This window comes from Martinezella miluonensis, assembly GCF_900094545.1.
Classification (GTDB): Bacteria; Pseudomonadota; Alphaproteobacteria; order Rhizobiales; family Rhizobiaceae; genus Rhizobium; species Rhizobium miluonense.
In genome coordinates, this window is sequence record NZ_FMAH01000026.1 from 55,691 (window position 1) to 96,890 (window position 41,200).

General features: G+C 60.4%; 39 protein-coding genes (1 of these 39 only partly in view). 26 read left to right on the top strand and 13 right to left on the bottom strand.

Annotation, left to right across the window (positions count from 1 at the left end; all coding sequences use genetic code 11):
* The 3 genes in view from GA0061102_RS20050 to GA0061102_RS20060 are tightly spaced (at most 18 nt apart) and all read left to right on the top strand, a layout consistent with a single transcriptional unit that may run on beyond the window.
* Positions 1-1,194 carry the 3' portion of a PrkA family serine protein kinase gene (locus tag GA0061102_RS20050; protein ID WP_092852487.1) on the top strand. The gene continues 753 nt to the left of window position 1, outside the view, so the window shows 1,194 of its 1,947 coding nt (coding positions 754-1,947); the start codon falls outside the window, past its left edge; the stop codon is at positions 1,192-1,194.
* An 18-nt stretch (positions 1,195-1,212) separates the two neighbouring features.
* Positions 1,213-2,484, top strand: a complete 1,272-nt coding sequence (locus GA0061102_RS20055; RefSeq protein WP_092852489.1) for a YeaH/YhbH family protein — start codon at positions 1,213-1,215, stop codon at positions 2,482-2,484.
* A complete protein-coding gene (locus GA0061102_RS20060) occupies positions 2,484-4,031 on the top strand; it encodes a SpoVR family protein (RefSeq protein WP_092852491.1) in 1,548 nt (515 codons plus the stop codon). The genes GA0061102_RS20055 and GA0061102_RS20060 overlap by 1 nt, the downstream gene beginning before the upstream one ends.
* Positions 4,032-4,045: 14 nt before the next feature.
* Here GA0061102_RS20060 and GA0061102_RS20065 read toward each other — a convergent pair whose 3' ends face one another.
* The 6 genes from GA0061102_RS20065 to GA0061102_RS20090 all read right to left on the bottom strand — a co-directional run bounded on the left by GA0061102_RS20065 (position 4,046) and on the right by GA0061102_RS20090 (position 10,486).
* Positions 4,046-5,497 carry a DHA2 family efflux MFS transporter permease subunit gene (locus tag GA0061102_RS20065; protein WP_092852493.1) on the bottom strand — a complete coding sequence of 484 codons (1,452 nt, stop codon included), beginning with the start codon at positions 5,495-5,497 and terminating at the stop codon, positions 4,046-4,048.
* A gap of 128 nt (positions 5,498-5,625) precedes the next feature.
* Positions 5,626-6,525 carry a DUF6030 family protein gene (locus GA0061102_RS20070; RefSeq protein ID WP_092852495.1) on the bottom strand — a complete coding sequence of 300 codons (900 nt, stop codon included), beginning with the start codon at positions 6,523-6,525 and terminating at the stop codon, positions 5,626-5,628.
* 241 nt (positions 6,526-6,766) lie between these two features.
* Complete coding sequence (locus tag GA0061102_RS20075; protein WP_092852497.1) at positions 6,767-7,477, bottom strand: copper homeostasis protein CutC; 711 nt, start codon at positions 7,475-7,477, stop codon at positions 6,767-6,769.
* Positions 7,467-8,390, bottom strand: a complete 924-nt coding sequence (locus GA0061102_RS20080) for an ROK family protein (RefSeq protein WP_092852499.1) — start codon at positions 8,388-8,390, stop codon at positions 7,467-7,469. The genes GA0061102_RS20075 and GA0061102_RS20080 overlap by 11 nt, the downstream gene beginning before the upstream one ends.
* Positions 8,391-8,477: 87 nt before the next feature.
* Positions 8,478-9,830, bottom strand: coding sequence for an ATP-binding protein (locus GA0061102_RS20085; protein WP_092852501.1), 1,353 nt, complete (start codon positions 9,828-9,830; stop codon positions 8,478-8,480).
* Entirely contained in the window at positions 9,827-10,486 is a 660-nt protein-coding gene (locus tag GA0061102_RS20090) for a response regulator transcription factor (protein WP_092852503.1), read from the bottom strand. The genes GA0061102_RS20085 and GA0061102_RS20090 overlap by 4 nt, the downstream gene beginning before the upstream one ends.
* Before the next feature lie 225 nt (positions 10,487-10,711).
* Here GA0061102_RS20090 and GA0061102_RS20095 point away from each other — a divergent pair, with 225 nt between their 5' ends.
* From GA0061102_RS20095 to GA0061102_RS20135, 9 genes are all read left to right on the top strand, one after another.
* Complete coding sequence (locus GA0061102_RS20095) at positions 10,712-11,167, top strand: RbsD/FucU family protein (RefSeq protein WP_092852505.1); 456 nt, start codon at positions 10,712-10,714, stop codon at positions 11,165-11,167.
* A 42-nt stretch (positions 11,168-11,209) separates the two neighbouring features.
* The gene (locus tag GA0061102_RS20100) at positions 11,210-12,163 is read left to right on the top strand and encodes a sugar-binding transcriptional regulator (RefSeq protein ID WP_092852507.1); all 954 of its coding nucleotides are present in this window, start codon (positions 11,210-11,212) and stop codon (positions 12,161-12,163) included.
* A 146-nt stretch (positions 12,164-12,309) separates the two neighbouring features.
* The gene (locus GA0061102_RS20105) at positions 12,310-13,626 is read left to right on the top strand and encodes an ABC transporter substrate-binding protein (RefSeq protein WP_092852509.1); all 1,317 of its coding nucleotides are present in this window, start codon (positions 12,310-12,312) and stop codon (positions 13,624-13,626) included.
* A gap of 148 nt (positions 13,627-13,774) precedes the next feature.
* Positions 13,775-14,647 (top strand): carbohydrate ABC transporter permease, encoded by an 873-nt coding sequence (locus GA0061102_RS20110; RefSeq protein ID WP_092852511.1) that lies wholly within the window; start codon positions 13,775-13,777, stop codon positions 14,645-14,647.
* 1 nt (position 14,648) lies between these two features.
* Positions 14,649-15,491 (top strand): carbohydrate ABC transporter permease, encoded by an 843-nt coding sequence (locus GA0061102_RS20115; RefSeq protein ID WP_092852513.1) that lies wholly within the window; start codon positions 14,649-14,651, stop codon positions 15,489-15,491.
* 11 nt (positions 15,492-15,502) lie between these two features.
* Positions 15,503-16,501: an ABC transporter ATP-binding protein gene (locus GA0061102_RS20120; protein WP_092852515.1), complete on the top strand. Its 999-nt coding sequence runs from the start codon at positions 15,503-15,505 to the stop codon at positions 16,499-16,501.
* A 151-nt stretch (positions 16,502-16,652) separates the two neighbouring features.
* Positions 16,653-18,134: a mannitol dehydrogenase family protein gene (locus GA0061102_RS20125; RefSeq protein WP_092852517.1), complete on the top strand. Its 1,482-nt coding sequence runs from the start codon at positions 16,653-16,655 to the stop codon at positions 18,132-18,134.
* 99 nt (positions 18,135-18,233) lie between these two features.
* The gene (locus GA0061102_RS20130; RefSeq protein WP_092852518.1) at positions 18,234-18,908 is read left to right on the top strand and encodes an HAD family hydrolase; all 675 of its coding nucleotides are present in this window, start codon (positions 18,234-18,236) and stop codon (positions 18,906-18,908) included.
* Positions 18,909-18,928: 20 nt separating this feature from the next.
* The gene (locus GA0061102_RS20135; RefSeq protein WP_092852520.1) at positions 18,929-20,512 is read left to right on the top strand and encodes an FGGY-family carbohydrate kinase; all 1,584 of its coding nucleotides are present in this window, start codon (positions 18,929-18,931) and stop codon (positions 20,510-20,512) included.
* 22 nt (positions 20,513-20,534) lie between these two features.
* On the opposite strand, the gene GA0061102_RS20140 is transcribed toward GA0061102_RS20135, so the two are convergent.
* The gene (locus GA0061102_RS20140; protein WP_092852522.1) at positions 20,535-21,386 is read right to left on the bottom strand and encodes a MurR/RpiR family transcriptional regulator; all 852 of its coding nucleotides are present in this window, start codon (positions 21,384-21,386) and stop codon (positions 20,535-20,537) included.
* A 253-nt stretch (positions 21,387-21,639) separates the two neighbouring features.
* On the opposite strand from GA0061102_RS20140, the gene GA0061102_RS20145 reads away from it, so the two are divergent.
* The gene (locus tag GA0061102_RS20145) at positions 21,640-22,362 is read left to right on the top strand and encodes a sulfate transporter family protein (RefSeq protein ID WP_092852524.1); all 723 of its coding nucleotides are present in this window, start codon (positions 21,640-21,642) and stop codon (positions 22,360-22,362) included.
* Here the strand turns inward: GA0061102_RS20145 and nth are convergent.
* On the bottom strand, positions 22,359-23,138 hold the full coding sequence (nth, locus tag GA0061102_RS20150) for an endonuclease III (RefSeq protein ID WP_208858671.1): 780 nt from the start codon (positions 23,136-23,138) through the stop codon (positions 22,359-22,361). The genes GA0061102_RS20145 and nth overlap by 4 nt on opposite strands.
* A gap of 22 nt (positions 23,139-23,160) precedes the next feature.
* Here nth and GA0061102_RS20155 point away from each other — a divergent pair, with 22 nt between their 5' ends.
* Positions 23,161-23,664 carry a DUF2244 domain-containing protein gene (locus GA0061102_RS20155; RefSeq protein ID WP_167668027.1) on the top strand — a complete coding sequence of 168 codons (504 nt, stop codon included), beginning with the start codon at positions 23,161-23,163 and terminating at the stop codon, positions 23,662-23,664.
* Between the two features lie 111 nt (positions 23,665-23,775).
* Complete coding sequence (locus GA0061102_RS20160) at positions 23,776-24,648, top strand: methylated-DNA--[protein]-cysteine S-methyltransferase (protein WP_092852528.1); 873 nt, start codon at positions 23,776-23,778, stop codon at positions 24,646-24,648.
* Between the two features lie 277 nt (positions 24,649-24,925).
* On the opposite strand, the gene GA0061102_RS20165 is transcribed toward GA0061102_RS20160, so the two are convergent.
* Positions 24,926-25,915: a sugar-binding transcriptional regulator gene (locus tag GA0061102_RS20165; protein WP_092852530.1), complete on the bottom strand. Its 990-nt coding sequence runs from the start codon at positions 25,913-25,915 to the stop codon at positions 24,926-24,928.
* A gap of 503 nt (positions 25,916-26,418) precedes the next feature.
* Here GA0061102_RS20165 and tal point away from each other — a divergent pair.
* Complete coding sequence (gene tal, locus GA0061102_RS20170) at positions 26,419-27,384, top strand: transaldolase (RefSeq protein WP_092852532.1); 966 nt, start codon at positions 26,419-26,421, stop codon at positions 27,382-27,384.
* 333 nt (positions 27,385-27,717) lie between these two features.
* On the opposite strand, the gene GA0061102_RS20175 is transcribed toward tal, so the two are convergent.
* The 4 genes from GA0061102_RS20175 to GA0061102_RS20190 form a co-directional block, all read right to left on the bottom strand.
* Positions 27,718-28,875 (bottom strand): CaiB/BaiF CoA transferase family protein, encoded by a 1,158-nt coding sequence (locus tag GA0061102_RS20175; RefSeq protein WP_092852534.1) that lies wholly within the window; start codon positions 28,873-28,875, stop codon positions 27,718-27,720.
* A 1-nt stretch (position 28,876) separates the two neighbouring features.
* Positions 28,877-29,422: a MaoC family dehydratase gene (locus GA0061102_RS20180; protein ID WP_092852536.1), complete on the bottom strand. Its 546-nt coding sequence runs from the start codon at positions 29,420-29,422 to the stop codon at positions 28,877-28,879.
* Between the two features lie 31 nt (positions 29,423-29,453).
* On the bottom strand, positions 29,454-30,290 hold the full coding sequence (locus GA0061102_RS20185; RefSeq protein ID WP_092852538.1) for an amidohydrolase family protein: 837 nt from the start codon (positions 30,288-30,290) through the stop codon (positions 29,454-29,456).
* A 65-nt stretch (positions 30,291-30,355) separates the two neighbouring features.
* Positions 30,356-31,147 carry an IclR family transcriptional regulator gene (locus GA0061102_RS20190; RefSeq protein WP_092852571.1) on the bottom strand — a complete coding sequence of 264 codons (792 nt, stop codon included), beginning with the start codon at positions 31,145-31,147 and terminating at the stop codon, positions 30,356-30,358.
* A gap of 214 nt (positions 31,148-31,361) precedes the next feature.
* On the opposite strand from GA0061102_RS20190, the gene GA0061102_RS20195 reads away from it, so the two are divergent.
* From GA0061102_RS20195 to GA0061102_RS20245, 10 genes are all read left to right on the top strand, one after another.
* Positions 31,362-32,645, top strand: a complete 1,284-nt coding sequence (locus tag GA0061102_RS20195) for a type 2 periplasmic-binding domain-containing protein (RefSeq protein ID WP_425348549.1) — start codon at positions 31,362-31,364, stop codon at positions 32,643-32,645.
* A 186-nt stretch (positions 32,646-32,831) separates the two neighbouring features.
* Positions 32,832-33,725 (top strand): carbohydrate ABC transporter permease, encoded by an 894-nt coding sequence (locus GA0061102_RS20200; protein WP_092852541.1) that lies wholly within the window; start codon positions 32,832-32,834, stop codon positions 33,723-33,725.
* 2 nt (positions 33,726-33,727) lie between these two features.
* Entirely contained in the window at positions 33,728-34,594 is an 867-nt protein-coding gene (locus GA0061102_RS20205; RefSeq protein ID WP_092852543.1) for a carbohydrate ABC transporter permease, read from the top strand.
* Positions 34,595-34,599: 5 nt separating this feature from the next.
* Positions 34,600-35,697, top strand: coding sequence for an ABC transporter ATP-binding protein (locus GA0061102_RS20210; protein WP_092852573.1), 1,098 nt, complete (start codon positions 34,600-34,602; stop codon positions 35,695-35,697).
* A gap of 11 nt (positions 35,698-35,708) precedes the next feature.
* Positions 35,709-36,821: a mandelate racemase/muconate lactonizing enzyme family protein gene (locus GA0061102_RS20215; RefSeq protein WP_092852545.1), complete on the top strand. Its 1,113-nt coding sequence runs from the start codon at positions 35,709-35,711 to the stop codon at positions 36,819-36,821.
* Positions 36,822-36,834: 13 nt separating this feature from the next.
* Positions 36,835-37,164 carry an L-rhamnose mutarotase gene (locus tag GA0061102_RS20220; RefSeq protein ID WP_092852547.1) on the top strand — a complete coding sequence of 110 codons (330 nt, stop codon included), beginning with the start codon at positions 36,835-36,837 and terminating at the stop codon, positions 37,162-37,164.
* Between the two features lie 195 nt (positions 37,165-37,359).
* Complete coding sequence (locus tag GA0061102_RS20230; protein ID WP_092852551.1) at positions 37,360-38,433, top strand: Gfo/Idh/MocA family protein; 1,074 nt, start codon at positions 37,360-37,362, stop codon at positions 38,431-38,433.
* A gap of 3 nt (positions 38,434-38,436) precedes the next feature.
* Positions 38,437-38,898, top strand: a complete 462-nt coding sequence (locus GA0061102_RS20235; protein ID WP_092852553.1) for a MaoC/PaaZ C-terminal domain-containing protein — start codon at positions 38,437-38,439, stop codon at positions 38,896-38,898.
* Positions 38,895-40,028, top strand: coding sequence for an extracellular solute-binding protein (locus tag GA0061102_RS20240; protein ID WP_092852555.1), 1,134 nt, complete (start codon positions 38,895-38,897; stop codon positions 40,026-40,028). Before GA0061102_RS20235 ends, GA0061102_RS20240 begins: the two co-directional genes overlap by 4 nt.
* Positions 40,029-40,135: 107 nt before the next feature.
* Positions 40,136-40,867 (top strand): SDR family oxidoreductase, encoded by a 732-nt coding sequence (locus tag GA0061102_RS20245; protein ID WP_092852557.1) that lies wholly within the window; start codon positions 40,136-40,138, stop codon positions 40,865-40,867.
* Positions 40,868-41,200: the final 333 nt, after the last annotated feature.

Consider the following 41,200-nt stretch of genomic DNA (forward strand, 5'->3'; position numbering starts at 1 on the left):
TCGGGTGCCTTGAACCGTGCCAACCAGGGCATTCTCGAATTCGTCGAGATGTTCAAGGCGCCGATCAAGATGCTGCATCCGCTGCTGACGGCGACCCAGGAAGGCAATTACATCGGCACCGAGAATATCGGCGCTATTCCCTTCTCGGGCATCATTCTGGCGCACTCCAACGAGTCGGAATGGCAGACCTTCAAGGCCAACAAGAACAATGAGGCCTTCATCGACCGCATCTGCGTCGTGAAAGTTCCCTATTGTTTGCGGGTCACCGAAGAGCAGAAGATCTACGAGAAGCTGATCGAGGAATCCGAACTCAGCGACGCGCCCTGCGCGCCGTCGACCTTGGAGACGCTCGCCCGCTTCACGGTTCTGACGCGACTTTCCAAGCATGAGAATTCGACGGCCTTTTCCAAGCTTCGCGTCTATGACGGCGAAAGCCTGAAGGAGACCGATCCGAGGGCACGCAGCGTACAGGAATATCGCGACTCGGCCGGCGTGGACGAAGGTATGGACGGAGCATCCACCCGCTTCGCCTTCAAAGTGCTGGCAGCGACCTTCAACTACGATACGACCGAGATCGGCGCCGATCCGGTGCACTTGATGTATATGCTGGAGCAGGCGATCCGCAGGGAGCAGCTGCCGCTCGAAACCGAGAAGCTCTACATCGAGTTCATCAAGAGCGAACTGGCGCCGCGCTATGCCGAATTCATCGGTCACGAGATCCAGAAGGCTTATCTGGAATCGTATTCCGATTACGGCCAGAACCTCTTCGATCGCTACGTCGACTATGCCGACGCCTGGATCGAGGATGTCGACTTCAAGGATCCCGACACGGGCCAGCTTCTGGACCGCGAGCTTCTCAATCAGGAGCTCACCAAGATCGAGAAGCCGGCCGGCATCGCCAACCCGAAGGACTTCCGCAACGAGATCGTCAAGTTCTGCCTAAGAGCACGGGCGAGCCATGGCGGCAAGAACCCATCCTGGACGAGCTACGAGAAGATCCGCGAAGTCATCGAAAAGCGGATGTTCTCCCAGGTCGAGGATCTTCTGCCGGTTATCTCCTTCGGATCCAAGAAGGACGGCGAGTCCGAAAAGAAACATGCCGAATTCGTCGATCGCATGATGGCGCGAGGCTATACCGAACGTCAGGTTCGACGGCTTGTGGAATGGTACATGCGTGTGAAACAGGCGGGATGAGCCACCAAGGAAGAAGGAATGCACATTGTTGACAGACGCCTGAACCCAGGCGGAAAAAGTTTAGAAAATCGTCAACGATTTTTGCGAAGAGCAAAAGCGCTGGTGCAGAGAGCGGTCTTCGAATCCTCTCAGAAACGCGACATTCAGGACATTCTGAAAGGTGGCGAAATCAGCATTCCACTGGATGGAACCGAGGAGCCTCGGTTCCATCGCGGCCCCGAGGGGCTGAAGGAGCATATTCTTCCCGGCAACAAGGACTTCCTCGAGGGTGACATCCTCCCGCGTCCCGAGAGTGGCGGCGGCAGGCCGCAGGCCGGCGGCGATGGCACGGGCGAGGACGCTTTCCGCTTCATCCTGACACGCGACGAATTCCTCGATCTCTTCCTCGACGATCTCGAACTGCCTGACCTTGCCAAGCGGCGGCTGATGTCGGCGGATCAGATCAATCCGGTACGTTCGGGCTACTCCGTGACGGGGTCGCCTGCCAACCTCGCCATCAACCGCACCATGCGGCTGGCGATGATGCGTCGCGTCGCGTTGCATCGACCCAAGCCGGAAACCGTCGCCAAGCTCATCGAAGAGGCGGAGGAGTGCAAGGACGAGAAGCGGCGGGCACAGCTCGAGGCGGAGATCAAGCTGCTGGAATCCAAGGTCCGGCGCATCCCCTATATCGATCCGATCGACATTCGTTATCGCCGTTTCGAGAACGAACCGAAGCCCGTGGCGCAAGCCGTGATGTTCTGCCTCATGGACGTCTCCGGCTCGATGTCGGAGCACATGAAGGACCTCGCGAAGCGCTTCTACATGCTGCTTTATGTCTTCCTGACCCGGCAATATCGCCGCGTCGAGATCGTTTTCATCCGGCATACGGATGTGGCCGAGGAGGTGGATGAGGAGACCTTCTTCCGTAGCCCGGCAACCGGCGGCACGCAGGTTTCGAGCGCGCTCGAAGCCATGCGGCAGATCGTGCACGATCGCTTCCCGCCGTCGGATTGGAACATCTATGCCGCACAGGCGTCGGACGGCGATAATGCCTATTCCGACAATGCCATGACGGCTGCCCTCATGACTGGCGCGATCCTGCCGGTTTGCCAGTATTTCGCCTATCTGGAAGTGGGCGAGTCGCGCAGCGTCGCGATCTCGTCCGGCTCGGCGATCTGGTCGCTCTACGAGCGGCTGCAGGCGGCGTGGCCGGTGCTGTCGATGCGTCGTGTGAACGATCGCAACCAGATCTATCCGGTCTTCCACGATCTCTTCCAGCGCAGGGCGGCCGAAACAAGGAGTGGATAATGGAAAAAGCATCGATGGAACGGCTTTTTGAAGGTGCGGACTGGGATTTTGCCACCATCCAGCGAATCCACGATGCCTGCCAGAAGATCGCCATCGGCGAGCTCGGCCTTAATGTCTATCCCAATCAGATCGAGATCATCACTGCCGAGCAGATGCTCGACGTCTACTCCTCGATCGGTATGCCGCTCTTTTACAAGCACTGGTCCTTCGGCAAGCATTTCGCTCATCACGAGGCCTTCTATCGCAAGGGGCTGCGCGGGCTTGCCTACGAGATCGTCATCAACAGCTCGCCCTGCATTTCCTACCTGATGGAAGAGAATACGGCGACGATGCAGGCGCTCGTGATTGCGCATGCCGCCTTCGGCCACAATCACTTCTTCAAGAACAACTATCTCTTCAAGCTCTGGACGGATGCCGAAGGCATTCTCGACTACCTCAATTTCGCCAAGAGCTATATTGCGCGCTGCGAGGAGCGGTATGGTCACGCCGCCGTCGAGCGGACGCTGGACGCGGCGCACGCGCTGATGTCGCATGGCGTCCATCGCTATGCTGGCAAGAAGACGCCGGACCTGCGCGACGAGGAAAAGCGCGAGCGCGAGCGGCGCGAATATGACGAGAAGATTTTCAACGATCTCTGGCGTACGATTCCGGTCGGGGCAGGCAAGAAGATGCCCGATCTCGATCTGGAGCGCCGGCGCTCCCTGGCGGGTCTGCCGCAGGAAAATATCCTCTACTTCCTGGAAAAAATGGCGCCGCGGCTGAAATCGTGGCAGCGCGAGATCATCCGCATCGTGCGGCATGTCGCCCAATACTTCTACCCGCAGAGCCAGACCAAGGTGATGAACGAGGGCACGGCGACCTACGTGCACTACCGCATCATGACGCGGCTGCACGAGCTTGGCGGCATCAGCGACGGCGATTTCCTCGAATTTCTGAAGTCGCATACCAACGTGGTTTTCCAACCAACCTTCAACGATCAGCGCTACTCAGGCCTCAACCCTTATGCGATCGGCTTTGCCATGATGCAGGATATCGAGCGCATCGTGACGAGACCGAAGGACGAGGACCGTCAGTGGTTCCCGGAGATCGCTGGCACCGGCGACGCCATGGCGGTGCTGCGCGATCTCTGGGCCAATTATCGCGACGAGAGTTTCGTATCGCAATTTCTGAGCCCACACCTGATGCGCAAGATGCGGATGTTCCAGCTCACCGACGATCCAGAAGAGGAAGAGGGGCTGAGGGTCGCTGCAATTCATGACGAGCGCGGCTATCGGCGCATTCGCCGAGAGCTTGCACGGCAATATGATGTCGGCTGGATCGATCCGCATATCGAGATTGTCGACGTCGATCTTGCCGGCGACAGGCGACTGTTGCTCAAGCATACGGTGCTGAACGGCGCGCTGCTCGAGGATATGGATGCCAAGCGCGTATTGCAGCACCTGGCCGATCTCTGGAGCTATGACGTGCTGATGCAGGAAGTCGATCGCTCCGGCACGGTGCTTCGTGACCATCTGGTCCACCCGCGCGCGTCAGCGCTTGCAGCGTAGATCTTGTGAGTCGGTTAGGACGATTGCCCTGAGCGGCGCTGATGGCCGCTCACCTGCATGCCGTCTTCCGGCTGCAGCTTGAGGAAGCCGGGGATGCCGAACAGCGGGATCACCGCCATCAGCAGAAACACGACATGGAATTTCTCCGGCGTCAGCGACGATCCATCGAGCGTGACCAGGCCGAGCAGCATGGCGGCGACCGAGACGCCAAAGCTGACGCTTAATTGCTGCAGGACGCCGCCGAGGCTGGTTGCGCGGCTGAGCTGAGCCGCCGGCGTCTCGGAATATGACAGGGTGTTGGAGGTCATGAACTGCGCCGCGCGCGCCAGACCGAAGATGAAGACATAGAGAATGACAAACCAGTGCGGCGTGTTGGGGGTTATCAAGGCGAAACCGGCGACGACAGCTGCGCCGAAAATAGCACTCCAGGTCAACATGCGATCGAAGCCATAGAGTTTCAGCAGTTTCACCGATACGGGACGCACGACCAGCGTGCTCAAGGCGCTGACGAAGGTCAGAGTACCCGAGACGATCGGGCTCAGGCCGAAGCCGACCTGCAGCATCAGCGGCAGCAGGAAGGGAACGCCGTTCAGCCCGACGCGACAGATGCCGCCGGCAAGGGTGCCGATGCGGAACGTGCGCAGCTTGAAAAGGGTAAGGTCTACAGCCGGTGATTTTGCCGTCTTTGCATAGCGGATGAAGCCTGCGAGCAGCATGCCGGCGGCGGCGAGCGTGAGGAAAATAGCCCAGACAGGAATTGTCGGGCGGCCGACATTCTCGATGCCGTATTGCAGCAGAACGCAGCCGACGCCGACCATGACGAAGCCGGGAAAATCGAACTTGATCGTCTCGTCGCGTTCGGTGTCTTCGACGTAACGCATTGCCATGGCCATACCGATCAGGCCGAAGGGCAGGTTCACCCAGAAGATCCAGCGCCAGGAAAGATAGGTGGTCAGGAACCCGCCAAGCACCGGCCCTATCACCGGCCCTATCACGGCGGGCAGGGTCATGTAGGTCATGGCCGTTACCAGCTGGCTGCGCGGGAAGCTACGGATGAGAATGAGGCGGCCGACCGGCGTCATCATGGCGCCGCCGAAGCCCTGCAGCGCGCGCGTGGCGATCAGCATGGGCAGGCTGGTCGCCAGGCCGCACAGGATCGAGCCGAGCGTGAAGACGAAAAGTGCGAGGGCGAAGATGCGGCGCGCGCCGAAGCGATCCGCGAACCAGCCGCTCACCGGGATGAACATTGCAAGCGTCAGGATGTAGGTCGTTACCGCCAGGTTCATACGGACCGGGGTGGTGGCGAGGCTTTTGGCGATATCCGGAACGGCGGTGATGAGAATGGTCGAATCGAGCTGTTCCATCAGGAAGGCCACGGCGACAACGGCGGGAATGATGTAGCGCAGGCGGGGATTGCGTTCGACCGCGAAAGTCTGGCCCTGCGGATTGAGATCAAGCGAGTCCATAAAATGTAATAGCTTTCCACCGCCTGAGGGGGAGCAGGCATTTCCGAATGATATGATCATTATCCATGGCGCAGTGCAACAAAAACCGGACCGATAGGGTTTGCCGGATGCCGGGCGCGTCCTGCGATCTAGTTGGTCTGCAAGGGAGAAGGCAGCGTCCAGCGTGCCTTGTCGAAAACGGTAGCCGTTCGGATCTGTTCCGGTGCGGTTCTTCTCAACTCCAGCTGAAGATTGAAATTATTGTTGCCCTGGAATTCCTTGAAGAAGCTGAGCTTGGCGCCGAAGGCTTGCAGCGTCACGTCCTGCAAGGTGCCGATTGCGTCCAGCGCGGTTTGAAAATCCAGCCAGTGCGTCTCGTTGAGCAAGAGCACGACGGTGTCGACGAACGTGCTGGCGATGGCCTTGCCGTCGGCATTGTCGGGCATGATCACCTTGATGCGGATAGCGTCGAGCTCACCGGTCGGCTTGCCGCGCGCAATGATGAAGAAGGAAGCCGCCTTCGCATCGCCATAGGCGCCCTTCTGGACGGCATAGCTGCATTCGGACGTGCTGCCGCCCAGCTCGCTTTGTCGCCATTCGCCGACGGAAAGGCCGAATTTCACCAGATCGGCGCAAAGGGTCTGGCCGGATATTCTCCAGCTTCGCACGAAGGCGCCGCGCAACGCGTCGACCGGAGTATCGAACAGGTGCGAGGTTCTGACTGGAGATGATTTGGCGGCGGCCGCCCCGGCCGGTGCCCGAGCGCTGCGCACAGTGGCGCCGGCCGGCGCCGCGTTCTTGTTTCCGACTATGGTTTTCGGGGCGGCTCCGGCAGGCGGCGAGACCGCGCTTCCGGCACTTTGAGCCGGTGAAGGCGTGGGCTGCTGCTCCTGCTTCGGAAACAGGTTGAGATGATAGCGACGGTCCAGCGCTCTCAGGTTACGCATGTCGTTGGCAAGCAGCGCGGTCGCGAGGATGATCGAGCCGATGACAACAGCCGCAATCCAGAACACAGCCCAGCTTTTCTTGCGAGGTGGCGCCACCGACATGATTGAGATCTACAGCTACTCCCGAGGAAATTCGCTTTGCTGCAACGATCGTATGTTGCGCAGCTCGCCCATGCCTACAGCATATGCGTTTATGAACGATTGATCATTCTAATGTTTCTTTGTCAATTCATGGCGTTGCTCGGAGCGACTCCGCGAAAAGCGAGCAGTGGCCTTCCGTCCGGAATTGCGCGAAAACAACGGGCTGGAGCAGCTCGGAGCTTCCGTAGAGAGCTGGGGTGCTCTACACGAAATAGGCCTTGAGCGCTTTGACGGTCGCTACATCGGTGCGACGAGCCGACGGTGCCGAAAATCCGAGGGCGAGCAGCCGTTCATCGGTTTCCGTTGCCGCCACGGCGCCGGAGGAGTGGACTTCGCTGATCGGCAATCGCGGCCATAGCTGGCCGATCGTCGCCAGCGTGACGCCCGCGCCCGGCATGATGGAAATACGGCCAGCGGCAATGGCAATCACCTGTTCCAGCGTTGCGACGCCCTCCGCGCTCGTCTTCGCGCCACCCGATGTCAGGATGCGTTCGAAACCAAGCGAGACGGCCATTTCGACGGCCTCATCGATATCCGGAACGAGATCGAAGGCGCGGTGCAGCGTCTTGCCAAGTGTGCCTGCGTGGGCTGTCAGCGCGGCCAGCGCATCGAAATCGAGCCGTCCGTCGGGCAGCGAAGCGCCGAATACGACGCCCGGCAGTCCGGCATCGCGCGCCATGTCGATATCGCGCTTCATGACGTCGAGCTCGTCGGCGGAGTAGACGAAGCTGCCGGCGCGGGGGCGGATCATGGCATAGGAGGGAACGGACATGCCTGCCGCCGCCTCTATCAATCCGGCGCTCGGCGTCAGGCCACCGACGGAGAGCGCACTGCAAAGCTCGATACGATCGCCGCCGCCGGCGATGGCGGCCTTGAGGCCGGAAATATCGTCGACGCAGATCTCAAGCAGCATGGTGTTCTCCCCCATATCGCAGTCCCAGCAGGGCGGCGCCGATCAGTCCCGGCTCAAGCTTGCATTGGCTGGGGACCACCAGCGGCCGGCCGAATTTGCGCAGGATGCGGGCTCGTACCGCCTCGTCCAGCCGTGCCAGGAGCGGTTCGACGTTGGAAAGGCCGCCTCCGACCGGAACGATGGTCGCGCCTGTTATATTGACCGTCAGCGCAAGCGGCGAGGCGACCAGATCGATCATGACGTCGATCGTGCGCTGAGCCTGCGTGTCGTCCTTCAGCCATCGGTCGATGATCTCTTCGCTGGACAATTCGACACCGTGCAGCGTCTTGTGCAGGCGCTCGATGCCACGGGCGCCGCCGACGGTGTCGACGCAGCCCTTCTGGCCGCAGCCGCAGGGATAGGCGGGGATGGCGGCCGGCGGATCGCCCGCGAAGGAAGCGATGATCGGCCCATGACCCCATTCGCCGGCAAAGCCGCCGGCGGCATTCACCAAACGTCCGTCCGCCACCAGACCGCCGCCGACGCCGGTGCCGAGAATGGCGCCGAATACGATGCGATGACCACGGCCGGCGCCGGACATGGCTTCCGCCATGGCAAAGCAATCGGCATCGTTGGCAACCAGTACGGGATAGCCGAGTTCAGCCTCCAGATCGTCGGCGAGGCGTCGGCCGTGAATGCAGGGTATGTTGGCGCAGGTCAGCGCCTGCGTATCGGGATCCACCACGCCGGCAATGGAAAAGGAGAGGCAATCCGGCTTCTCGCCCGCCTCGGTGATGACATCGCGCAGGGCTGCGACGAATTCGGCGAAGTCATGCTTGGGCGTGGGGCGCCGCGCCAGCGGCAGAATATCGGACATGGAGCGGGCGATTCCGCCCTTGATGGCGCTACCGCCGATGTCGAAGGAAACGATCATGAATACAGACCTGCAGGAAACATGCGGCACTTGCTCGCACCCTTTGCCGGTCTTTGCAAGGCCAATCCTTGCGGTGCTGCGCCGCCATCAACCGCGCGGCAGGGTAATCCTCGCCTCGAAACCGTCGGATCTTCCGGTGGCGGGCGATATGAGATCGATGCGCCCCCCGATCTGATTGACGATGCGCTCGACGATGGAAAGTCCGAGGCCGGAGCCTGCGGCCTTTGTCTTGCCGCGCCAGAAGCGTTTCTTCAGGCCGGTGAATTCTTCCTCCAAAAGCACATGGCCGCCGTTGACGACGCGGACGGTGCCATCGTCAACTCTGACCGTTACTTCATCGTCGACCGGTCCGTGGATCAATGCGTTTTCGATCAGATTGCGCATGACGATGGCAAAGGCATCGATATCGATATTGCGGATCAGTTTCCCCTTCGTCTCGTTCTCCAGCAGGACGCGTCCGGCGGTGCCGGTGTCGCGATCGTAATCACCGATCACGGTTTCGATGACCGCGATCAGATCGATCGGCTTTTCGCCGGTGCCGATGCCGGCTTGCGCGCGGGAGAGCTGCAGCAGCTTTTCGGCCAGACGGCCGAGATTGGAGAGCGACGTCTCGATGCGGCTGGCTCGTTCGGCAAGCGGGCCTGGCGGCAATTCCACCAGCAGGCGCTGGGTCTGTGCGAGAGCGCCGGCAATCGGCGTGCGCAGTTCATGGGCGCTGTTGGCGGAGAATTCACGTTCGGCTTCGAGGGCGAGCCGCAGACGGTCGAGCAGGAGATTGACGGAGCGGGCGATCGGTTGCAGCTCGCGCGGTAATGTCTCGGCATCCAGCGGCATCATATTGCCGCCGTCCTTGGTGGCGATCTGCGATCGCAGGCGGTCGATCGGCCGCAGCGACCGGCCGACGATAAGGCCGATGGCGACGATGCTGGCGGGAATGAGGGCCAGCAACGGCCAAAGCAGCGCGACACCGCTTTCGCGGGATGCTTCGCGACGATTCTTGAACGCGTCGGCAACATGCAGGAAGATGGTCCCGTCAGCCGACGATTCCGTATAGATCCGGTAGCGCGCCGCGTTGTGGAAGCCGATCACCAGCGGCACATCGTAGGCTGTGGGAGGGGCATCGTGCGAATGCAGGATGACTTTGCCGTTCGCATCGAGCACCTGATAGGTCAGATATTCGCGGTTCAGCCCTTTGTTGAGCTGTTCCAGGCTTTGCGGATCGCCCGAATGGTCGCGGTTGCCGAGATCATCGAGCACCAGGGGCATCAGCCGCTCCGCGGTTTCCTGCAGCGCGCCGTCGAAAGTCTCGGATAGTTCCTTATGCACGACATAGACGCCGATGCCGACGGCAATCAGCCAGAAAAGCACGACGGTACCCGTGAGCGCGGCGATCAGGCGCCAGGTGATGCTGGCGCGGCTGGGCTCATTGGGCTTCGTCATTTGTCACCCAGGCTATAGCCGACGCCGCGGGCCGTCCGGATGCGGTCCTTGCCGATCTTCTTGCGCAGGCGGCTGACATAGACTTCGACCGTGTTGCTCTCGATTTCGGAGCCGAAGGCGTAGAGCGCTTCTTCGATCTTGTCCTTCGATACGATTGCGCCCGGCCGGGCGACAAGCAGATCGAGCACGGCCCATTCGCGCCCCGTCAGAACGATGTCCTTGCCTTCCAGCCGGACGCGTCGCTGCGGCTGATCGATCTCGAGGTCGGCAAAGCGAATGGTCGGCTGCGGGCTGCCGATATAGCGGCGGGCGACAGCCAGGATGCGGGCGGTGAGCTCGCCGAGACTAAAGGGTTTTACGAGATAGTCGTCAGCGCCGCTGTTCAAGCCCTCGATGCGATCGGAAATCTGGTCGCGTGCGGTGAGAATGATGACGGGGGTCTCGTCAGGCTTGCGGCGCAGGCGCTTCAGAAAGTCGATGCCGCTGCCGTCCGGAAGCTGCAGGTCCAGCAAGACGAGACCGTAGTTCACGGCACTGGTAACTTCGCTGGCATCGGCCAGATTTTTTACCCAGTCGACGGCATGCGAGTCTGCCGCGATATGGTCCCGAACGGCGCTGCCGATCGTATCATCGTCTTCCACAAGGAGAATCCGCACCTGAGCCCTCTCAACCGTTGACTGCGCTTCAGTTAATGCCGACGAACCTATCGGGTCAATAACGGCCAAAATAGGCCTTGTGGAGATATGTCTTTCAAGCCGAGGCGTCTTTTCCGGAAACGTTCCCGGCACCTATGGACAGACTGGGATGCCGTGGTTACTTCTTTGCGCGGAGAACGAAGCGGCGCAGGATGGCCGCCACAAGCTATTGGAGGTTATTCGGTCATGCTGAAGGGAATTTCGCCGCTGTTGAATGCGGATGTGCTCTACGCGCTGAAATCGATGGGGCATGGTGACATGCTCGTCGTGGTAGATACGAATTTTCCCGCAGAAGCCATCGCGAGCCAGACGGTTTTGGGTGAGCTGCTGCGCATCGACAACGTGCCGGCTGCCGATGCGGTTGCCGCAATATTGTCGGTGATGCCCCTCGACACCTTCATCGACGATGCGGCGACGCGCATGGAAGTTGTGGGTGCGCCGGACGAGGTGCCGCAGGTCCAGCGCGAAGTGCAGGAAGTGGTCGACAAGGCCGAGGGCAAGCATTGGCCGCTGTCGCCGGTCGAGCGATTTGCCTTCTACGAGCGCGCCAAGGATGCCTATTGCGTCATCCAAACAGGCGAACGTCGCTTTTACGGCTGTTTCACCTTGACCAAGGGCGTCATCCCGCCGGAAGCTGAGTGATCCGGTTACCGGACAAGGGCGCTGTTTCGATAAAGGAATGCGATGGCGAAGAAGCTGGATTCCCAAGGGCGGCTTGACGATGCGGCGCGTGCCGGATGGCTCTATTATGTCGCCGGGCGGACGCAGGACGAGATCGCCGTCGCTATGGGGATTTCCCGCCAGTCGGCGCAGAGGCTTGTGTCGCTTGCCGTCGCCGAACGGCTAATCAAGGTTCGGCTGGATCATCCGATCGCTGCTTGCCTCGAATATTCGGCGGCGCTCAAGAAGAAATTCAATCTGCGACATGTCGATATCGTGCCGAGCGATCCGGACGGTACGTCCTCCACGGTCGGCATCGCTCAGGCGGGTGCTGCCGAAATCGAGCGCTGGCTGAAGCGCAGCGACCCGATCGTGGTGGCGATCGGCACGGGCCGCACGCTGAAGGCCGCGGTCGACCAATTGCCGGCGATCGAATGTCTGCAGCACCGCGTTGTGTCGCTAACGGGCAATATCGGCCCGGATGGTTCGGCCGCCTATTATAACGTCATCTTCAGCATGGCCGACGTCGTCAAGGCGCGGCACTTTCCGATGCCGCTGCCCGTGCTGGTATCTTCGGCGGAGGAACGCGAGCTGCTGCATGCGCAGGCGCTGGTGCGCTCGACGCTCGATATCAGCGCTCAGGCCGACGTGACCTTTGTCGGCATCGGCGAAATGGGTGTCGAGGCGCCGCTCTGTCTCGACGGCTTTCTTGAGAAGGACGAGATGCTGGCGCTGATGAAGCGCGGCGCTGCCGGGGAGATTTGTGGCTGGGTTTTCGATGGTGAAGGAAAGCTCATGCCAGACGACGTCAACGATCGCGTCGCAAGCGCGCCGCTGCCGTCGCGCGATACCTCCTCCGTCATCGGAATCGCCAAGGGAAGACGCAAGTTCGAGGCGATCAAGGCAGCCGTCACCGGTCGTCAAATCAACGGTTTGATTACCGATGAGGCAGTTGCTGAGTTTTTGCTCAAGGGCTGAGCAAAAAATTTAATCCATAAAAACAAAAGGATAGGCTGCTTGCTCGGCACTGCAGCAACGAATTCGCATTGACATTTTGTCGCAAGAGGTGAGTAATTGCCCACGAGCAAAGCGAATGCTCATTTTTAGTCTTCTGGGAGGAAGATATGAAATTGAAAACTTTACTGCTGAGCGCCTGCTCGGCGCTGATGTTTGCCGGCTTGGCGTCCGCCGAAACCCTCACGATTGCGACAGTCAACAACGGTGACATGGTCCGTATGCAGAAGCTTACGGATGATTTCAAAGCCAAGAACCCCGGCATCGACCTGCAGTGGGTCACGCTTGAAGAAAACGTATTGCGCCAGAAGGTTACGACCGACATCGCTACCAAGGCAGGCCAGTACGACGTACTTACCATCGGCACCTACGAAGTGCCGATCTGGAGCAAGCTTGGCTGGCTTGCCTCGCTCGACAAGCTTTCCGCCGACAAGGACTATGACGTGAATGACCTTCTCCCGGCCATTCGCAGCGGTCTGACCACCGACGGCAAGCTCTATGCAGCACCGTTCTACGGCGAAAGCTCGATGGTGATGTACCGCAAGGACCTGTTCGAAAAGGCCGGCCTGAAGATGCCGGACGCGCCGACCTGGGACTTCGTTGCCGATGCCGCCCGCAAGATCACCGACAAGGATCATGAAGTCTACGGCATCTGCCTTCGCGGCAAGGCAGGCTGGGGCGAGAACATGGCGTTCCTGACGGCGATGTCGAATTCCTTCGGCGCCCGCTGGTTCGACGAGAAGTGGAAGGCACAGTTCGACCAGCCGGAATGGAAGGCGACGCTCGACTTCTACGTCAAGCTGATGAAGGACGCTGGCCCTCCGGGTGCTTCTTCCAACGGCTTCAATGAAAACCTGGCTCTGTTCCAGTCCGGCAAGTGCGGAATGTGGATCGACGCAACGGTTGCCGCTTCCTTCGTCTCCGATCCGAAGGAATCCAAGGTCGCCGATAAAGTCGGCTTTGCTCTGGCTCCGGACAAGGGTCTGGGCAAGCGCGGTAACTGGCTCTGGGCATGGAACCTCGCCATCCCGGCTTCGTCGAAGAAGACCGAAGCTGCAGAGAAGTTCATCTCCTGGGCAACCAGCAAGGAATACACCAACCTGGTCGCCCAGAAGGAAGGCTGGCTGAACGCACCTCCCGGCACCCGTACGTCGCTCTACGCGAGCGCGGACTACCAGAAGGCAGCGGCTTTCGCGAAGATGACGCTCGACTCGATCAACTCTGCCGATCCGACCCATCCGACCGTGAAGCCGGTTCCCTATGTCGGCGTCCAGTTCGTCGCTATCCCTGAGTTCCAGGGTATCGGCACGGCTGTAGGCCAGCAGTTCTCGGCCGCCCTTGCCGGTCAGATCTCTGTCGACCAGGCTCTGAAGGCTGCGCAGCAGCTGACGGAACGCGAAATGAAGAAGGCCGGCTACCCGAAGTAAGGGGCCGTTGAAGCTAAGGAAAGCAGTGCCTCCTCTCGAGCATTGCTTTCCCCTAGGCCGCCGAGCGCCGAACTGCCCTTGGCGGCCCTTTTCGTTTCAGCCGGTCCACGGCCACCTCTTCCTGCTCAAAGATAGGTCGGTACTTGCCATGGCAACGTTGCACACCCGTTCCACCGCGCGCGTCATGATGGCGCCTTCGATTCTGCTCCTCTTTGCGTGGATGATCGTCCCGCTCGTGATGACGATCTATTTCTCGACGCTGAACTACAATCTGCTGTCGCCCGGCGCGCATGATTTCCTCGGTTGGCTCAACTACGAATATTTCGTCACCGATCCGGCCTTCCTGAGTTCGCTGATCGTGACGCTGCTGCTTGTTGGCGGCGCATTGGTGATCACCGTGGTCGGCGGTATTGCGCTGGCGCTCCTTCTCGATCAGCCGATCTTCGGCCAGGGCATCGTGCGCATGCTGGTGCTTGCGCCCTTCTTCGTGATGCCGACGGTCGCCGCACTCATCTGGAAGCACATGTTCATGAACCCGGTGAACGGGCTCCTGGCGCATCTCTTCCGATTGTTCGGGCTTGATCCGCTGACCTGGCTGGAGACGGTTCCGCTGCTGTCTGTCATCATCATCGTCGCCTGGCAATGGCTGCCCTTCGCCACACTCATCCTGCTGACGGCCATGCAGTCACTGGACGAAGAGCAAAAGGAAGCCGCCGAAATGGACGGCGCCGGTCCGATCTCGAAGTTCATCTACATCACCCTGCCGCATCTGGCCCGCGCCATCACGGTCGTGATTCTGATCGAGACGATCTTCCTGCTGTCTGCCTTCGCCGAGATCCTTGTCACCACCAATGGCGGTCCGGGTACGGCGACGACGAACCTGACTTATCTCGTCTATTCGCAGATCGTTCTGTCGCAGGATGTCGGCGGCGCATCGGCAGGCGGCATCATCGCCGTCATCCTCGCCAATATCGTCGCGATCTTCCTGATGCGCGCAGTCGGCAAGAATCTGGAGGCTTGAGATGGCACGCAAAATCACCACACAGCGCAAGATTTTCATATCGGTGGTCGCCTGGGTCGTGGCGCTCCTCATCTTCTTCCCGATCCTGTGGACGATCCTGACGAGCTTCAAGACGGAGGGTGACGCCATCGCCTCGCCGCCGCAGTTCCTTTTCTTCCACTGGACGCTGCAGAACTATTTCGAGGTGCAGTCGCGCTCGGATTACTTCCTCCACTTCGGCAACTCGGTCATCATCGCCTTCGGTTCCACAATCCTCGGCTTGCTCGTCGCCGTTCCGGCCGCGTGGGCCATGGCATTCTCGCCGACCAAGCGGACCAAGGATGTCTTGATGTGGATGCTGTCCACCAAGATGATGCCGCCGGTCGGCGCCTTCATCCCGATCTACCTGCTGTTCCAGGGCTTCGGCCTCTTGAACAACCAGTTCGCCAGCCGCGCCGGCATGGTCGTCGTCCTGATGCTTATCAACCTGCCGATCATCGTCTGGATGCTCTATACCTACTTCAAGGAAATCCCCGGCGAGATCCTCGAAGCGGCCCGCATGGATGGCGCGACGCTGGCAAAGGAGATCATCTACGTCCTGACGCCGATGGCGATCCCCGGCCTTGCCTCGACGATGCTGCTCAACATCATCCTCGCCTGGAACGAGGCCTTCTGGACGCTCAATCTGTCGGCGGTCGACGCCGCACCATTGAGCACCTTCATCGCCTCGTACTCCAGCCCGGAAGGCCTGTTCTATGCCAAGCTTTCGGCGGCATCGACCATGGCGATCGCTCCGATCCTGATCCTCGGCTGGTTCAGCCAGAAACAACTCGTTCGCGGCCTCACCTTCGGCGCGGTTAAGTAAGGAAGACAAGCATGGGTAGCATTGTTCTTAAGAAGGTTTCCAAGGTCTTCGGCGAAGCCAAGGTCATCCCTTCCATCGACCTCGAGATCGATAATGGTGAGTTCGTCGTGTTCGTCGGCCCGTCCGGTTGTGGCAAGTCCACGCTGCTGCGCCTGATCGCCGGCCTCGAAGACGTCTCCGGCGGGCAGATCATGATCGACGGAAAGGACGGCACCAATCTGAAGCCGTCCGACCGCGGCCTTGCCATGGTGTTCCAGTCCTACGCGCTCTATCCGCATATGAGCGTGCGCAAGAACATCGCCTTTCCGCTGAAGATGGCGAACATGCCGCAGGCGGAAATCGACAAGAAGGTCGCGGATGCCGCGCGCGTCCTGAATCTCACGGACTATCTGGAGCGCAAGCCGCGCCAGCTTTCCGGCGGGCAGCGTCAGCGCGTTGCCATCGGCCGCGCCATCGTGCGCCAACCGGCAGCCTTCCTCTTCGACGAGCCCTTGTCGAACCTGGACGCGGCACTGCGTGTCAACATGCGCCTCGAAATCAGCGAGCTGCATCAGCAGCTGAAGACGACGATGATCTATGTGACGCACGATCAGGTCGAGGCCATGACCATGGCCGACAAGATCGTCGTGCTCAACCGCGGCAATATCGAGCAGGTGGGTTCGCCGCTGGAACTCTATCGCAGCCCTCGCAATCTCTTCGTCGCCGGTTTCATCGGCTCGCCGAAGATGAATTTCGTCAAGGGCGCCTATGCCCAGAGCCTCGGCGGCGACACCATCGGCGTACGCCCGGAGCATGTGCTGCTGTCGACCACCTCCGGCGACTGGCAGGGCAAGGTGCTGGTTGCCGAGCATCTTGGCTCCGACACCTTCCTGCACATCGACGTCGACGGGATCGGCACGGTGACGGCGCGCGGCTCGGGCGATTTCCCGGCCCGGGCCGGCGACATCGTCTACCTGACGCCGGACAAGGCGCATATTCATCGGTTCAACGCCGGGGGCCTGTCGATCTGAGCCAAAACCAAGGCCGTGCGCGATCAATGCGCACGGCCAACGCATTTCTTCCGGTTCGCATTCATCGATCTCCGCGGACGGGCAAGCATACCAGCCGGCGCGGTCTTCCCAAGCCGCCCTGAGCCAGAGACCTTTCAGAAGGACCAGAGACATGACGTGCAAATTATCGCTCGCAACTCTCCAGCAGGCGGCTGCAAAGGCGGCTATTCCTGCCTACGATCCGAAGTCGCTTTCGGCGGGCATCGTGCATTTCGGTGTCGGCAATTTCCATCGCGCCCATCAGGCTGTTTATCTCGACGATCTTTTCAATGCCGGCGCGGCTCATGATTGGGCGATCATCGGCGCAGGCGTCCTGCCTTCCGATGCGGCCATGCGGGAGAAGCTGGCCGCTCAGGACTTTCTGACGACCGTGGTCGAGCAGGACAATAATCGCACGGCTGCGCGCGTCACCGCGCCCATGATCGATATTCTGCCGGTCGGCGATGCCAAGGTTATCATCGCCAAGCTCGCCGACCCGACGATCCGTATCGTCTCGATGACGATCACCGAGGGCGGCTACTTCATCGACGCCTCGGGCAAGTTCAATCCCGCTCATCCGGCAATCGTCGCCGACGGGCAGGACCCCGATGCGCCGAAGACCGTGTTCGGTCTGATCGTGGCCGGCCTCAAGGTGCGGCGTGCCGCCGGCCTGCAGCCCTTCACCGTCATGTCCTGCGACAACATTCCCCATAATGGCGGAGTTACCAAAGCGGCCGTCGTCGGCACGGCGCGGCTCTCCGACCCGACGTTTGCCGACTGGATCGCGGCGAACGTCGCCTTTCCGAACGGCATGGTCGACCGCATCACGCCGGCGACCGGTACGCGCGAGATCGACCTGTTAAAAGAAGCCTTCGACATCGAGGACAATTGGCCCGTCTATTGCGAAGAGTTCAAGCAATGGGTGCTGGAAGACAATTTCCCTGCCGGCCGTCCTGCGCTCGAAAAGGTCGGTGTGACCTTCGTGCCCGATGTGACGCCCTATGAGCATATGAAGATCCGCATCCTCAACGGCGGTCATGCGGCGATCGCCTATCCGGCAGCGCTGATGGATATCCATTTCGTGCATGAAGCCATGGAAGAGCCGCTGATCCGCGCCTTCCTTGCCAAGCTCGAAAACGATGAGATCATCCCCGTCATCCCGCCTGTGCCGAACACGGTGCTTGCTGACTATTTCAAGCTGATCGAGCGGCGTTTCTCCAATCCGAAGATCGCCGATACCATTCCGCGTCTCGCGCAGGACGGCTCGAACCGTCAGCCGAAGTTCATACTGCCATCCACGGCCGATCGCCTCCGCCGCGGCGAGGATATTGTCGGTCTTGCGCTCGTCTCGGCGCTCTGGTGCCGCTACTTCGCCGGCAAGAGCGACAGCGGCAAGGACATCGTCTTCAACGATGCCAGTGCTGACCGGCTGCATGAAGCAGCCCTCAAGGCGAAGAGCGATCCGGCAGCCTTCCTGGTGTTCGACGACATTTTCGGCGATGTCGCCAAATCCGATCTCTTCCGCAAGCGCTTCGCGCATGCACTGAAAACGCTGTGGGAAAAGGGTACCCGCGCCACGCTGCAGCTATACTTGGACAACAAACTCGCGGAATAACTTTCAAACGGCCGGATTTTTCCTGTTCCGGCCGTTTTCCATTGCTGCCCCGGTAAATCGGGTAGGCGGGACAACAACAGAATTCAGGTTGGATCTGTGATGACGGGTGCGGGAACAGGGCTCGTAATCTTCGATTGCGATGGTGTGCTTGTAGACAGCGAGCCGCTGTCGGTCGGCGTGCTCATCGAGGCGATGCGCGATATCGGCGTAGAGATGAGCGAAGAGGATGTCTACAGCCGCTTCCTCGGCAAGAGCTTGGCGACGCTCGTCGATACGATGCAAACGGAGTTCGATGTCTTCATCGATCAGGCGTTCCTGGATCGCATTCGCAATAATCTTTACGAACGATTCAAGCATGAATTGAAGCCGACTGACGGCATTGCTGCGACGCTGGATGCGCTTTCGCTGCCGCGCTGTGTTGCCTCGTCGAGCCAGCTGGAGCGCATCCGGCTCTCGCTCGGCGTGACCGGTCTTCTGGACAAGCTGGAGCCGAACATTTTCAGCGCCAGCATGGTCAAGCGCGGCAAGCCGGCGCCGGATCTATTTCTTTATGCGGCCGAAAAAATGGGCGTGCCGCCAAAGGATTGCATCGTCGTGGAAGACAGCCCGGCGGGGATCACGGCGGCGCGCGCGGCCGGCATGACGGTCTTTGCCTTCACCGGCGGTTCGCATGCGCATTCGCCGAGTTACCGGGCAGAGCTGGAGCAGCTTTCACCGGAAGTCGTGTTTGACGCGATGCCGGAATTGATACAACTTGTCCGCAACAAGAGATAAGTGGTCGGGACCTCTTTTGCATGCGTGATCACGTGGTTGCGGTCGATATCGGCACAGGCAGCGCACGCGCCGGTGTCTTCACGGCGAGCGGCTTACTGCTGGGAAAAAGCGAACATCCGATCCTGATGAATCGCCCGCGTGAGAACCACGCCGAGCATGATTCCGAAGACATATGGGCTGCCGTCTGCGCCGCCGTTCGCGCAGCCGTGAAGGCATCCGGCGTCGATGCATCCGTCATAGGCGCGATCGGCTTCGATGCAACCTGTTCACTGGTGGTGCGTGATCGCGACGGAGGGCAGCTCACCATTTCCACCGGTGGCGACAAGAGGTTCGACACCATCGTCTGGCTCGATCATCGGGCGCTGGCCGAGGCGGATTACTGCACTGCGACCAAGCATGCGGTTCTCGAATATTCCGGCGAGTTTATGTCGCCGGAAATGGAAATGCCGAAGCTGATGTGGCTGAAGGAGAACCTGCCGGAAAGCTGGGCTGAGGCCGGCTATTTCTTCGATCTTGCCGATTTCATGACCTGGAAGGCCACGGGTTCGCTTGCGCGCTCGCGTTCGACGCTGGTGGCGAAATGGAATTATCTCGCCCATCGCGATCCGGGCTGGCAGGCCGATTTTCTCAATGTGATCGGCCTTGGCGATCTGCGCGAGCGCGGCGGCCTGCCCGAGGAGAGCGTCGCCGTCGGCAAGAGCATCGGCACACTGACGGCCGAGGCCGCCGAGGCGCTGGGGCTCGACCGCGCCTGCCATGTCGGCGCCGGCATGATCGACGCCTACGCCGGCGCACTTGGTGCACTCGCCGCCCATGCCGGCGATGCCGCGACATTGGAGCATCAGCTGGCGTTGATTGCCGGAACCTCGAGCTGCGTCGTTTCCTTCGCGCGCGAACGCAAGCGCAGCACAGGCATGTGGGGTCCCTATTACGAGGCGGTCTTCCCGGGCATGTGGCTGGCCGAAGCGGGGCAGTCGGCAACCGGTGCGCTGCTCGACCATATCGTCAGCATGCATGCGGCCGGCGGCCCTCCGTCGGCGGCATTGCATGACCGCATCGTTCGGCGGATCGCCGAGTTGCGGCTAGCCGAAGGCGACTCTCTCGGAGGGCGCATCCATGTGCTGCCCGATTTTCACGGCAATCGGTCGCCGCTTGCAGATCCGCATGCATTGGGCGTCATCAGCGGCATGACGCTGGACGCGTCCTTCGACGGCCTCTGCCGGCTTTACTGGCGCACCAGCGTCGGTATTGCGCTCGGTATCCGCCACATACTGGAACGGATGCGGGACTACGGTTATGTGCCCGATACGCTGCACGTCGCCGGTGGCCATGTGAAGAATTCTGTGCTGATGGAGCTTTATTCCGATGTGACCGGCTGCAAGGTCGTGACCCCGAAGATGAATGAGACGGTGCTTCTCGGCACGGCAATCGCCGCCTCCGTCTCTTGCGGTCTCCATGAAAGCCTGGGTGCGGCGGGTGCTGCCATGTATCCCGGTGGTCACGAGCGCTTGCCGGATACTCGCAGGCAGGCGCTTTACGATCGTGATTATCGCCGCTTCCTTGCCATGTATCGCCATCGGGCGGAATTGGACGCCATGGAATAGGTGGATTTGCCTTTGCTACTGCTTATCTTAGCGGCGCGGGGGCGAACATGCCTTGCAGCTCTTCAATCCGGCGCGTTCTGTTTCCCGCCGCTTCGCCCGCGGCCTGGGTGGCGGCTACGGCGATCAGTTCCAGCAGCGCCATCATGCCCGAGAGGCTCTCGCGGCTATTGGCTCGCAGAGGCGGCAACGACAGCGTGACGTTGGCAAATTCATGCGCCCATTCCGTAAATTGGCCGGTTGCGAGCAGAACTTTGTGTCCGGCACGGCGGGCAGATCGGGCCAGCAACCGCGAGGCGACGAAGCGCGGTGAATCGATGATGATGAGCAGACTGTCTTCGGAGTGCGCGCCCAGCATTTCGATATAGCTGCCGTTGGCGCCGTCGAGGAAGAGAACGCGATCGCGGGCAAACGTCAGCCGGTCGCAGAAATGACGACCGAGCCCTGCGAGGCCGGGATGGGACGTGACGAAAACACTGCTGGACGACAGGATTGTCGAAACCGCATCATGCCACTGCGGCTGGCCGGCGAGGTTGTAGATATGCTGCAATATCTCGACCTGTTCGACGACTTGGGCTGCCAAAGGGCGGCTCTCGCCGGCATCCTTCTGAAGCTGCTCGAGAACATTCGGCAATTGTACCGTAGCCGGAACCACATTCTCCTTCAGATGCACCCGGATACCATCCAGACCGTGATAGCCGAGGGACCGCAAGAATCGTCCCACCGTCATAGGACTCAACTCCAGCCTGTCGGCCACGGAAGAGGCGGTTTCGAACGGTAATTCATTCAGATGTTCTGAGAAATACTTTGCAATACGTCGCTCAGCTGGCGTACCAACCTTGATATATTCTCTAAGTTTTTGGCCGAGGTCTTCCAAATTATGCGCCCCATTGACGGTCCTTTTGATGCTTGAGTGCACCAATTGATGGAACAATCGGTTGTGCAAATCTCGCAAGGCCGCCCTTGTTGTTTTGGTTGTTGTTAGGAACAAGGCATCGAAAACATATTATCCTAAACTTTATTACAACGATACATTTTTTTAATTGAGCATACTCACCAATTCGGCGGGATATTGATATTGGTGCGATCGTTTCCTAGGTGTCGGATTATCCGCCACGAGGCCCGACCGAATGATTCTCCTTGCTGCCCGCCTTGCCTTCGAAAATCTCTTTGCGCCGGAGACCCGCAGGGTTTTCTGGAAGGTTCTCGGCCTGACGTTGGTCGCGCTCGCCGTGCTTTGGTTTGCCTTGCGCGGCGCCTTCAACTCCTTTGTCCTGCCGTGGCTGCAAGGCTTCCTGCCGTCCACCGCGGACTGGACGGGCTGGCTCACGCTCTTCCTTGCCATTTTCGCTGGCATCGCATTAGCATTGGCCATGGCGCTGCTGATCTCGCCGGTCACAGCGCTGCTCGCCGGCCTCTTTCTCGATGATGTCGCTGAAGTTGTAGAAAAGCGCGATTATCCTTCCGATTCGCCCGGAACGGCGATGCCGATCGCCTCGGCGATGAAAAGCTCGGTGCGGTTTCTTGGTGTCGTCATCGTCGGCAATATCGTGGCGCTGCTGCTGCTGTTCATTCCGGGCGTCAATCTCGTCGCTTTTTTCCTGGTGAACGGTTATCTGCTCGGCCGGGAATTCTTCGAATTCGCTGCCATGCGTTTCCGCTCGCCGGACGAGGCGCGGGAGTTTCGTGTCAAACACGCTTTCACGGTGTTCCTCGCCGGTCTGGTGATCGCGGCCTTTCTGGCCATCCCATTGCTCAATCTGCTGACGCCGCTGTTTGCGGCCGGGATGATGGTGCATCTGTACAAGCTGATTTCACACAAGGAGGCGAGTGTGCGGGTCCGGCGTTCTTAGCTTGCGGCTTCCGAGCCGATGACTTGCGCCGGCAGTTCGACCAGCGGTGCCGGGATATCCCAGGTCTTTTCCGGCGAGCGGCAGAGGTCGGCAATGACGCAGCGTTCGCATTCCGGCTTGCGTGCCTTGCAGCAGTAGCGTCCGTGCAGGATCAGCCAGTGATGCGCATGGTAGAGATATTCGTCGGGGATGATCTTCATCAGTCGCTGTTCGACCTCGTCCGGCGTCTTGCCAGGGGCCAGCAGCAGCCGGTTGGCAATGCGGAAGATGTGCGTATCGACAGCCATCGTTGCCTGGCCGAAGGCCATGGAGAGCACGACATTCGCGGTCTTGCGCCCGACGCCCGGCAGGGTCACCAGCTCTTCACGCGTCCGCGGCACCTCGCCGCCGAAATCCGTGATCAGCTTTTCCGATAGCGCCACGACGTTCTTTGCCTTGTTGCGGTAAAGGCCGATCGTCTTGATGTATTCGCGAATGCGTTCCTCGCCGAGATCCAGCATCTTCTGCGGCGTGTCGGCGACGGCGAAGAGGGCGCGCGTCGCTTTGTTGACGCCGGCATCGGTCGCCTGCGCCGAAAGCGCGACGGCAACGACGAGCGTGAAAGGGTTGACGTGCTCGAGTTCGCCCTTCGGTTCCGGCCGCTGGATGGAGAAGCGCCGGAAGATCTCTTCCAAGTCTGCCTTGGAATAGAGGCTTTTTGCGGCCGGCTTGCGGCCTGCAGTCGCATTTGACTTTTTCACGGTTTGGGCGCTGGATTTGATCTTGGGATTTGCCATGAACGACCTATACTCAAGTCCTATGACGGAACGCAACGCCGATACGGCAGCAGACGGCAACAGGCCGGTTTTTGCCGCCGAATTGTTTCCCCATCGCTCGCTTGGACGAAAGGGGTTCAAGGTCATGCTGGCCTTGGCCGGCATCTCCTGCTTCTTCTACGGCATCTTCTTCGTCGCGTGCGGCGCCTGGCCGATCGGCATTTTCTTTGGTGCCGACTTTCTCCTGCTCTATGGCGCCTTCTGGCTGAATTATCGCTCCGGGCGCGTGCGCGAAGAGGTGACGGTGTCGCGCACCAACGTCTCCATCCGCAAGTTCTCGCCAACAGGGCGGATGGTGGAGCACGATTTCAATCCGTTCTGGACGCGTTTCCTGGTTCGTCGCCACAGCGAGATCGGGGTCATGTCGATGCATGTCCGCGACAGAAGCCACGACACCGATGTCGGCTCCTTCCTCAACCCCGAAGATCGCGAGAGCTTTGCCAAGGCCTTCAAACGCGCGTTGGCGACCGTCACGCAGAGGATATGAGCAGGCAGAGCGAGGCAGGCCGATCACATTTTCGCAGAGAGGCCACTTGCGCAAGAATCGGGTGGTTTTAGCCCTCTTGCCGTGGTTTTCTCCTTTCCAAGGAGAAAGATCATGAATGCGATTGCACAGTTGAAGAAAGACATCACCCCTGAAGGTCAGGACTACGAGACCGTTCGGGAGGTCATTGAGCTCATCACCGAGGAATATCGCGACCAGCCGTCGCTGGAGATGCTTGCAGACCGGCTCGGCCAATCACCGACCCAATTGCAGAAGACGTTTACGCGCTGGGCCGGGTTGTCGCCCAAGGCGTTCCTTCAGGCCGTCACGCTCGACCATGCCAAGCGGCTTCTGCGCAAAGAGGATCTGCCTCTGCTGGAGACGTCTTTCGAAGTCGGCCTTTCCGGTCCGAGCCGGCTGCACGATCTTTTCGTGACGCACGAGGCGATGTCTCCGGGCGAGTGGAAGGCCAGGGGCAGCGGTCTGGTGATGCGCTACGCGTTTCACATCTCCCCCTTCGGCCTTGCCTTGATCATGGTCACCGATCGCGGTCTTGCCGGCCTTGCCTTTAGCGACTCCGGCAATGAAAAGGCCTGCCTGGCAGACATGACCTGCCGCTGGCCGAATGCGCAATTCATCGAGGATCCGCATGCAACCGCTCCCTATGCGGCGCGCATCTTCGAGCGTTCGAACTGGTCGAGCGACCAGCCGTTGCGGGTGGTGCTGATCGGCTCGGATTTTCAGCTTCGCGTATGGGAAAGCCTCTTGAAGATCCCGATGGGTCGTGCCGTGACCTATTCCGACATCGCCAAGGATATCGGCCAGCCGACGGCGATGCGCGCCGTCGGCGCGGCTGTCGGCCGCAACCCGATCTCCTTCGTCGTGCCCTGCCATCGTGCACTTGGCAAGAACGGCCAGCTCACCGGTTATCACTGGGGCTTGACGCGCAAGCGGGCGATGCTGGGATGGGAATCAGGGGATGCGTGAGGGTGTGTGTGCCTTCGGAAGCCCCGAGTTTGCCGTGCCTGCGCCACCCCCCTCTGTCGCTATCGCGACATCTCCCCCACAAGGGGGGAGATTGGTAATTCGCGGCAGCCTCTCGCTTCAAAGCAAACATTGCGTCTGCTGAAATTACCATTGTTGAGCATTTGGTAGGGGCAACCGCAAACTCCCAAAGATCTCCCTCCTTGTGGCGGAGATGTCACGAAGTGACAGAGGGGGGTGTGCACTGTCACCAAATTCGGAGCCAATGGCGAGGCTGCCCTCAAGCAGCCTTCGCCATAGCCATCTGCAGCAGCGCCTTCGCCGCGCTTTCATCCGTAATCAAAGTATTGCAGCCGATGCGCTTGATGGTGGCGCTGATCGCCTGGGCGCGATGGGCGCCGCCGGAGGAAATGACGATATGCTTGGCTTTCTTCAGCGTATCGAGATCGACGGACATCACGCGCTTGTTGATGGGGTGATCGACGGAATTGCCCTCGGCGTCGAGGAAGTTGAACATGGTGTCGCAGACGCAGCCTGCTTCGATCAGCTCTTCCAGCTCGCGCTTCGAGATGAAGCCCTCAGACAGCGAGGTCGATTGCGGACCGATATCGCCGCAGCTGACAATCGCAAGATCGAGGTTTTCCGCCAGCCGGTAGATCGCTTCGAGGCCGCATTTTTCGATGAGATTGCGCTTGGTCTCGACGGAGTCGACCAGAAGCGGCGCCAGGAACATGTAGCACTCCGCGCCGAGTTGGCTCGCCAGGCGCCATGTATAGTCTATCGGGTTGGTCTGATGGACGGCGACGATGCCGCCGAGCAGGGAGACCACCTTGCAATTGTCGCGGCGAGTCGGGCGGAAGCTCGCAAGCGAGGCCGTCATCGTCCGGCCCCAGCCGACGCCGATGGTGGAATTGTCTGGAATGGCTTCCGTCAGGAACTGGCCGAGCGCCAGGCCGACGCTTTTTGCCTGGGCGTTGACATTGCCGCCGGCCGGCTCGGGGACGACGATCGCCTCGTCGAGGCCGTAGGTGCGCTCGAGCTTGATCGCCAGCTCGACGCAATCGTCGATACCTTCGGTGATCCAGATCTGCACTTCGGCGCGGCGCATGGCCTCATCAAGCAGGCGGATGACGGTGGTGCGGCTAATGCCCAGCTGTTCGGCAACGTCCTTCTGCGTCAGGCCCTGGTTGTAATAGAGCCATGCGGCGCGAAGTCTCAGGGACGAGGTCTCCGAATAGGCGGTATGGGTTCCGCGTCTCAGTTTGGCCACAGGTCCTCCGAAATGATTGTCGCATGCGCCTTTTAGGGTCATGATCACCCCGGAAAACGAAATGGGGTGATGGCGGATGACAGGAGCAGGCGGGATCGGCTCTTCTGCTGCCGATATTCTATGACGTGAAACTTATGTCAATCGAATTGCACAAATGTCCTTGACTTTTCGGTGCGAGATTGCTGATAGTCGGCGGTGAGGAATTCGGTCTTGTCCAGTCGAGGAGGACAATGTGCGAGTGCTGCTGCGAGCAAGTGCCAGGCCGGACGGGGAGCCATATAGGGCGCCCGGTGCCGGTGAAAAGCTTGTTTGCGGAAGGTTGTCTCCTGATCGCTCGGCCGCTCACCGGAAATGGAACTTTCGCGCTTTTTATCCCGTTACCGAAACATAGGAGAAGGAAGGCTGCACTCCCCTGACGCCTTCGAGTCCGCCCGACGAAAAGACCGGATCTGCTGCCCGATACCTCCCATCCAAATGGGCTTCATTCAACAAGGATACCTGTTATGACTTCCAAGCTTGATCAACTCCGCGCCATGACGACGGTCGTGGCCGATACCGGCGATATCGAGGCAGTCGCTCGCCTGAAGCCGGTGGATTGCACCACTAACCCGACCATCGTGCTGAAGGCGCTCGGCACCCCGATGTTTGCCGATGCGATCAAGGAAGCTGTGGCCTGGGGCAAGAAACAGGGCGGCACGCCGGAAGCTACCGCTGCTGCTGTTGGCGACCGTCTGGCGATCTCTGTGGGTGCAGCACTCTCCGCCCTTGTTCCCGGCCGTGTCTCGACGGAAGTCGACGCCGACCTGTCCTTCAATACCGAAGCGTCGCTCGCCAAGGCGCGTGCCATCATCGCGGCCTACAAGGAGCGCGGCATCGAGCGTGACCGCATCCTGATCAAGCTTGCTTCCACCTGGGAAGGCATCCGTGCGGCCGAAGTGCTGCAGAAGGAAGGCATCGACTGCAATCTGACGCTGCTCTTCAGCAAGGCCCAGGCGATTGCCTGCGCCGATGCCAAGGTATTCCTGATCTCGCCTTTCGTCGGCCGTATCCTCGACTGGTACAAGAAGTCGACCGGCAAGGACTACACGGCTGAGGAAGATCCGGGTGTCGTCTCGGTGCGCGACATCTATCACTACTACAAGTCCAACGACATCAAGACGATTGTCATGGGCGCCTCCTTCCGCAACACCGGCGAAATCGAAGCGCTGGCCGGCTGCGATCGCCTGACGATCAGCCCGAACCTGCTCGACGATCTTTCCAAGGACGAAGGCAAGCTGGAGCGCAAGCTCTCGCCGGAGAACAAGGGCTCCGCCGGCAAGATTGCCGTCGACGAAAAGACCTTCCGCTGGATGATGAACGAAGACGCAATGGCAACCGAGAAGCTCTCCGAAGGTATCCGCGCCTTCGCCAAGGATCTCGGCACGCTGCGCGCCATGGTCAGCAAGGAACTGCAGCTCGCTGCGGCCTAAGGTGATCTTGCTTCTCTTTTTGGAGAGTGGTTCGTTAAGAGGGGTGTCGCAGGAATGCGGCGCCCCTCTTGTGTTTCGACGATAGATCGGGACTTCGAGCGTGCCGCGCCTGTGATACCCCCTCTGTCCCTTCGGGAGATCTCCCCCACAAGGGCGGAGATCGTTGGGGCGCATCATTCAGTCCGCAAGGCAAGGTATAATAGCTCAGCCAATACGATGCCCATTGTTTTGCAATGGCAGCGCTACAGGTTACCAATCTCCCCCCTTGTGGGGGAGATGTCACGATAGTGACAGAGGGGGGTAAGATCGGTGCGGCAAACGGATAGGAAGATCCTACCGAAGGAACTCCGCCCTAATCTTCTCAGACTGGCTACCAATCGTCGGTGCAGCTAATCCATCCTTATGTCTGACACCATTGACCCGGATCGGGCTTGCCGTCGTTCGCACCGACACGCCATCCTCGCGCGTGACGGTTTGCAGCATGTCCAGCTGGCGGAAGGCGGCGCTTTGCAGCAGTTTCGGCCAATCCAGCACTTCCGCCGCCCAAATGTCGGCGGGCTCCAACAGGGCGAGCCATTCCCGAACCGTCTTCTCGTGCAGTCGGCCGGCGAGCAGGCTCTTGATCTCGTCCCGGCGCTGGAAGGCATCATCTGGCGTGTAATCGGCTAGGGCCGGCAGATCGAGCAGCGGCGCTAGCTTTGCCAGCGGCATCATCGCCAGCGCCAGCCAGCCATCGGCGCAGCGATAGACGCCATAAGGCGCTGCGAGATAGGCGTGGGCGTTTCGCACGGTGGATTTCTTGGGCAGGCGGCCGCCATCGTTCAGGTGCGTGGTCAGCACCTCGAACTGGAAATCGACCAGCGCTTCCAGCAGGCTCGTCTCCACATGCACGCCGTGCCCGGTTACCCCGCGTCGCACCAGCCCCGCGAGAATGGCTTGAACGAGGAGGTTGCCGGCCAGCATATCGGCGACGGCGAGCCCGAAGGGTACAGGGCCGTCATTGGCCTCGCCGTTCAGCCACATGGCGCCGGAGCGGGCCTGCGCCAGCAGATCCTGCCCGGGAAAGTGGCGCCATTCATTGTCGGGGCCGTATCCGGTGATGCTGCCATAGACGATGCGCGGATTGATTGCGGTAACGGAGGCGTAATCGAGGCCTAGCCTTTCGATGACGCCGGGGCGGAAATTCTGGATGATGACGTCGGCCTTGGCGATCAGCGTCCGCAATTCCTGCAGATCGGCCTCATCCTTCATGTTGACGGCAAAGCTCTCCTTGCCGCGGTTGATGGCGTGAAACAGCGTGGAATCGCCGCCGATCTCGGTGTCGCTGAGATAGAGCCGGCGGCAGAGATCGCCGCCATCGGGCCGCTCGATCTTGATGACGCGTGCCCCGAGATCGCCGAGCCGCAGGGCAGCCATCGGGCCTGCCAGAAACTGGCTCATATCCAGCACGGTGATGCCGGAGAGCAGACCCTCTTCGTTTTTCGTATTCATCTCAAACTTTCAGCGGCGGTGCGTCTGCCGGCCGGCCATTCTTGTAGCGCACGGTCTGGATATGCTCGCAATAGAGCACCAGTTCGCCTTCGCCCTTGAACACCTCGTAGGAGGAGCGGATCAGGCCGAGTTCGGCATATTTCGGCTGCTTATCCAGATTGGTGCGGATGGTGTAGATGGTGTCGCCAATGAAGGTGGGCTTGATGAAGCGCAGCTTGTCGTAGCCATAGGAAAAGGCGTTGACGCAATTCGTGGCGACGAGCCCGAGGCCGGCGGAAAAGACGAAGGCGCCGGCCACGAGCCGTTTGCCGAACAGCCCTTCGGTTTCGGCGAAGATCTGGTCGCTGACGTAAGGGTGCATGTCGAGCACCAGCGCGTTGAACTGCTGGGACTCGCCCTCGGAGATCGTGCGGCGCAGCGAGCGGATCTTGTGGCCGACTTCGAAATCCTCATAGAACCAGTTTTCCGAATTCCAGACAGGGATTTCGGCGTGATCGGCCGGCATGGTTTTCGGATGGGTGCTGGATACGCCGACGGTGGCGGTCATGGCATTGTCTTTCGATGGAAAACCGCCGGTCTCAGAGAGACCAGAGGCGCTTGGCATTGAGGTGATAGAGCCGGTTGCGTTCGTCGGCGCTTACGCCTTGCATGAGAGCATGGGTGGCGGCGATCCATGTGGAGAGATTGCCGCCGAGCGTGCAGACGGGCCAATCGCTACCCCAGATGACGCGATCCCAGCCGAAGCTTGCGATGCAATGTTCGACGAAGGGACGCAGCGTTTCCGGCGACCAGCTGTCGGGATCGGCATAGGCGACAACGCCGGAGATCTTCACGGTGACATTCGGTCGTTTCGAGACTTCGGCGATACCTGCCGACCAGCTTTCGATAAGCCCATCCTTCACTGCTGGTACGCCGCAATGATCGAGGATAAAGCGGACATTGGGATTGAGGTCGATGAGCACGATCGCTTTGGATATCTGATGCGGCAGCACGCAAAGATCGAAGGTGAGCCGCGTGTTGCCAAGCCGCTTCAGGTTTTCGCGGAAGAGCGCACCCTCGGAGACATCGTCCGGCACGACATGCAGAACGCGACGGAAGCCCTTGACGAAGGGGTCGGCGAGTACGCGTTCGAGATAGGTGGGGAAGTTCGTGCTTTCGGGACGGCAGGCGGCAACGGCGCCGCGCAGCAGGCTGCCCGGCTCGCGGCTCAGGCCTTTGACGTAATCTGTTTCCCGCTCGATATCGTCTTCGGCGACATCGACTTCCATGTGAAGCGTATCGGTAATTCCTAGGCGCTTGGCTTCCCGCGCGTAGTCTTCGTAAAGGCTGTCGCGATTGAGCGCACCGGCCTCAGCCAGCCAGGGATAAGCGAGGCGTTTCCGGTCGACGATGTGCAGATGGCTGTCGAAAAGCATGGCGTTCCTCCCATACCTGCTTGCCCAACATATACTCACAGAAGAATAATTTATTCAAATAAAAATTATAGCTCAGCCTTGTCCATGGTACCGGCCACGGTTTCGGAGATCTGCTTTGCCGCTTCCCGCACGTATTCGACAACCTGCTCGCGCGTCGGAGCCTTCGGATTCACGGGCTCGATATAGGGGCAGGTGAGGGCGGCAAGCGCATTGCCATCCATCGCCAGAACGGGCGCTGAAATGTTGTGCACGCCGCTCGTCTGCAGGCTGCTCATGGTTTCGAAGCCCTTGTCGCGGATCGCCAGCAGCTTCTCCTCGAGATCGGCGGGCGGTTCCTCGGGATCCTGCTCCTGGCGCCTTTGCTCGTTGATCATCATCTGGCGCTGCTTTTCATCCCGGAATGCCAGGAGAATATGGCCGGAGCCGGTATTGTAGAGATTGATCTGTGCGCCGACGCGGATGGAAATGCCCCAATAGGTCGGCGAATCCTGCTGGGCGATGACGACGACCGAGCCGCGGTCGTAGATCGCCAGATGACAGGCCTGCTCGGCGCGGTTGGAGAATTCGCGCATCAGCGGCGTTGCGAAGGAGACGAGGCGGCGCACCGGCGCATGATAATGCGCAAGGCCGAACAGCTTCAGCGTCAGATAGAAGCGGTCGCCGTCCTGTCTCTGCACATAGCCGCGCCGCACCAGGCGATCGAGCATACGATAGAATTCATTGGGGCTCTTGTTGAGCGCCTTGGCAATTTCCGCCTGCGTCAGGCCGCCGTCTATGGTTGCGAGCAGCTCCAATATGTCGAGCCCCTTGTCTAGGGCCGGCGCGCGATAGCGATCACTGTCGTCTTCTACACTCATCAGCAAGTCCCCCATGCGAAGAAACATGAATCATCATTCATATATAAATGAATGCATTTTACAAGCGCGCGATCTCGGCTTGACGGCCAATGAATAAGATGTTTACTTATAAATCATTGATCCATATTTGGGTCGAGAGGGCAGTCGGACAAGGGGTCCGATGTTAATGGGAGGAATTTCGATGAGGAATTGGAGGGCCGGTCTTGCTGCCGGCATGATGGCATTGCTTGCAGGCACCTCGGTCTTCGCTGCCGATCTGCCGGGCAAATTTCCGGGCGTGACGATCGACGCCAAGCTCATCGGCGGCCAGCAATATGAGCCGCTCTACGCGCGCATCACCGAGTGGGAGAAGGCGACGGGCGCCAAGGTCAACATCCTGTCCAAGAAGAACCACTTCGAGCTCGACAAGGAAATCAAGTCCGACATGGCCTCGGGCAGCATTTCCTGGTGCGTCGGCTCGAACCACTCGTCCTTCGCACCTCAGTACCCTGACCTTTATACCGACCTCGGCAAGCTGCTGCCGAAGGAAGAAATCGGCCAGTTCGTCGATTCGACCATCCAGGCATCCACCATCGACGGCCGCCTGGTCATGCTGCCGCGCGCCCAGTTCGACGTCTCGGCGCTCTACTATCAGAAGAGCCTCTACAAGGACGACGCCAAGAAGAAGGCCTTCAAGGACAAGTACGGCTACGATCTTGCGCCGCCGAAGACCTGGAAGGAAGTCTCCGACCAGGCGACGTTCTTCGCCAATCCGCCGAACTTCTTCGGCACGCAGTTCCCCGGCAAGGAAGAGGCCATCAACGGCCGTTTCTATGAAATGCTGGTCGCTGAAGGCGGCGAATATCTTGGCAAGGACGGCAAGCCTGCCTTCAACTCCGAAGCTGGCGTGCGTGCGCTCGACTGGTTCGTCAACATGTACAAGGCCAAGGCCGTTCCTGCCGGTACGACCAACTATCTGTGGGACGACCTTGGCGCCGGCTTCGCTTCCGGTTCCGTTGCGCTCGATCTCGACTGGCCGGGCTGGGCGACCTACTTCAACGATCCGAAGTCCTCCAAGGTTGCAGGCAATGTCGGTGTCGTCGTGCAGCCAGCCGGTTCGTCCGGCAAACATACCGGCTGGTCCGGCCATCATGGCTTCTCGGTCACCGAATCCTGCGCTCACAAGGATGCTGCCGCCTCGCTCGTCTGGTTCCTGACCAACGACGATTCGCAGAAGCTCGAAGCTGCCAACGGCACGCTGCCGACCCGCAAGACGGTTTGGGAATGGGATATCCAGAAGGCTGCCTCCGACCCTTACAAGAAGGAAGTGCTGAGCACTTTCCAGGAAGCCATGAAATATGCCTTCCCGGTTCCGCGCACGCCGCAATGGATCGAGATTTCGAACGTTGTCTATCCCGAGCTTCAGGCCGCCATTCTCGGCGACAAGAGCTCCAAGCAGGCGCTCGATGCCGCTGCCCAGAAGGCAACCGATGTCCTGAAGGACGCCGGCGCGCTCTAAGCGATGCAATCGAAGTCCCGCGCTTTCGAGAGCGCGGGACTCCCGCAATCTGACTTCGAGAATGGCTTTCGACCGGTGCCGCGAGGGGCTGATCGGCGCTGCCGGTTTCGTGCCGGATCTCGTCCCAAGCAATCCATTCCACGCAGTCCGGGCCACGCTGCCGAGGAATGCCGACAGGTGCAAACCATGTTCAAAAAGATATCTCCACCGGTCCTGCTTCTTCTCCCGGCGATCGTCGTCCTTGTGGCCGTGGTGCTGTTTCCGCTGCTTCTCTCGTTCTATTCCAGCTTCACGCCGTTTCGCCTGACAAAGCCGGCCACGCTCTTCACCTTCATCGGTCTGCGCAACTACACCCGCATTCTGACGGATCCGGTGTTTCTGGCGGCGTTCGTCCGTACCGTGGTGCTGCTGACCATCGCGCTCAATCTGGAAATGCTGCTCGGCCTCGGATTGGCTCTCCTGGTCAACAAGGCGACGCACGGCAAGCGCATCCTGCGCACGCTGATGATGTTTCCGATGATGTTCTCGCCGGTACTCGTCGGCTTCCAGTTCAAATTCATGTTCAACGACAACGTCGGCATCATCAACAATGCGCTGCAGTCGCTGGGCATTACCAATGACGCCATACCCTGGCTGATCGACGGCAATCTGGCGCTGCTGTCCATCGTTATCGCAGAAGTCTGGTCGTCGACATCGGTCTTCGCGATCCTCATCCTCGCCGGGCTGCTCGCCATGCCGCAGGAGCCGGTGGAGGCTGCCAAGGTCGACGGCTGCACCAGCTGGCAGACCTTCCGTTATGTCACCTGGCCGTTCCTGATGCCGTTTGCCTTCATCGCCATGACAATCCGTTCGCTCGACGTCGCGCGCGCCTACGACATCGTCAAGATCATGACGGATGGCGGGCCGGCGCGGCGCACGGAGCTGATCTGGACGCTGGTCGGGCGCACCGCCTATGCCGATGCGCAGATGGGTCTCGCCAACGCCATGGCCTATGTCTCGATCTTTCTGTCGATCGCCTTCACAGTCTATTTCTTCCGTAAGCTGGCGCTTGCCCGCACCCAGATCGGAGCCGAGTGGTAATCATGGATCGCAACGCTCAACAACGCCTGCAGCGCCGCCTCTGGAACATCGCCTATCTCATCGGCCTTTTCCTCGCGATGCTCGTCATCTGCCTGCCCGGCTTCTGGATCATCATCAGCTCGCTGCGCCCGACCGTGGAAATCATGGCGAAGCCCGCGGTCTGGATCCCGCAGGAGCTGTCGCTCGAAGCCTATCGCTCCATGTTCGGTGGTGTGGGGCAGGGCGGTATTCCCGTCTGGGATTATTTCCGCAACTCGCTGATCATTTCCATCACTTCGACAGCGATCGCATTGGTGATCGGTATGTCCGGCGGCTATGCCTTTGCCCGCTTCCGTTTCCGCGGCAAGTCGGCGGTGTTCCTCGGGCTGATGCTGACGCGCTCCGTGCCTGGTGTCGCACTGTCGCTGCCGCTTTTCATGGTCTATGCGCGGCTCGGGATTATCGACACGCATTTCGGCTTGATCCTCACCTATGTCGCGCTCAACGTGCCCTTCACGATCTGGCTGATCGACGGCTTCTTCCGGCAGGTGCCGAAGGATCTCGCCGAAGCCGCGCAGATCGACGGCTGCACGCGCTGGCAGGCCTTCTGGCAAGTGGAATTTCCGCTTGCCGGCCCCGGCATCGCGTCCGCTGGCATCTTCGCCTTCCTCACCTGCTGGAATGAATATGCCTTGGCCTCGCAGCTGACGCGCTCTGTCGATTCCAAGACGCTGCCCGTCGGCTTGCTCGACTATACGGCCGAGTTCACCATCGATTGGCGCGGCATGTGCGCACTGGCAGTCGTGATGATCATTCCGGCGTTCGCTCTCACTTTCATCATTCAGAAGCATCTGGTGTCGGGTCTGACATTCGGTGCGGTCAAAGGTTGATCTCCATGGCTCAGGTTTCTCTTAAAAAACTCGTCAAGCGCTATGGCGCCCTGGAAATCGTCCACGGCATCGATCTCGACATCGCGGACAAGGAGTTCATCGCGCTCGTCGGCCCGTCCGGCTGCGGCAAGTCGACGACGCTGCGCATGATCGCCGGCCTGGAGGAGGTTTCCGGCGGCACGATCGAGATCGGCGACACCGTCGTCAACGAGCTGCCGCCACGCGACCGCAACATCTCTATGGTGTTCCAATCCTATGCCCTCTATCCGCATATGACGGTGCGCGAGAACATGGGATTCTCGCTGAAGATCGCCAAGCAGCCGCAGGCTGAGATCGATAAGCGGGTGAACGAGGCAGCGGCCATTCTCAGCCTCGAAGCCCTCATGGATCGCCGCCCGGCACAGCTTTCCGGCGGCCAGCGCCAGCGCGTCGCCATGGGCCGCGCCATCGTGCGCCAGCCGGAGGTCTTCCTGTTCGACGAGCCGCTGTCCAACCTCGATGCCAAGCTGCGCACGCAGATGCGCACCGAGATCAAGAAGCTGCATGCCAAGGTGCAGTCGACGGTCGTCTATGTCACGCACGATCAGGTGGAGGCGATGACGCTGGCGGACCGCATCGTCATCATGCGCGACGGCTATATCGAGCAGGTCGGCACGCCCGACGAAGTGTTCAAGCGGCCTGCCACGCGCTTCGTCGCCGGCTTTATCGGCTCGCCGCCGATGAATATTGAAGAGGCGACGCTGAAGGCGGGAGAACTGGTCTTCAAGAATGGCGATCGGCTGCCATTGCCCGGCCAGTTTGCCGGCAAAGTCAATGAAGGCGAAACGGTCGCCTTCGGCCTGCGGCCCGACGACATCTTCCCGACAGGACACGGCCTGCATTCGGGCGCGGAATCGGCGGTCTACGAGCTGACATTGCCGGTCGCCATCACGGAGCCACTCGGCAACGAAACGCTCGTCTTCGTCGAATTCGCAGGACGGGAATGGGTGTCGCGCATGCTCAATCCGCGCGGCTTGAAGAGCGGCGAACAGCTGAAGATGAGCTTCGACCTCAGCCAGGCGCACCTCTTCTCCGTCGAAACCGGCAAGAGCCTGGCAAATTAAGGATCCGACCCGTGGCACGTATCGAAAAAATGGAACTGCGCATGGTCGACCTGCCGCCGAAGGTGAAGCGGACGGATGCGATCCAGAGCTTTGTCAGCCAGGAGACGCCGATCGTTACCATCACCGACAGCGACGGCGCCGTCGGCACCGGCTACAGCTATACGATCGGCACCGGCGGCTCGTCCGTCATGCGGTTGCTCTCCGATCATCTGGTGCCGCTGCTGATCGGCGAGGATGCCGACCGCATCGAGGCGATCTGGCACAAACTCGAATTCGCCACCCACGCGACGACCATCGGACCGATTACCGCGCTGGCGCTCGCCGCCGTCGATACGGCGCTGTGGGATCTGCGGGCCAAGAAGCAGGGGCTGCCGCTCTGGAAACTAGCCGGCGGCGCCAAGGACCGGTGCCCGCTCTACACAACCGAGGGCGGTTGGCTGCATATCGAGAAGGAAGCTTTGGTCGAGGACGCCTTGCAGGCGAAGGCCAAAGGCTTTTCCGGCTCGAAGGTGAAGATCGGCAAGCCGCACGGCTCGGAAGATTACGACCGGCTTGCGGCGATGCGTCTGGCGCTTGGCTCCGGTTTCGAGATCATGACGGATTGCAATCAGGGCTTTACCGTCGACGAGGCGATCCGCCGGGCGGCGCGGCTCGAGGAACTGGACCTCGCCTGGATCGAGGAGCCGCTGCCGGCTGATGATCTCGATGGCCATATCCGGCTGACGCGATCGACGCCGACGCCGATTGCGGTTGGCGAATCCATGTATTCGATCCGGCATTTCCGCGAATATATGCAGAAGGGCGCCTGCTCGATTGTCCAGGTCGATGTTGCACGCATCGGCGGCATCACGCCGTGGCTGAAGGTAGCGCATGCGGCCGAAGCCTTCGATATTCCGGTTTGCCCGCATTTCCTGATGGAGCTGCATGTCAGCCTCACCTGTGCAGTGCCGAACGGAAAATATGTCGAGTACATTCCGCAGCTCGACGATCTCACCACCAAGGGCATGGAGATCGTCGACGGCAAGGCGCTTGCGCCCTCCGAGCCCGGCATCGGCATCGAATGGGATTGGGATGCCGTAAAGGCGCGCTCGATCGGCGAATTCACCCGGGAAATCCACGGCTGAGGAGGAACTGGCCATGCAGCGAATGGGTATGGTGATCGGCCTGGAGCCGGCCAAGGTCGCGGAATACAAGGCGCTGCACGCGGCTGTCTGGCCCGAGATCCTGGCGCTGATCTCCGAGTGCAACATCACCAACTATTCAATCTTCCTGAAGGAGCCTGAGAACCTGCTCTTCGGTTACTGGGAATATGTCGGGACGGATTTCGAGGCCGATATGCGCAAGATGGCTGCCAGCCCGAAGAACCAGGAATGGTGGTCTGTCTGCATACCCTGCCAGAAACCGTTCGAAACCCGTAAGGAGGGTGAGTGGTGGGCCATGATGGAGGAGGTGTTTCATCATGGATGACTTTCAAGGCAAGCCCCTCACCCTAGCCCTCTCCCCGCAGGCGGGGAGAGGGGACGATCTACTTTGGAGCATGCTTTCGATCCTTGCAAAGGTGAGGGACGACAGAGGCGGCATCCGTTTCCTTCTCCCCTTCAAAACGGGGAGAAGGTGGCCGACAGGCCGGATGAGGGGCGTCCCGCGACCGGAGCTGAATTCATGACCGTCGATCTCCAATCTCTCCGCCAATGGTGGCCTAAGCCTTCGAATCCGCGCCCGATCGTGATCTTCGGCGCCGGCAGCATCGTCGGCGACGCGCATCTTCCGGCCTATAAGCAAGGTGGCTTTCCGGTCGCGGGCCTTTACGATCTGAACGCCGAAAAAGCGGCGGCGCTGGCCGCTCAATGGGGCATTCGCGCGTTTGCCTCCGAGGCCGAGGCATTGGCCGTCGAGGACGCCATCTTCGATCTGGCGACGCCGCCTGCGGCACATGCCGCGATCCTTTCGAAATTGCCGCGCGGTTCGTTCGCGCTGATTCAGAAGCCGATGGGCAGCGATTTTGCAGGGGCTACCGAGATTCTGCGGGTCTGCCGCGAGCGCGACCTCAAGGCGGCGGTCAATTTCCAGCTTCGTTTCGCGCCGATGATGCTGGCGCTCTATGATGCGGTGGAGAAGGGCTATCTCGGCGAGCTTGTCGATTTCGACGCCTGGCTGGCGCTTGCCACCCCCTGGGGGCTGTGGCCGTTCCTGAAAGGCTTGCCGCGGATCGAGATCGCCATGCACTCGATCCACTACCTCGATTTCGTTCGCGGGCTGCTCGGTAATCCGCAGGGCGTGCATGCGAAGACCATCGGTCACCCCAACCACGATGTCGCGCAGACCCGGACGGCGGCGATCCTTGACTATGGCGACAAAGTGCGCTGCGTGCTCTCGGTCAATCATGATCATGATTTCGGCCGTAAGTTCCAGGCCTGCGAGTTTCGCATCGCCGGCACCAAGGGGGCGGCCTATGTCAAGCTCGGCGTCAATCTCGACTATCCGCGCGGCGAGCCGGACGAGCTGTGGATACGTCCCGCTGATGGCGCCGAATGGGTGGAGGTGAAGCTCGAAGGTGCCTGGTTCCCGGATGCCTTCGTCAACCGCATGGCCAACCTGCAGCGCTTCGCCTCGGGCGAGGACAAGGTGCTGGTCGGCTCGGTCGAAGATGCCTGGCAGACCATGGCGCTGGTCGAAGCAGCCTATCGGTCGAGTGCCGCTCCGGCGACGCCGATTGCCGAACTTCCGAAGGCTTGAGGAATGTCTGAACAAACGATCTATTTCGAAGACTACGAACTCGGCCATGTCAGGGTGACTACCGGACGGACGATTACCGAGACCGATTTCGTCGTTCATGCCGGCCATACCGGCGATTTCTTTCCGCACCATATGGATGCGGAATTCGCCAAGACCTTGCCCGGCGGCCAGCGCATCGCGCATGGCACGATGATCTTCTCGATCGGCGTCGGCCTGACGGCGTCGCTCATCAATCCCGTCGCCTTTTCCTATGGCTACGACAGGCTCCGCTTCGTTCGGCCGGTGCATATCGGCGATACGATCCGCACCCGCGTCACTATCTCGGCGAAAGAGGACGATCCGAAGCGGCCGGCGGCCGGGCGTGTCGTCGAGCGTTGCGAGGTGCTGAACCAGCGCGACGAAGTCGTGCTCGCTGCCGATCACATCCTGATCGTCGGGCGCAAGCCGGCTGCGGAGAAGGCGTGATGGTGAAGCTTAAGGGAATGACCTGGTCGCATCCGCGTGGCTACGATCCGATGTTGGCCTGTTCGAAGCTCTGGCAGGAAAAGACCGGCGTCGAGATTATCTGGGAAAAGCGCTCGCTGCAGGATTTCGAGACTTTTCCGGTGGAGGAACTTGCCGCCGCCTACGATCTCATCGTCATCGATCACCCGCATGTCGGACAGATCACCCGCGAGAACTGCCTGTTGCCGCTCGAAGATGCCGCCCATGCGGATGAAATCGCAGCGATCGCAGCAGGCACGGTTGGTCGCTCCTATCCAAGCTACAACTGGCAAGGCCGGCAATGGGCTTTTCCGATCGATGCCGCGACGCAGGTGCAGGCCTACCGCGCCGACCGCTTGAACGGGCCGGTCAAGAATCTTGCCGAGTTCGTCGCGCTCGCTGAGAAGGGCAAGGCGATCCTGCCGATGCGGCCGCCGCATTCGCTGATGACCTTCATATCGCTGTCGGCTCATCTCGGCACGCCCTGCAATATCGAAGGCCCCGACTTCATCGCAAAAGCCGATGGCGAAGCGGTGCTTGACTGGATGGTGCGGATCGTCGCCGTGATGGATGTCCGCTGCTACGAGATGGACCCGATCGCCGTGCTCGATCTGATGAGCCAGCCCGACAGCCCTTACGATGTGTCTCCGTTCGTCTACGGTTACGTGAACTATTCCTTTGCCGGGTTCCGGCCGGCTCGGATCGCTTTCGCGGATATGCCCATCATCGATGGGCGCGCGCCGCATGGCTCAGCACTTGGCGGTACGGGCATTGCCGTATCGGCCCGCACGCAGGCCCCGGAAGAGGCGAAGGCATTTGCGCGCTGGATTGCCGGCGGGCCGGTACAATCAAGTATTTATGCCGACAGCAATGGTCAGCCCGGCCATGCCGACGCCTGGGTCAGCGACGCGGTCAACGCGCCGGCGCTCGACTTTTACCGCAACACGCGCGCGACGCTGGAGGGCGCCTATGTGCGGCCGCGGCATGACGGCTACATGGCATTTCAAAGCGAGGCATCCGAAGTGATTAGCGATGGACTGCGAACGGCCACGCGGCATACAGTTCTCATCGACAAGCTCAACCGCCGCTTCGCGCAGTCCTTCGAGGTCTAGGGAGAGGCTGCGCCAACTGATTGTTATTGCATGATCTTATCCGAGGTACTGGTCGCGTAGGCTACCAGCATGGATGGGGTCATAGTCCCGAGGAAAGGATCAGGATTATGGGTCACGGGTTGGAAGGCAAGAAGGTCGTCATCACGGCGGCCGGGCAAGGCATCGGCCGGGCATCGGCGGAGCGCTTCATCTCGCTTGGCGCGCATGTCTACGCCACTGACATCAATGAGCAGACGCTTTCGACGCTCGAAGGTGCCAGCAAGCATGTGCTGAACGTGCTCGACAGCGCCGCAGTCAAGGCTTTCGCTGAGGAGCTCGGCCCGGTCGACGTGCTCTTCAATTGCGCCGGCTTCGTGCACTCGGGAACGATCCTCGACTGCGAGGAAAAGGATTGGGATTTCTCCTTCAACCTCAACGCCAAGGCGATGTACACAACCTGCCGGGCCTTCCTGCCGGGCATGCTGGAAAAGGGCAAGGGCTCGATCGTCAACATGTCTTCGGTGGCTTCCAGCGTGAAGGGCGTGCCCAACCGCTTCGCCTATTGCGCTTCCAAGGCGGCCGTCATCGGGCTCACCAAGTCGATCGCCGCCGATTTCGTTTCCAAGGGCATCCGCGCCAATGCCATTTGCCCCGGTACGGTCGACAGCCCCTCGCTGCACGAGCGGCTGCGGGCAACCGGCGACTACGACAAGGCGATGAAGGACTTTATTGCTCGCCAGCCGATGGGTCGGATCGCGACCGCCGAGGAGATCGCCGCGCTGGTGACCTATCTCGCCGGCGACGAAGCGGGCTTCACGACAGGTCAGACCCACGTCATCGACGGCGGCTGGACGGGCTGAGGCTTCATCTCATGCGTCAGAGGCCCCGTCTTGCGGGGCTCAGACTGCTGACAAACCTCTGGCTTTGGCCGGAGGTTTTTGATTCTCATGTCCGTTTTCAAGAGTTTGGGCATAGGTTTTTCTTGTCGCCTTTTTCAGCGTCGACGAGGGACAAATATGCTGCCTATTGCAGGACGCGGCGGCATTGAGACGACGGTTGATCAGACTCTGATGCGCGGGTTGAATACCGCAGGACCGTGGTTCGTCTCGGGCCTTCCTCTGTCTCACATGGCGCGTGTTGCCGTTTCAGGCTCGCAGAATCACAACGAGGGTTGCCCTGACCGGCCGCCACGC

Bases quoted from the DNA above. Each gene is read 5' to 3' on its own strand.
- GA0061102_RS20175 (WP_092852534.1), bottom strand. From the start codon at position 28,875: ATGAATACGAAAAACGAAGAGGGTCTGCTCTCCGGCATCACCGTGCTG.
- GA0061102_RS20115 (WP_092852513.1), top strand. From the start codon at position 14,649: ATGGCACGCAAAATCACCACACAGCGCAAGATTTTCATATCGGTGGTC.
- GA0061102_RS20055 (WP_092852489.1), top strand. From the start codon at position 1,213: ATGCACATTGTTGACAGACGCCTGAACCCAGGCGGAAAAAGTTTAGAA.
- GA0061102_RS20195 (WP_425348549.1), top strand. From the start codon at position 31,362: ATGATGGCATTGCTTGCAGGCACCTCGGTCTTCGCTGCCGATCTGCCG.
- GA0061102_RS20070 (WP_092852495.1), bottom strand. From the start codon at position 6,525: ATGTCGGTGGCGCCACCTCGCAAGAAAAGCTGGGCTGTGTTCTGGATT.
- GA0061102_RS20230 (WP_092852551.1), top strand. From the start codon at position 37,360: ATGACCGTCGATCTCCAATCTCTCCGCCAATGGTGGCCTAAGCCTTCG.
- GA0061102_RS20210 (WP_092852573.1), top strand. From the start codon at position 34,600: ATGGCTCAGGTTTCTCTTAAAAAACTCGTCAAGCGCTATGGCGCCCTG.
- GA0061102_RS20095 (WP_092852505.1), top strand. From the start codon at position 10,712: ATGCTGAAGGGAATTTCGCCGCTGTTGAATGCGGATGTGCTCTACGCG.
- GA0061102_RS20245 (WP_092852557.1), top strand. From the start codon at position 40,136: ATGGGTCACGGGTTGGAAGGCAAGAAGGTCGTCATCACGGCGGCCGGG.
- GA0061102_RS20100 (WP_092852507.1), top strand. From the start codon at position 11,210: ATGGCGAAGAAGCTGGATTCCCAAGGGCGGCTTGACGATGCGGCGCGT.
- GA0061102_RS20130 (WP_092852518.1), top strand. From the start codon at position 18,234: ATGACGGGTGCGGGAACAGGGCTCGTAATCTTCGATTGCGATGGTGTG.
- GA0061102_RS20110 (WP_092852511.1), top strand. From the start codon at position 13,775: ATGGCAACGTTGCACACCCGTTCCACCGCGCGCGTCATGATGGCGCCT.
- GA0061102_RS20160 (WP_092852528.1), top strand. From the start codon at position 23,776: ATGAATGCGATTGCACAGTTGAAGAAAGACATCACCCCTGAAGGTCAG.
- GA0061102_RS20220 (WP_092852547.1), top strand. From the start codon at position 36,835: ATGCAGCGAATGGGTATGGTGATCGGCCTGGAGCCGGCCAAGGTCGCG.
- tal (WP_092852532.1), top strand. From the start codon at position 26,419: ATGACTTCCAAGCTTGATCAACTCCGCGCCATGACGACGGTCGTGGCC.
- GA0061102_RS20145 (WP_092852524.1), top strand. From the start codon at position 21,640: ATGATTCTCCTTGCTGCCCGCCTTGCCTTCGAAAATCTCTTTGCGCCG.
- GA0061102_RS20180 (WP_092852536.1), bottom strand. From the start codon at position 29,422: ATGACCGCCACCGTCGGCGTATCCAGCACCCATCCGAAAACCATGCCG.
- nth (WP_208858671.1), bottom strand. From the start codon at position 23,138: ATGGCAAATCCCAAGATCAAATCCAGCGCCCAAACCGTGAAAAAGTCA.
- GA0061102_RS20080 (WP_092852499.1), bottom strand. From the start codon at position 8,390: ATGATCGTTTCCTTCGACATCGGCGGTAGCGCCATCAAGGGCGGAATC.
- GA0061102_RS20135 (WP_092852520.1), top strand. From the start codon at position 18,929: ATGCGTGATCACGTGGTTGCGGTCGATATCGGCACAGGCAGCGCACGC.
- GA0061102_RS20155 (WP_167668027.1), top strand. From the start codon at position 23,161: ATGACGGAACGCAACGCCGATACGGCAGCAGACGGCAACAGGCCGGTT.
- GA0061102_RS20060 (WP_092852491.1), top strand. From the start codon at position 2,484: ATGGAAAAAGCATCGATGGAACGGCTTTTTGAAGGTGCGGACTGGGAT.
- GA0061102_RS20235 (WP_092852553.1), top strand. From the start codon at position 38,437: ATGTCTGAACAAACGATCTATTTCGAAGACTACGAACTCGGCCATGTC.
- GA0061102_RS20065 (WP_092852493.1), bottom strand. From the start codon at position 5,497: ATGGACTCGCTTGATCTCAATCCGCAGGGCCAGACTTTCGCGGTCGAA.
- GA0061102_RS20105 (WP_092852509.1), top strand. From the start codon at position 12,310: ATGAAATTGAAAACTTTACTGCTGAGCGCCTGCTCGGCGCTGATGTTT.
- GA0061102_RS20125 (WP_092852517.1), top strand. From the start codon at position 16,653: ATGACGTGCAAATTATCGCTCGCAACTCTCCAGCAGGCGGCTGCAAAG.
- GA0061102_RS20190 (WP_092852571.1), bottom strand. From the start codon at position 31,147: ATGAGTGTAGAAGACGACAGTGATCGCTATCGCGCGCCGGCCCTAGAC.
- GA0061102_RS20085 (WP_092852501.1), bottom strand. From the start codon at position 9,830: ATGACGAAGCCCAATGAGCCCAGCCGCGCCAGCATCACCTGGCGCCTG.
- GA0061102_RS20075 (WP_092852497.1), bottom strand. From the start codon at position 7,477: ATGCTGCTTGAGATCTGCGTCGACGATATTTCCGGCCTCAAGGCCGCC.
- GA0061102_RS20185 (WP_092852538.1), bottom strand. From the start codon at position 30,290: ATGCTTTTCGACAGCCATCTGCACATCGTCGACCGGAAACGCCTCGCT.
- GA0061102_RS20120 (WP_092852515.1), top strand. From the start codon at position 15,503: ATGGGTAGCATTGTTCTTAAGAAGGTTTCCAAGGTCTTCGGCGAAGCC.
- GA0061102_RS20200 (WP_092852541.1), top strand. From the start codon at position 32,832: ATGTTCAAAAAGATATCTCCACCGGTCCTGCTTCTTCTCCCGGCGATC.
- GA0061102_RS20205 (WP_092852543.1), top strand. From the start codon at position 33,728: ATGGATCGCAACGCTCAACAACGCCTGCAGCGCCGCCTCTGGAACATC.